We start from the raw sequence: 55,487 nt of genomic DNA, 5'->3' as shown, positions 1-55,487 counted from the left end.
TGCAGGAACAACGCCAGCGCCCAGGCCGTGTGCATCGACGGCATGCAATTGCGCGGGGCGAGATCGCCGAACAGCAGCGCCTCGGGGGTGCGGTCCAGCGGCGGGACCGCACCGGGCCAGTAGTTGCCGACCTGGAAACCGCCACCGTCCGCACCGTAGACGAACATGGGGCCCACCACCGGGAAAAGCAGGTACACCAGCGGACCCACCAGGCCCAGCACCAGGAACGTGCGCACCAGATAGTGGTTCGGCCAGCGGCCACCACCCGCCACGGCGCGCAACTGCCAGACCGCCACCACGATCGCCGCCGCGGGCAGCTCGATGTACACCCAGTGCAGCACGGCGTCGGGAATCGGGCCCAGCACCTCCAACGCCCGGCCCAGCACCCAGGACGGGTCGCCGAGCGCGTGGTCGGCCAGCATCACGTACTGATCCAGCACCCGCGGCTGCAGGTCGACGGTGATATGCAACCAGACATCGCCGACCTTGGTCGCCAGGATCAGCAGCGCGCCCAGCGCCGCCGCGTGCAGCGCGTTGCGCCGCTGCCGCCCGGTCCAGCGCCACCAGGCCAGCAGCGCGAGTCCGGTGAGCACGAGTACGGGCCCGTTACCGACGGTGAACGGCCCGCCCAGCGCGACCCGCACCACCGCGTAGACGAGATCGATCGCGACGGCCGCCCCGAAAGCGATCACCCGGTGCCGGTTGCCGACCCCGACGAGCGCGAGTATCAACCCCGCCCACGGCACCGTCATCGATTTGGGCGTACCGGCGTAATCCCGGAACAGGCTCTCCAGCGGGCCCTCGTAGCCCCGCCACAGCGCCACCCCCTGCAGCACCAGCAACAGTACGGGGACCGCGAGAACAGCGAGCACCCGAATCCCCCGGTGCGGCGCAGATTTGCGCGCCACGGCTCCAGCTCCCATATTCGGGTTTTCGACTAGCACCCGCCCATCGTAAACGGCACGTGAACGGCATACCTATGGCCTGTTGAACAGGAGGTGGAACCCCCGTGGGGGCCGGGGTGCCGGGTCGTCTATTCGCGTAGCTCGCGGACCAGGGCGTCGACGACCGCGACCAGATCGCCCTGGGCAGCGGCGGCGGTTTGGCGCTGGCGTTGATAGTTGGCACCGCGGCGTGGGATATCCGCCACAGCGGCGAGTTCGTCGGCGCAGCCGAGGCGGCGGGCGGTCGGTTCGAGGCGGTTCAGCAGATCGTCGAGGTCTTCGGTGACCAGGCGTTCGGTGTTGTCGGAATCGACGATCACGATGGCGTCCAACCCGTAGCGGGCGGCACGCCATTTGTTTTCCTGCACATGCCACGGCGGCAGGGTCGGCAGGTCTTCGCCGCGCTCCACCCGCTCGTCCAGATGCACGATCAGGCTGTGGATGAGCGCGGCCAGCGCCGCGAGTTCGCCGCGATTGGAGATGCCGTCGCAGATCCGCACCTCGATGGTGCCCCATTTCGGAGCGGGCCGGATATCCCAGTGCATACCGCCGAGTTGTTCGAACACACCGGTTTTCATCTCGTCGTGCACGTAATGCTCGAACTGGGTCCAGTTCTCGAACTGGAACGGCAGCCCCGCCGTCGGTAGCTGCTGGAACATGAGGGCCCGGTTGCTCGCGTAGCCGGTATCCGAACCCGACCACATCGGTGACGACGCCGACAGCGCCAGCAGATGCGGATAGGACAGCAGCAGTGAGTTCAGGATCGGGAAAACCTTCTCCCGGTGCGAAACTCCCACGTGTACGTGCACACCCCAGATGAGCATCTGCCGGCCCCACCACTGGGTGCGTTCGATCAGCTCGTCGTAATGCTCGGTGCGGGTGAGTTGTTGGGTGGACCACTGCGCGAACGGATGTGTCCCGGCACAGAACAGATCCACCCCGAGCCCGTCGGCGGCCCGGCGCACGGTGTCCATGGTGCCGGACAGATCCTGCACCGCGGCCCCGACGCTGTCGTGCACCCCGGTGACGAACTCCACGGTGTTGCGCAGCAGTTCCTTGGTGACCTGCGGGGTGCCGTCGTGCGCCCGCAGCTCACCGACCGCATCGAAAACGGCGGCGGCGGTATTGGACAGATCGCGGCTCGTCTTGTCGACGAGGGCGATCTCCCATTCGATGCCGATGGTCGGCCGGGGTGAGCCACGAAAAGGTACCGGGTCGATCCGTGCCCCACCCATACACGCCTCCGTCGCGGGTCGACAGCTACCCGATGACGCCGCAGCCGACCCGGCCGCCCGCGTCACCGGTGCTCATCGTTTGCTCATCCGGGCCGGTGCCACCCGGGCGGGTGTAGCGGTCCGGGATATTGGCGAAGTTGTCCGAGCCGGCGTGGATGATGATCGCCTTGCCCTGGATATCGGCCATGGTGACCTTGTCGGTGGTGGTGACCAGGTAGCCGTGCCCGTCCTCGCGCACCTGCAGCGAGGTCAGATCCCCGCTGGCGGGATGTCCGGTGGCACCGCCGACCTGCAGATGCCCACCGGCGGACAGGAAGTCACCGGGCGCGCCACCGGCGGGCGGCGCGGAATTGGCTTCGCATTTGCCTTCCTGGTGGATGTGCAGGCCGTGGAAACCGGGGGTCAGGCCGGTGGCGTCGACCGTGACCCGCAGGTGGTTGCCGTCCTCGGTGAAGTTGGCGGTGCCCAGGGACTGCCCGCTGGGCGACTTCAACTCGACCTCCGTGCCCGAACCGGCCGGGGATTCCTGCTCCTCGCCGTGCCCACCGTGCTCCCCGTGCTCACCCTCGCCGGCGGGGGCGGGGGAAGAGGTGAACACCGGCGGAGTGGTTCCCGGTACGTCGCTGGACTCCTGGCTGTTCGTGCAGGCAACGAGGCCGAAAGCCGCGACAGCCAGCACCGGGGTCACGCTCCGCCAGGACGGGCGACGAGATGAGGACGGTGCCATCAGGGAACTCCTTTACGAGTACCGAGTTTACGGGTAGAGCGTTTCGACAACGATCGTTCGACGCAGACGATGATGCCACGCCCGCCGCATCCGCCCGGGACGCCCCCGACCTCCGGCCGCCGGGTTCACCTACCGGTCACCACGACGACCACCCCGGAACCGTCGCCCAGTCCGGGGACCATGGGCGCGGTGGTGGCACCGAGATCCGCGGCCACCGCTTCGGCGGCGGCTTTGTCGGCGGGGGTGTCGCCGTAGTAGACGGTGGTGGCCGCGAGCGTGGTCGCGGCGTAGTTCCCGGTGGAGGTGTTGGTCCAGCCCTTGGCCGTGAGTTCGTTCGCGGTGGTGGCGGCCAGACCGGCGACCAGGCTGTTGTTCAGCACCCGGATCGGCGTGGCCCGGTCCACCGCACCGGCGGATGCCGAGGTCGTCGCGGTGGTGGTCGTGGCGCCCGCGGTGGTGGTCGCACCCGCCGAGGTCGAGCCGGCCGCGGCCGTGGTCGGCGCCGCGAGGCTCGTGGTGAGACGCGGGGCGGTCGGCGCGGCGGCGGCCGAGGTGGACCCGGCGTCCTCGGCGGTATCGGAATCCGCGCTCGACAGCGACATCGCGCCCAGACCGGCGAAAACGATCGACAGCGCGATCAGAACCATTGCCGTCGCACGCAGCGGCGGTCCACCGGAGCCAGCGTTCGAGTTGCTCACCCGCCCGAGCCTAGCGGTTGAGGTGTCTTTCGCGCGCTGGCGCGCGCGGGTTTTACACCTGGAAGCCGAGCTTGCGGGCGGCGCGGGATTTCTGGCGGCCGGCGCGGAGGCGGCGTAGGCGTTTCACCAGCATGGGGTCGACGGCCAGGGCTTCCGGGCGGTCGATGAGGGTGTTGAGCACCTGGTAATAGCGGGTGGGCGAGAGCGCGAAGAGTTCGCGGATCGCCTCTTCCTTGGCGCCCGCGTATTTCCACCACTGCCGCTCGAAGGCCAGGATCTCGTGTTCGCGGCGGCTCAGGCCGCTTTCGGGATCATGAGCCGGTTCGGGAAACGTATTCGCTGTATTGGCCGAAGGACTGCCCTGGGTTGCGGAAAGATCCCGCGCTGCTGCGCCGTCCATCTTGCTCCTCGCCGAGTTACCACCGGATGCGATCGAATCGTGACCGAACGCCTCACCGTGTTACTGCCTTGCGATATTCAACCACGACACCCGGTCGCCCGCTGCCGAGTCCACCCGGGCGTGTCCGGTACGGGCGTACCGGAAAACCGGGCACTGACCGGCCGGACCCGCCGCGGCCGGACGGGACAGGCCCTTTTCACGGCGCCGCACCCACCCCAATAAGCTCGTAACCATGTCAATCCTGCCCATCGTGATCGTCGGTGATCCGGTCCTGCACCGTCCGACCGAGCCGGTGACCGAATCACCGGCCGAACTGGCCGGGCTGATCGCCGATATGTACGAAACGCTGGACGCCGCCAACGGCGTGGGCCTGGCCGCCAACCAGGTCGGCGTGGCCAAACGGCTCTTCGTCTACGACTGCCCCGACCGGGCGGCCGACGGCACGGTGGCGCGGCGCCGCGGGGCAGTGATCAACCCGGTGCTGGAGACCTCGGAGATCCCGGAAACCATGCCGGACCCCGACGACGACGAGGAAGGCTGCCTCTCGGTCCCCGGTGAGCAGTTCCCCACCGGCCGCGCCGATTGGGCGAAGGTCACCGGCACCGACGAGCACGGCGAGCCGGTCACCGTGGAAGGCACCGGCTTCTTCGCGCGCATGCTGCAGCACGAGGTCGGCCACCTCGACGGCCATCTGTACATCGACGTACTCATCGGCCGGCACGCCCGCGCGGCGAAGAAATCGGTGAAACGCAACGGCTGGGGCGTCCCGGGCCTGAGCTGGCTACCCGGAAGCGACCCGGACCCCTTCGGACATGACGACTGAACCGCCCGGACCCGAGAACCATCCCGCCGCCGCCGATCTCCCGATCGGTGAGCGGGTCGTTGTCCGCTACCGCCTGCCCGACGGCAGCGAACCACCGCTGACCGATGTGATCGGCGAGGTGATGTCGACCAATCCGCTCACCGTCATGGGCGCCGACGGCCATCCGGTGCTGATTCCGGCCGGCCGGATCGTCGCGTTGAAAACGCTGTCGCCGCGGCCCATTCGCACCTCCGAGATCCGCGCGCTGGAATCCGCCGCCGCCTACGGCTGGCCGGGCACCGAATACGCCTGGATCGACGGCTGGATGCTGCGCGCCGGCCACGGTTACACCCGCCGCGCCAATTCCGCTGTGCCCATCGGTGATTCGAGCGGCCCGGCGCGGATCGAGCCGGATACCCTGCATCGGATCGGCGCCTGGTACGCCGCGAAGGGTTTACCGCTGCAACTCGCCCTACCGGACCGGCTGGCCACCGTGCCGCCGGGCTGGAACAGCTGGGGCGAAACCCGGGTTCTGGGCATCGACCTGGAGAATTTCGTGCTCCCCCAGGGGCCGTCCATGGTGCGGATCGCCACCGAACCCGATATCGCCTGGCTGGAAATCCACCGCCACCGCGGCGACGAACCCAGCGGCCATACCGCCACCGTGCCGCTGCCCGAGGTGCTCTGCGCGGTGCACGACGGACAGCTGGGTTTCGCCTCGCTGGGGCTGCCGAGCCCGATCGCCATCGCCCGCGGCGCCCTCACCACCGCCGCCGACGGCCGCCGCTGGGTCGGCCTGACCTGCGTCGCCGTCCTGGCCGCGCATCGCCGCCACGGCTTGGCCGCACTGGTCTGCGGGGAACTGCTGCGCTGGGGTCACGATCGTGGCGCAACCCATGCGTACGTGCAGGTCGAGGCCGGTAATGTGGAGGCATTGGAACTCTTCGGCGAACTGGGTTTCCTGGATCACCACAGCTACCGGTACGCCGTCCCCGGAGGCGCCCCGGCCACGCTGTAGCCGCGCCCCACCGATAGAACAGGGATTTTTCGTTGCGACTGGCAACCTGGAATGTGAATTCGATCCGCTCCCGGCAGGACCGGGTCCTGGCCTGGCTGGACCGGCAGGACATCGACGTGCTCGCCCTGCAGGAAACCAAATGCCGGGACGATCAGTTCCCGTTCGAGCGGTTCACCGAGGCCGGTTACGAGGTCGCGCATGTGGGGCTCAACCAGTGGAACGGTGTGGCGATCGCGTCGCGGGTGGGGCTCGAGGACGTGGAGATCGGCTTCCCGGGTCAGCCCGGGTTCGACCGGGACGCCGCGGATACCCTCATCAGCACGCCCACCGTCGAAGCGCGGGCCTTGGGCGCGACCTGCGGCGGGGTCCGGGTGTGGAGTCTGTACGTACCCAACGGCCGCACCCTGAACGATCCGCACTACGAGTACAAACTCGCCTGGCTGGCGGCCCTGCGGGAGAACGCCGCCCGCTGGCTGGCCGAGGACCCGGGTGGGAGAACCGCTCTCGTCGGCGACTGGAATATCGCGCCCACCGACGACGATGTGTGGTCCCCCGAGTTCTTCACCGGGAAAACCCATGTCTCCCAACCGGAACGCGATGCCTTCACCGCGATCACCGACACCGGTTTCAGCGATGTGATGCGGCCCTTCGCGCCCGGCCCCGGGGTCTACACCTACTGGGATTACACCCAGCTGCGCTTCCCGCGTAAGGAAGGTATGCGCATCGATTTCATCCTCGCCTCCCCGGCCTTGTCTGCCACGGTGGTCGATGCCGGAGTCGATCGCGAGGAGCGCAAAGGTAAGGGCGCGAGCGATCACGCGCCGGTGATCGCCGAATTCGGCGACTGACCGGCTAGGTCCACTCCAGCAGCGGGTCGGTGGCGAGGATGACGCCCAGTGGTTCGGGGATCTCGATATCGGTGCCGAAGGGGAAGGTCTCGCGTTCGGCGTAGCGGCCGTCGTCGGGTTCGCTGAAGATGTTGACCTCCCCGGCACCGCGGTCGATCAGCAGGTACAGCGGGATCCCGGTGGCGGCGTAGAGGAACGGTTTGTCCAGCCGGTCGCGCAGTTCGGTGTGCTGGGCCCGGGAGGTGACCTCGATGGTCATCAGTACTGGATTCGGGTCCGACCATTCACCTTCACCGGCGAACGCCGACGCGGGCGCGAGGATCGCGTCCGGCCGCACCCGGCTGCCACCGCTGCGCCCGGCCCGCAGGCCGCGGTCCGCGAACAACCACAGCTCGGAGCGGCGCGGCACCAGGAACCGGGCCAGCCACTGCACGACCCGGCTGTGGTTGGCGTCCGGTCGCGCCTTCGCGGCCAGCAGGCCGTTCAGGTATTCCAGCCGCAGTCCCTCGGATATGCGCTGGGCTGCGGCGTCGAGTTCCTCGAACTCGCCCACGGTCATCAGCGATCCATGCGAGAGCGTCACCGTTCGACCCTATCGCTCACGGCCCCCGGAAGCCGTATTCCGGCAACTTGGGTCGGTTGATGTCACATTTCGCACCCCGACCCATCGCGAGACCAACCTGCGCGCCCCGAGTTCGGCAGCCGTTCATGGTTCGGGGCCCGTCTCGGATCTGGACTGACGGAGCGGGGGAGCGAAGCGGAGGAGCGGAGGAGGGAAGATTCGAGACCAAAGGGGCCCCGAACCCGGGCCCCCCGGGGGGGGGGCCCAAAAAAAATTGGGGGGGGGGGGGGAAAATTTATAAAAAGGGGGGGGGCCCCCCCGGGGGGCGGGGTGGTCGTAATTCCCCCCCCCACCGGGCCCCCCAACCCCGCGCCGCCGGAGGCGGCGCCAAAAATACAGTAGGGTCGGTGGCGGAAAATTTCATCCAACGGGGGCTCGCACCAGCGGGCTGAGAGGACGGCTAGCCCCATCGGGGCGTTCAGGGCTGTCGACCGTATGAACCTGACCGGGTAATGCCGGCGTAGGGAGGAAAAATGACGGGCACATCTGTCGATTCCGTGACCACGGGTCCGATCGAGGGCAGCGTCAAGCACTATCGAGAAGTGGACGGCCTGCGCATTCCGGTGCGCCGGATCCATTTGACCAACGGCGAGCATTTCGACGTGTACGACACTTCCGGGCCGTACACCGACGATTCGGCGGCCATCGACCTGGAAGCCGGTCTGCCGAAACTACGGGACACCTGGGCGAAGCCGGATGTACCGGGCCCCCGGACGCAGCTCGCGTGGGCGCGGGCCGGTGTGGTCACCCCCGAAATGCGATTCATCGCCGCCCGCGAAGGAGTCTCCGCCGAGCTGGTGCGCGAGGAGGTCGCCGCGGGACGGGCCGTGATACCGGCCAACCACCGGCATCCGGAACTCGAACCGACAATCATCGGCAAGAAGTTCCTGGTGAAGATCAACGCCAATATCGGCAATTCCGCGGTGTCGTCCTCGATCTCCGAAGAGGTCGAGAAGATGGTGTGGGCCACCCGCTGGGGCGCAGACACCATCATGGATCTGTCCACCGGCAAGAACATCCACGAAACCCGCGAGTGGATCCTGCGCAACTCCCCCGTGCCGGTCGGCACCGTGCCGATCTATCAGGCGCTGGAGAAGGTGAACGGCGATCCGGCCGCACTCACCTGGGAGCTCTACCGCGACACCGTGATCGAGCAGTGCGAACAGGGCGTCGACTATATGACCGTGCACGCCGGTGTACTGCTGCGGTACGTACCGCTCACCGCGAAACGGGTCACCGGGATCGTCTCGCGCGGCGGCTCGATCATGGCCGCATGGTGCCTGGCCCACCATCGGGAATCGTTCCTGTACACGCATTTCGCGGAACTCTGCGACATCCTGGCCCGCTACGACGTGACGTTCTCACTCGGCGACGGCCTGCGTCCCGGTTCGATCGCCGACGCCAACGACGAAGCACAGTTCGCCGAACTCCGCACCCTCGGCGAACTGACCAAGGTCGCGAAAGCCCACGGCGTGCAGGTGATGATCGAAGGCCCCGGCCATGTGCCGATGCACAAGATCGTGGAGAACGTGCGGCTGGAGGAGGAACTGTGTGAGGAGGCCCCCTTCTACACGCTCGGCCCCCTGGCCACCGATATCGCCCCCGCCTACGACCACATCACCTCCGCGATCGGTGCGGCCATGATCGCGCAGGCCGGAACCGCGATGCTCTGCTACGTCACCCCCAAGGAACATCTGGGCCTGCCCAACCGCGACGACGTGAAAACCGGCGTGATCACCTACAAGATCGCCGCACACGCCGCCGATCTCGCCAAGGGCCACCCGCACGCCCAGCGCCGAGACGACGAATTGTCCAAGGCGCGTTTCGAATTCCGCTGGCGGGACCAGTTCGCCCTCTCCCTGGACCCGGACACCGCCCGCGAATACCACGACGAGACGATGCCCGCGGAACCGGCCAAAACCGCGCATTTCTGCTCGATGTGCGGTCCGAAATTCTGCTCCATGCGCATCTCGGCGGACGTCCGCGAGTACGCGGAACAACACAACCTGACCGATGTGGAGGCCATCGAAGCGGGTATGGCCGAAAAGTCGGCCGAATTCGCCGACTCCGGCAACCGCGTGTACCTCCCGATCACCACCTGATCCAGCTTCTCGGGGCCCGCCCGAATCCGGCGGACAGGGCGGGCCTCGAGTACCGCGTATCATCGAGCTTCCCTCCGCCGACGCCGTATCGGCACATCACGGCCACCAGATCGTCGCGGCGATCACCAGCAGCGGAAGCCCGATCGCGAGGGCGAAACCGATCGCGACCGCGGCGCTCATGGGCCCACCTTCGCGAATGCCCAACGGGCGAAACTCAGTCGCGGCATCACGGTTTCCACATCGGCCACATCCATGACCGCGTTGAGTTCGAGCGGGCTCAGGTGATCGGGTTCCGGCAGGATCACCAGATCGGCCCCAGCGTTGCGTGCCTGGACGGCCACCCGGAGCACCGACCGTTCGTCGGGCCACACGAGGCGGTACCCGAGGTGGCGGGCGAGTCGGTGTATCTGGGCGCGATCCCATTCGGGTGCACGGCTGATTTCATAATCGATCCAGCCAAACGCCATCGAGTGGTTCATGGCGCTGCCCCCGGCACCGCGTCAGGGAGCGCGAACCCCGGGAGGATCTCGAACTCGGGGTGAGGGCTCAGGTTCAGCCGGTACATGACGCGGTCACCGGTGAATGCGGTCCTGCCGTGCATCCACCGGTGGTTGTGCAGGACGTACCCCTCGCCGGGCTCCAGCGTGAACCGCACCGTGTGCCGGTCGATCGCATCCTCCAGTTGCGGCAGCCAGCGGGTCACCTGCGGCGAGTACTGGGCGAGTCCGTCCCGCCGGTACCGGACCCGGACCCGGCCGCCGCTGGTGGGCTCGAATACGGAACCGAGATACCCGGCGGCACCGCCGAACAAGGCTGTGCGGGGCTGCGATAACACCTCGACCGCCTCCGGCGCGCTAGTCGCGAGATCGGTGTAGACGCGCTGTCCGTCGATCGCGAGGCATTCCCCGCCCGATGCGGCGCGCCGCACGCACACGACCAGCAGTAGCACCGGCGGGTCGATCACACCGGAACGGTCTGTGTGCGGAGCCAACGCGCCGGCACCGAAGCCACCGAACCCCATAGGCCGGGCGACGCCGCCGCGGTTCTGCAAGGTGGTGATCCCGTCGCTGTCGCTGTCCCGGTGCGGCACGACCCGGCCCAACGACGCCGCGAGCGTGACGAACTGCGACCGGGAATTGACACGGTCGAACCTGGCGATTCCGTCGGACACGAGACCGGCCGCCACGCTCGCCGCCCAATCCTGCTGCAAGTGAACCAACATGCGCTAACGGTCCCCCTCGCCCCCGACACAGGTCCACTGACAAATTGTCACCACCGATCGCCCGGCCGTACGCCCCTGGCGCTGCTAGCGTTCCGGGCATGACCGGCTACGTTCCGCACATGTACTCGATCTCGATCAAGGGCGTTGCAGTTCGCGACGGCCGAGTGCTGCTGTTGAAGAACGAACGCGAGGAATGGGAACTGCCCGGCGGCCGAATCGAACCGGACGAGACCCCCGAAGAGTGCGTCGCCCGTGAGATCACCGAGGAAACACAGTGGCCTGTGACCACAGGGCCGATCCTCGACTCGTGGATCTACTACATCAACGCCGCCGAGAAACACGTCTTCATCGTCACGTACGGCTGCTACCCGGACACCAACGCCGAACCCGTCCTATCCCACGAACACAAAGAGGTCGGGCTGTTCGCCGAGGACGAGATCGCCGGACTGAACATGCCCGAGAACTACAAGCGGTCGATCCTGACCTGGTTCGCCCAGTTGAGAGCCGCCGAGAGCGTGTAAGGGGACTGCGGTGGACGGGCTCAGATGCCATGCATGCGGGATCACGATCAGTCGACTTGCCACCGCCGCCGTATGCCCCACCTGCGCCGCCAACACCGCCCCGCCGCCGCCCGCGGTCCGCGCCGCGCCGATCGTCGCCGCGGTGTGGCTGTGGGCAAGCCCGGAAGCAGCCACCGCGATAGCGACCCGGGACCTGCCGACCATACTGCGCGTATATCGGCGCCTCAACGGGCTCAGCCAGGTAGCCCTCGCCGAACACTTGGGCTACGACAAGTCCTACGTTTCGATGATCGAGACCGGCCGACGCGCCATATCGGACGTCACCACCCGCCGACACATCGCGTCACGGCTCGGGCTGCCCATGCACATACTCGGCGTCACCGACGTAGATGACGCAGAGTTCCGGTCAATGCTCCAGTTCGGCGACAGCACGGTGCGACTCGCAGAGATCGCCCGCCAAGCCGGGCACGCCGTTGAAGCCGTCAACGAACTGTGGCCGCTGGTGGCACGGCTGGAGGCCCGCGCCGCCGAGGGCCACATGGAACGCGACAGCCTTATCTTGCTGGCACAAGCCCGAACGGCACTCGGGGTATCGCTGGGCACCGTGCTCCCCGAGGAAGCTCTCGGGTCCGCGGCGCGATGTACGGGGCAAGCGGTGGAGATCGCCGAACACCTCGACGACGACGCGTTCCACGCTCACACCCTGCGCATGCAGGGCAACGAACTACGCAAGGCCGGGCATGCCGTCGAGGCGGTCGCCCGGCTGGAGCGGTCGCTGGAGTTGTCCCGCAACCCAGCAGACCAGGGCGGAACGCTCGCGTTCCTGTGTCGCGCGCTCGGCGAACTCGGCGACGCCCAACAATTCGACACCGCGCTCGATACCTACCAACGGCTACTCGATACGCACCCCGGTAGCGGTCTGCTGTTTCAGCCGTTCACCCTGCGGGAGATACGGCTGCGCGGGCTGCTGGGCACCGGCCGGGCCGTCGAGGCCGGCCGTCACCTGGGCGATGTGGCCGGCGCTCCGGCTGCGCCTCAATGGCACATCATCGAGCGCGTGACGACCGGCGAAGTGCTGGTCTCTATAGGCGACGCGGACGCCGCGGTATCAGCGTTCACCGAGGCCATTGCCGAAGCCGAGCGGCATCGGCTGCCGCACCAAATACAGCGCGTCGTCCGTGCTGCTGTTCAAAACGGCATGCCCGATCTGGCGGCGGAGGGGAGCACTGCGCTCCAGCGGATCCGCGCAACCTTGGCGGGATAGCCAGGATGTTGGGAGGTGTGTCTCCTGCAACTACTCTTCACCATCCGAGGACGGCCGCTCGAGTCACAGGACCTGCTCATGCGATGACCCGTGGGCCTCGGCGTAATCGAGCGACCGCGATTACCACTCGAAGGATGCCGACAGCGTCGAACAGCAGGTCCACCGGGTAGTCGGCCTCGTCGGTCCGGTCGTAACAGATCGACGGACCGAATCCGTACAACAGTTTCCGCCCCGGGATCGTTGACCCGACGATTCCACGCTTGCTTCATTCGCGGACTACGGCGGCGTTCCCAGCGTGACCATGATCGCTGCGGTCGCGATCCCCTTGATGGTGATCGCGGCCTTGGCCACCCATTGCAACGCACGCGCCTCGATCGCCCGGCAGAACCCGGAAGCCGCCGCGAACCCCCAAGCGGCGATGCGGATGGCGCGAGCAGCCGGTGATGCCGCGCTGGGCGCGGAGATCCTGGCAGCGATGAGTCACCAGGCCACCTACGTCGGCCGGCCCGGCGACGCCGTGGACCTCGCACGCGCGGCACAGATCGCGGCGCGCTCGGCCGGCCTGCCCGCGCTGGAAGCCGGGTGCCACATGGTGGAAGCCCACGGCCACGCCGCCCGTTCCGATGCTCGATCCTGCGGGGGCTCGCTGAACGCGGCCGAGGGCGCATTCGACCGGGACAATGCCGGCCGTCCGACATGGCTGGCCTATCTCGACTCGGCGTATATGTCCGCCAAAGCCGGCCAATGCTTCCGAGACCTGGGTGAAAACGATCGTGCCGCCGTGCTGGCACGGCAATCACTCGATATGAGTGACGGGTACCAGCGGGGAAAGGTGTTCAACCTGTGCCTGCTCGCGTCGAGCCTCATCCCCGAGGATCCGCACGAAGCCGTTCGGATCGGTACCCAGGCGCTCGAACTGTCCGGAACTGTGGAGTCCCGCCGAACCCGTGCCTACCTCCGAGACGTGCGGGCACGACTTGCTCCCTACCGCGATATTCCGATGGTCGAGGAATTCCGTGATCGAGTGGCGAACGTCAGGTCAGCGTGAGCGCCCGATACACACCGACCACGGTCGCCGCACCGACAACCTCACCGCGGGAGATCATCTCGACCGCCTCGTCGAGTGGCACCCATCGGATCGTCTCGGCCTCGTTGATGTCCGGCAGGGTCTCGGTGAGCTCGGCACCGCGGGCCAAGTAGATCTCCTGGGATGGTCCAAGGTTCCGACCGCAGGCTGATAGGTCACAAGATGTTCCATCGTGAGCGGACGCCAGCCGGTCTCCTCTTCGACCTCACGGGCCGCCGCGGCGGCAACATCTTCGGCGTGATCGACGTACCCTCCAGGCAGCTCCCACACCCACTGGTCGATGATCCACCGGTGCCGGTACATCAGCAGTACCTCGCGGTTGTCGTTGAGTACCAGTGTCATCGCACACCGAGGCATCCGGGCAACGTACTGGGTGAACTCCGTCCCGTCCGGGAGACGAATATCGGCCGTCGACAGCCGGATGTGCCGATTCTCGTCGACCAGTCGCTCACCGAGGATCGTCCACTGGGTATCGCTCACCTCACCGACGGTAGCGGAACCGGTCCGGCGGCGGATGCATACGGACATCGGCACAAAAAGTGCAGGTCCAGCGCGGTCGGCTCCACTCGGCTGTAGGCGTGGCGAGAGCCGAAGGCGCCTACGCGCCTTGTACCCGATGTGAGAAAGAAACGCTCCTCCCGATCGTCCAACCGGGCCGCTGAAACCGCCCCCGAACTGCAGTAATCGCTCTGTCCCGGTCCGGGACCATTCGGCGCGCTCTGCCGTGCAACGGTCCCGAGACGGCCAGAATTGACAGATGGTTGTAATAATCGTTGTCGTACAATAGAGCGGTGTCTACTACACGTGCCGGCTCAACTACCAACGTGTCGGTATCCATACCGACCGACCTACTGACCGCGGTCCGGGACCGGGCCGGTCAACGCAACGTATCGGCGTATATCACCGAAGCGGTGCGCCACCAGCTCGAGATGGACGGATTGGCCGAAATCGTCGCCGAGTACGAATCGGCCAACGAACCGCTCACCGAAGCCGAGATCGAGGCGGCGGCGCGGGAGATGTTCGGTTCAGGCAACACAACCACCGGTCGCGGCGCAGCGTGACCGAGCCCCAGGTCCGGTCGATTGTTCTCGATTGCCAGGCGCTCGGCCTGCTCCTGGAGAAGGATCGGGCGCTGACCGCTCGGATCGAGGCCGCTCGCCGAGCGGGCGTCCCGGTGCGGGTGTCGGTTCTGACGATCGTGGAGGCCGTCCACGGAAAAACCGATATCGCACGCCTGAACAGGTATCTTTCCCGGTTGCGGGTCGAACCAGCCCTCCCCGACGACTCGCTGAGCGCAGTGAAATTACTGCGCGCCGCGGGCGGCTTGCACGGTCACAAATACGCGATCGACGCGCTGGTCGCGGCCATGGCGTTACGAGGCCCAACCCCCACGCTGGTACTCACCCCGGACCGCGACGACTGGGAAAAGCTCTGCGGCGATCGGGTCGCCATCCACGACGTATGAGCCTCTCCGGTCTGCGCTGCACCACAAACTGCCCACAGGCTGCGGCAGTCGGCCGTGGAGCGAGGTCCATCGGCGGGCACCAGCTGCCGGTTCTGGGCAGCCCGTCTCGGTAGACTCGCGGCGTGGCACGGATCTGGTGGGTACTCGCGCGGAGGCTGAATGTTGTTCAGCTCGTGTGGGTCGCCGTGCTGACTCTTGTGGTCGCGGCGACGGCCGGTATCGACGGTCCGACCACGGCTATCGGTGCCGCGGTTGCTGTCGCGGTGGTTATTGCTATCGCGGGCCGTGGCGCTGTTTCCCAGCTGCGTCTGCTGACCTCCACAGATATCGGGCCGCCACGGGAGGAGAAGCGTCTACGCGGCGCTTTCCGCAGGCAGAGCGCTCCTGATACCCCTGGCCGCCCGCGTCGTCCCCGAGCACCCGGACGGGTTCCGGCCGCGGTGTAGCGCTGTTCGCTGCTGCGCCGGGTCACCTTCGTCCTGTTTCCCACGTCCCAGCCGCCGAGTCCGGCACTGGGCGTGAACCCTATTCGCACTCCGCGGTAGTACCGCGGCGTGCGGCGAAGAGGTGCTCACCATGCTCGACTTCATCTATTACCCCGTGTCCGCGATCCTCTGGTTCTGGCACAAGGCCTTCGGTGCGGTGCTCGGGCCGAACAACGGCATAGCCTGGGCTCTGACAGTCGTGTTCCTTGTCTTCACTCTCCGGCTGTTGCTGTTGAAACCCGCCATATCCCAAGTCCGGACCGCCCGCCAGATGCAGGAACTGGGGCCGCAGAACAAAGCCCTTCAGAAAAAGTACGCCGGTAACCGGCAGCAGCAAGCCGTCGAAATGCAGAAACTTCAGAAGGAACACGGATTCAACCCGCTGATGGGCTGCTTACCGGTGCTGGTGCAAGCGCCGGTGTTTCTCGGCCTGTTCCATGTTCTGCGTTCGTTCAACCGCACCGGAACCGGATTCGGGGAACTCGGGATGAGCGCCGAGGCCAACGCGGCAACCCCGAACTATGTATTCAGCGCCGCCGATGTGCAGTCGTTCCTCAGCGCCCGCCTGTTCGGTGCACCCATCTCCGCGGCCGTCACCAGCCCCGAATCCACGCTTGCTTCTTTCGCGGACTACGGCGGTGTTCCCAGCGTGACCGTGATTGCTGCGGTCGCGATCCCCTTGATGGTGGTCGCGGCCTTGGCCACCCATTTCAACGCACGCGCCTCGATCGCCCGGCAGGCCCCGGAAGCCGCTGCGAACCCCCAGGCGGCGATGATGAACAAACTGATGCTGTGGGTCTTTCCGGTCGGCGTCCTCATCGGCGGACCGATCCTCATGATCGCGATCCTGCTGTACTGGGTGAGCAACAACCTGTGGACCTACACGCAACAACACCTGGTGTTCGCCCGCATCGACCGGCAAGAAGCGGCCGACCGGCAACGCGCGATCACCGAACAACGGAACGTCACAGCACCCAGTCCGGGCGCCCGGCCGGCTCGGCAGAAACGAAACAAGAAAAAATAGCGGGAATACCCCGGGCGTTCGCTGGCAGACTGCTCCCACGTGGAACGGTCATTCGAGGAGTTGCTGGAAGAAGCGGCGGCGGCGCCGGTGGAGGGCTGGGACTTCTCCTGGCTCGACGGCCGGGCCACCGAGCAGCGGCCGTCGTGGGGGTATCAGCGACTGATGAGTACCCGGCTCGCGACCGTGGACGCCGCCCTCGATATCCAGACCGGTGGGGGTGAGGTGCTGGCCGGGGCCGCGAAGTTCCCGCCGACCATGGCCGCCACCGAGTCGTGGCCGCCCAATATCGCCAAAGCTACCGCGCTGCTTCATCCGCGGGGTGTGGTCGTCGTCGCCGATCCGGACGAGCCGCCGCTGCCGTTCGCCGACGCGGCGTTCGATCTGGTCACCAGCAGGCATCCGGCCACGATTTGGTGGGACGAGATCGCGCGCGTACTGCGATCCGGCGGCAACTACCTTGCGCAGCACGTCGGGCCCGCCAGCGTGTTCGAACTGGTCGAATACTTCCTGGGTCCGCAGCCCGCGGCGCGGCGCAAACGCCATCCCGACGACGAAGCCGCAGCGGCAGAGACTGCCGGCTTGCGGATCGTCGACCTGCGCAGCGAGCGGCTACGTGTGGAATTCAACGACGTCGGCGCGGTGGTGTACTTCCTGCGCAAGGTCGTCTGGATGGTTCCCGGCTTCACCGTCGAAGCCCACCTCGATCGCCTCCGGCGACTCCACGAGCAGATCCAGCAGCACGGCCCGTTCATCGCACACTCCGCCCGCACCCTGATCCGAGCCGAAAAACCCTGATAACTGGGCAACGCCACGCGCTCATCGGCATTGCCCAGTCGCAGCGGCGGGTTTCAGGCGGGACGGACCAGCAGCGCGGTGATCCGCCGCACCACCGGGAGGACGAGCAGCAGGATCGGGAAGGCGATCGGCCAGGAGACCGCCCAGGAACGCAGCCACAGCCCGATCGCGAGGCCGTCGCTCATGACGGTGCTGATGAGCGAGACCAGGCAGGTCATCAGGAGTGAGAGCAGCAGCGGCAACACCACGGCGGCGCTCCGTGCGGGCAATTTGTAATAAGAACGCGAAGAATTCATCGATACTCCGTAAACGTCGTCGAGGCAACGGTCATGCCGGAGGCAGACCTTCGCGTTGATTGACGTGAACGCTTACGGCGATCGGAATCGCGACGCCGATAGTAGGCGAGACCCCGGCGGCGCGCAACGAGACGATGCGAATCGGTGGCGAAAACCGGTCCAGCACATAGGTTCTTGCGGTAGTCAGCCCACGGCGTCTCGGAACCGGCGGCCGCGAGCAGGCTGGTGGACGGGGCGCCGACAAGGCTGACGCACTTCGAAGTGCCTTTTGTAAGCCCTTCATTACTCACTCATGATGGTGTTACGCACTACTAGTGAGGTGAGCATGATGGTCGGGCAATCGACTCGCTTCGAGGATCCCGGGTCATCACGAGCCGGAGGAGAAAGAAGTGAGCTTCCTCCGTACCCTCGGCGGCACAGCCTGCGAAGCCCTCCGGGCCGAGCCCGGATGGGGCGATACGCCAGGAAGGGCGCGGTGCTGCGCATCGGCGGCTCAGCCGGCCGGCGCGCTGACCGATTTCTTGCTTCGGCCGACTCCGGTCAGTTCACTGGCGGCGCGGTTGCCGGCGATCTCACGGTGGTGGGCGGCAGCCCAACCCGCCATCGCCGTCACCGCGTCCAGCAGGGACCGCCCCAGGTCCGTCAGCTCGTACTCCACCCGCGGCGGGACCTCGGGGTACGCGGTCCGCGTGATCAGTCCATCGCGCTCGAGGTGCTTGAGGGTCTGGGTGAGCATCCGCTGGGAGATGCCCGGGATGCTCACGTGCAGGTCGGAGTAGCGCAACGAGCCGGCGCTCAGGGTGCCGACGATCAACACAGTCCACTTGTCACCGATGCGATCGAGCACCTCACGGATGAAGGCGCTGTCCTCCGGCCACGCCTGGCACGGACCACCGCTCCGCCGCGCTGACGCCATCCCACTCACCTCTCATCCGGTGTGCAACCGCACTACCAGTATGTAAGACCCGACCGGCGAGCACCCAACGCTCCACGGCAACGACTTCGCTCAGGCCGATCACCCGACCGCACTCTCGACACCACCGGAAAGGAACATCCATCCATGTCGTACCTGCTTCATATCGACTCCTCCGCGCTCGGCGACGCCTCGGTTTCGCGCCAGGTCGCACACTCATTCCTCGAGAGCTGGGACGGTGCGGTCGTCCACCGCGACCTCGCCGCAGCACCCGTACCGCATATCAGCGCTGCCGGCATCACCGCCCGCGTCACCGATCCCGCCGACTACACCGACGAGCAGTCGGCCGCGGCCGCATTACAGGACGAGCTCATCGAGGAGTTCCTCGGCGCCGGGGCCTACCTGTTCACGGTCCCGATGTACAACCTGTCGATGCCGTCGGTGTTCAAGGCCTGGCTCGACCAGATCATCGTCTCCGGGCGCACGTTCCGGCCGTCCCCGGCTGCCGGGCGTCCGGCGGTGCTGATCTCCGCCCGGGGTGGCAGCTACCGTCCCGGTGCGCCCAACCACGGCTTCGACTACGTCGTGCCGACTCTCGAGGCGGTGCTCGGACGCGAGGAACTGCTGGGGCTCGATGTCACGACCGTCGTCCCCGAGCTCACCATGGCCCCCGAGACGCCGGCACTCGCCGAACTCGTCCCGATCCACGAGGCATCCATGGCCGACGCCCACGCCCGCGCCCGGGAACTCGCCGCGACGATCACCACCGCAACCGCCGCCTGAAACCCGGACCGCTTGCCGGGCCGGTGATTCCGGTGGTCTGGTGGACCGATGATCGATCCACGGTTCGTCTTTCTCGGTGCCGCACTCAGCATGGTGGGGACGCTCAGTTATGCGTTGCTCACCGTGCGCGGTGAGGTGAAACCGAACCGCCTCTCGTGGTTTCTGTGGGCGGCCGCGTCGTTGACCGGGTTCGGCGCCCAGCTCGACGACGGCGTGGGCTGGCCCGCGGTGCTCACTTTTTCGATGGGCGCGGGGCCGGCGGTGGTTTTCCTCGCATCGTTCGCGAACAGGTCGAGCTATTGGCGGCTGTCGTTCCCCGATCTGCTCTGTGGCACGGCTTCGGTACTGGCGCTGGCGCTCTGGCTGGCGCTGGACGATCCGCAGACGGCCGTGGTGTTCGCGGTACTCGGTGATCTGGCGGCGGCGATCCCGACCTTCCGCAAATCCTGGTCGGCGCCCGGCACCGAGAACCCGCTCGTGTTCGGACTGCTGGGGGTGAACGGAATCCTCACGCTGCTCACTGTCACCGTGTGGGATCCGGCGGCGTGGGCCTTCCCCGCCTACGCGACCGGTTTGGGTATCGGACTCTTCCTGATCATCGTGGTCCGGCAGCGGGTGGTCCGGGCAAGGGGCCCAGGCGGCGGCATCTAAATGAAAATGGTTATCATTTACTGGTGACCAGTCCCGCGCTCTCCCACCCGTTGCCCGTGACCGTGCTGTCCGGATTTCTCGGCGCCGGCAAAACCACCCTGTTGAACCACATACTCGCCAACCGCGAAGGCCGCCGGGTGGCGGTGATCGTGAACGATATGAGCGAGGTGAATATCGACGCGGCCCTCGTCGCCGGCCAGGGACATCTGGACCGGACGCAGGAGAAGCTGGTCGAACTCACCAAAGGTTGTATCTGCTGCACGTTGCGGGAAGACCTGATCGAGGCCGTGGGCAAGCTCGCCCGGGAAGGACGGTTCGACCAGCTCGTCATCGAATCCACCGGCATCTCCGAACCGATGCCGGTCGCGGCGACCTTCGAATGGGAATTCGAGGACGGCTTCTCCCTCGGCGAACTCGCCCGCCTCGACACCATGGTGACGGTCGTGGACGCCTCCACCTTCCTCACCGAGATCACCCGCGGCGAAACCCTTGCCGCGCGCAATCTGGAAGCCGGCGAAGGCGACGAACGCGGTATCGCCGACCTGCTCGCCGATCAGGTGGAATTCGCCGACGTCCTGCTGATCAACAAGACCGACCTGGTGAGCCCGCAGATCGTGGGCGCCGTGGAAGCGACCGTGCGGCGGATGAATCCGCGGGCCGAACTGATCCGCACCAGCAACGGCATCGTGGAACTCGGCGAGGTACTCGGCACCGGACGCTACGACCCGGTGGCCGCGGCCGGCACCGAAGGCTGGCAGGAGGAGCTGGCCGGCGGTCATGTGCCGGAAACCGAGGAATACGGAATCAGCAGCATGACCTACCGCGCCGACCGGCCGTTCCATCCGCAACGCCTGGCCGATGCACTGGCACAGGTGCGGCGACTGTTGCGCAGCAAGGGTTTCTGCTGGATCGCCAGCCGGCCCGAACTCGCCGCGATCTGGTCGCAGGCGGGTCCGAATCTCACCTTCGAACCCGCCGCCTGGTGGTCGTCGCTGGACATTCCGGCCGGCCAGGAAATCGTTTTCATCGGCGTCCGCCTGGACCGCACGAAGCTGCGGGCGATGCTGGACGAGGCGCTGCTCACCGATACCGAATACGCGGCCGGCCCGAGTGTGTGGGCCACCTACCCCGACTCTTTCCCCGCCTGGGACACCGTCCACGAACACTCCTGAAACCCGGTCGACCGGTTCCGTCGGCGTCGGGCATCGGCATCCGCCGGGGCCGCGCGGCCGGCAGGAACCGGCCGAGTTCAGTTGGACAGTCCCGGCGCCCGGTGCACGTAGGTGCGGTCGGTGACCTGATCCAGCAGGAAGTCCGCGATATCGGCCCGCGCGATCTTCAGCGCGAGCCCGCGTTCGCCGGCACCGAATCCGTGGCGGTAGGTGCCGGTGCGGGGGCCGTCGGTGAAAGCGCTGGGGCGCACAATGGTCCACTCCAGGTCGCTGGCTCGAACATAGGCCTCCTGTTGCTGGTGATCGGCGTAGGCGGGGCGCAGCAGCAGGCCGAACATGATGTATTTCCACAGAAAGTTCAGGTTTCCCCGGCTGTCACCGGCGCCGAGGGTGGACTGGCAGACAAGCCGTTTCACCCCGGCCCGGTTCATCGCCTCGATCACCGTGCGGGTGCCCTCGGCCCGCACCACGCCCTTACGGCCGTTCCCGAGCGCCACCAGGACCGCGTCCTGGCCGGTGACGGCTCGTTCGACCGCACCGGGGTCGAGTACGTCGCCTTCTACGATGTGCAGCCGTTCGTGTACCCGGTCGAGCCGGGCGGCGTCCCGGGTGAGCGCCGTGACCTCGTATCCGCGTTCGAGCGCCTGATCGACAATGTGCCGGCCGACCGTACCGGTGGCTCCGAAAACCGCGATTCGCATATCCGCTCCTGAGTGTCGAAAAGTGTTGGCTGATTGCTGAATCCAGTACAGCCGCCAGAAGCGAGACGGAACATGGCTCGAACGCTCTGCTACATAAGCGTGCGTCTACGGGAGGTCACAGTGCGCGAAAGACCTGCGCAGTCGCCTCGTCCGCCGGGTAGAAGGCCTCGATATGCAGTTCGTCGATCGTGACATCGGTCGCCGACATCGCCGAGGTGGTGACGCTGAAGAAGGAGAACTCCGCATCGCCCAGGCCCAGCCGCAGCGGTATCACCACATCGGCGCGCGCCACGACCCCGGTATCCCGGCACGGGTAGGCCGACACCTCTTCCAGAAGTGACCGCAGACGCGGATCACCGGTGGCCGCCAGCCGGGACCGGATCTGACTCAGCAGATGCCCCCGCCACTGCCCCAGGTTGCGTATCCGCGGCGCCAGCCCGTCCGGATGCAGCGAGATCCGGATCGCGTTGACCGGCGGTTCGAGCAGCTCCGGGGCACATCCCTCGAGCAGCACATCGGTGGCCGTATTGCGGTCGACCACATCCCAGCAGCGGTCCAGGACCAGCGCCGGATGCGGCAGATGCGCGTCGAGCAGGGTCCGGAAGGCGTCCATCACCGCTCGTAACTCGGGTGCGTCCGGGTCGCGCTGGCCATAGCGGGGCGCGTATCCGGCCGAGAGCAGTAGTTCGTTGCGTTCCCGCAGCGGTACGTCGAGGTGGGCGGCGAGCCGCTCGATCATCTCGCGGGTGGGTCGTGACCGGCCGGTCTCCACGAAACTCAGATGCCGCGTCGATACTTCCGCCTGCGCGGCGAGCTGCAACTGACTCAACCGCCGGCGCTCCCGCCACGCGCGGAGCAGTCCGCCTACCGAAGGTTCGGTGTCCACTGTCGCCACCTCTCGGATGCTAGCCGCTGCGGTAGCCGATCCCATTACCTCCGGGGTAATCGTCAACCCGCCGGATCGTGGCGATGCTGTGAGCACACATTCGAACGACTCGGAGGACAACCCGATGAACGACATCGTCACCACCTACCTGCGGACCTGGAACAGCACCGACCCGCAGGCCCGCGCCGCGCTGCTGGCCGAGCACTGGACGCCGGCGGCCACCTACACCGATCCGCTGGCCGAGGCGGCGGGACGCGACGTGATCGGTGCCACCATCGGCGCTGTGCACGAACAGTTCCCGGGATTCGTGTTCACCCAGGTCGGCGAACCGGACCACCATCACCGCCAGGTCCGCTTCCAGTGGGGTCTGGGGCCGGCCGGCGCGGAACCGGTGATCATCGGATTCGATGTCCTGGTCACCGACGAGGAGGGCCGTATCGACACCGTGCTGGGCTTCCTGGACAAGGTTCCGGGCTGAGCGACAGCCGGCGCCGATTCAGGACGGCGGCGGGCCGAGGTTGCGCAGGCGGGCATTGAGGTACCGCTGCTCGGGCAGGCTGGCGGTGAGCGCAGCGGCGCGGCGGTAGTTCTCCCGCGCCGCCGCCAGATCCCCGGCCATCTCGAACAGGTGGGCGCGCACGGCGTAGGTCCGGTGGTGCCGGCGCATCGCCGGGTCGTCGAGCAGCGGAAGGGTCGACCGCAAACCTTCCGCGGGCCCGGCGACCATCGCGACCGCGACGGCCCGGTTCAGGGTCACCGAGGGGCTCGGCGCCACTCGGTCGAGCATCGCGTAGAGCACCGCGATCTGCCGCCAGTCCGTGCTCGCCCAGGTGCGCGCCTCCGCGTGGACGGCCGCGATCGCCGCCTCGAGCTGGTAGCGGCCGATATATCCGCGGGGCAGCACCTGTTCGAGAATCGCGATCCCCTCCGCGATCGCGGCCGCGTCCCACCGGCCACGGTCCTGTTCCGCCAGCGGCACCAGTTCACCCCGCGCATCGGTCCGCGCGGCGGAGCGGGCGTGGGTGAGCAGCATCAGCGACAGCGCCCCGGCCACCTCGTCGTGGTCGGGGACGGCCCGGTGCAGGATCCGGGTCAGCCGTATCGCTTCCCGCGCCAGAACCGAATCCTGCACGGACGTCCCGGTGCTGACGGTATGCCCGGCGGTGAACATCAAGTGGCAGGTATCGAGCACCGCGGCCAGCCGGTCCGGCAGGTCCGCCGGTGCGGGCAGCTCGAACCGGGCGCCCGATCGGCGCAACGTCGCTCGTGCACGGGTGAGACGCTGCGCCATGGTGCGTTCCGGAACCAGATACGCGGCCGCGATCCGGTCGGCCGGCAGGCCCGCGACAGCGTGCAGGGTCAGCGCCACCTGGGACGACCGGGTGAGACTCGGATGACAGCACAGCAGGAAGAGCCGCAACGTATCGTCGGCGGCTTCGGGTTCCGGGAGGTCGGCGGCCGGTGCGAGGCCGGTATCGGCCGGCTGCGCGGCGGCCACCGCGATTTCGCGCCCGGCCCGCGCGCGCTCGGCACGTAGCCGGTCGATCAGGCGCCGCGAGGCCACCCGGATCAGCCAGCCGCGCGGGTTGTCCGGTACTCCATCCCGGGCCCAGCGCACCGCGGCCGCCTCGGCCGCCTCCTGGGCGGCATCCTCACATTCGCCCAGGTCGCCGTGGCGGCGCGGGAGCGCGGTGAGGACGTGCGGCGCCTCCCGGCGCCACACTTCGGCCACCGCCGGCGAGTCGGCGGTCACCTGTCGTCGCCACCCGGCCACATCGTGGGCCGCAGTTCGACCGTCTCACCGGGGCCCGCGAAAACCGCCGCGATCTCCTCCGCCCGCGCGTGGTCCTCCACATCGATGAGGAAGAATCCGGCCAGATGCTCCTTGGCCTCGGAGTACGGGCCGTCACCGGCCACCGCCGTGCCCGCCTCCCACCGGTACAACCGGGCGGCGTCGGGCGAACCCAGCGCCTCACCGCCCAGCAACTCGCCCTTCTCCTGCATCTCGGTGAGCAACCGTTCGAAATCCCCGCTGATCCGGTCGCGTTCGGCCTGCGGCAGCGCCTGGAATTCGGCCAGGTAGTCACCGGTCGGGTGGCCCCAGGGCTGCGGATTGGAATGGATCAGTATCACGTATTTCACGATCTACTCCTCACTCGGTGGTGGATGGACCCGTCCGGTCCATCCTCACCGGGAACGTCGGAGCCGGGCCCGCGCTGTCGACATCGATCCGGCCCCGATTCCGGTTCCTACTCGCCGGCGCGGTATTTGTCGAAGAATCCGGTGATCTCCTCGGTCATCAGCGCCGGCGCCGCATGGTGCAGATAGTGGCTGTGTACCTCGTGGGTCCGCCAGGACACCACATTGTGGTCCCGTTCGGCGAACCGCCGGATGCCGTGGAAATCCCCGGTCGAGCCGGACAACGCGAGCGGGACCGTGCTCGGTACGGTGGGCTGCTCGGCCTTGTCCTTCTCGAAGTAGTGGCGGATCGCCGAACCGGCGGTTCCGGTGAACCAGTGGATGGCGATATTGGTGACGACGAATTCGTCGTCCAGATCGGGCCCGAGCAGTTGACTGTTCCAGCCGAGCAGGCCGGCCGGGGAATCGGTCAGCGCATGGGCGAGAGTCTGCGGCTGCTGTGATTGCAGGACGTTGAAGCCCATCTTGTTCTTGACGAACCAATCCAGCGTCGCCATGGCCTGCTGCTCGCCGGCGTCCAGATCGGCCAGTTCGGCCGGATCACCGGACGGGAACGAATAGACCTGCGCGACATGCACTCCCACCACCTGCTCGGGAGCGTATCGGCCCAGCTCCGCAGAGATGGCCGAACCGCCGTCGTTACCCACCGCACCGTACCGGTGGTAGCCGAGACGGCTCATCAACTCCGCCCAGGCGCGGGCGATCCGGGCATCGTTCCAGCCCGATTCCGTGGTGGGCCCGGAGAAGCCGTACCCGGGCACCGAGGGGATGACCAGATCGAAACCGGCCGCCGTGAGCGGTTCGACGAGACCGAGGAATTCGACGAAGGTCCCGGGCCAGCCGTGCGTCAGGATCAGCGGAAACGCCTGCGCGGCGGTGGACCGCACATGCACGAAGTGGATGAGCTGACCGTCGATTTCGGTGCGGAACTGAGGGTAGGCGTTCAGTTTGCGCTCCACTTCGCGCCAGTCGAGCGAGCGCCAGACCTCGGCCAGGTGCCGCACCCGGTCGACGCTCACGCCGTACTCGTCCCCGGAGCCGGGGATCTGCTGCGCCCAGCGGGTGCGGTCCAAGCGGGCGTGCAGATCCTCGATATCGGCGGCGGGGATTTCGATGCGGAAGGGCTGAACGGCGGTCATATCGGACTCCTTCGGAACGGAATGCTTTGTTCTGTTTGAACAGTATCAGAACGGATCATTCCGTTTCAAGTGCTAGTCTCGGAACATGCCCGGATCAGCCGATAACACCGCAGCCAAACCTCTCCCCGGCCGCAAAGCGCAGGCCGCGCGCAACGACGGACTCATCCTCGACGCCGCACGCGCGGTATTCCTCGCCGACGCGAACGCACCGATCTCGGCCGTTGCCGAACGAGCCGGCGTCGGTATCAGCGCCCTCTACCGCCGCTACCCCAGCAAGGAGGTCCTGCTGCGGACGCTCTGCCACGACGGCCTGCGCCGTTACAACGCCGAAGCCGATACCGCACTGGCCGAACCCGACGGCTGGCAAGGCCTGGCGACATTCCTGGAACGCGTGGTCGACGCCGATGTGCACTCACTGACCGTCCATCTCGCGGGCACCTTCACCCCCGACGAATCGTTGCTGCCCGACGTCCGGCACGCCGAGAAGGTGAACGCCGAACTGGTCCGGCGAGCCCACGAATCCGGGCAGCTGCGCCGCGAGGTGACCCCCCAGGACCTCGGTCTCGTACTCGAGGCCTGTGCCGCGGTCTCGACCCCCGATGCCGAGCGCACCGGCCAGTTGCGCCGGCGGATCCTCGCCCTCCTGCTCGCCGGCCTGCGCGCCGACGGTGAACTCCCCGGCCCGCCACCCGGCGCCGGAGAGTTCGCTTGGCGATGGAACCGCGACCGCCACCCCGGCACGCGTACATGACCGGCCGGATGCCGCCCGGATATGCGTGTCGTAGAGGGTGACCGGTGCGGATCAGGCGCGTCCGAGGGCGAGCGTGACGTTGTGCCCGCCGAAGCCGAAGGAATTCGTCAGGGCGAACTCGCCCGCCTGCGCACGCGCGCGACCGTGGACGATATCGAGGTCCACATCGGGATTGTCGAGGTTGAGCGTGGGCGGGACCACCCCTTCGCGCAGGGTGAGCGCGGTGAGGATCGTTTCCAGCGCACCGACGGCCCCGATGGAATGCCCGAGTGCGGATTTGGGTGCGTAGACCGACGCTTCGGGCGTGACCGCGCCGATCGCAGCGGCTTCGGACGCGTCGCCGATCGAGGTCGAGGTGGCGTGGGCGTTCACATGCCGGATATCGGTGGGTTGCAGGCCCGCGGCGGCAATCGCCTTGCGCATCGCTCGGGCCGCACCCGCGCCGGCCGGATCGGAGGCGACGATGTGGTACGCGTCGGACGTGATACCCGCCCCGAGCACCCGGGCGTGGACGCGGGCTCCACGAGCGCGGGCATGGCGCTCCGATTCGAGGACCATCAGGGCGCCGGCCTCACCGAAGACGAAACCGTCGCGGTCCCGGTCGAACGGGCGGGAGGCCCGCTCCGGTTCGTCGTTGCGGGTACTCATGGCGCGCATCATCGCGAAACTCGCGACCGGCACCGCGTGGATATGGCCTTCCACACCGCCCGCCACCACCACATCGGCTTCGCCGGTGACGATCAGCCGCCAGGCGTGCGCGATCGCCTCGGTCCCCGAGGAGCACGCCGACACCGGGGCGTAAACCCCTGCCTTCGCGCCGATTTCGAGACTCACCGCCGCCGCCGGGCCGTTCGGCATGACCATCGGCACCGACATCGGCGACACCTTGCGGTACCCGCCCGCGCGCATGGCGTCGACCGCGTCGATGAGCGCGTCACCGCCGCCCAGGCCGGTACCGAGGCATACGGCGAGCCGCTCCCCCTCCACCTCGGGCCGGCCGGCCTCGGCCCAGACCCGGCGCCCCAGCACCAGGGCGAGCTGTTCCACATACGAATGCCGCCGCTGCTCCACCCGGGTGAGCTCCGCGCCGGGATGCGATTTCAGTTTGCCGCCGATTCGGACCGGCAGGTCGTACTCGGCGACGAAATCGTCGTCGAGGGTGGTGATACCGGTTTCGCCGCGGAGCAGCGCGGCCCAGGTGTCGTCCATATCGTCGGCCAGCGACGTGACTGCCGCATAGGCGGTGACAACCACCTGGGTGGACGCCGGCCGAGTTTCTGAAGCGATCGGTACATTCACGGGGTTCATCAATACCTGTACCGTTCGCTACAGTCAACCCATGGCTCGTCCCCTGGACCACGTCAAACGCGCCGAACTCCTCGACGCGGTGGTGCGCTATATCGCCGAACACGGCCTCGCGGATCTCTCGCTGCGCCCCCTGGCCGCCGCTCTCGGCACCAGCTCCCGCATGCTGATCTACTACTTCGGCACCAAGGAAGAACTCCTGGTCCAGGCGTTGACCACCCATCGCCCCGATCTCACCGCCGTATTCGCCGATATCGACGATGCCGCCGCGCTGCGCGAACGCCTGTGGGATTTCTACCGGGCCAACGCCACCGGCCCGGAAGCCGTCGGCAACACCGTGATGTTGCAGGTGCTCGGCGCGGCCTGCGCACCGGCGGCCCCGTATTCCCGCTACGCCGACGAGGCGATCGCCGCCTTCATCTCCGTCCTGGCGACCGGACTTCGTGAACTCGATACGGTGGACGACCCCGAGGTCGTCGCCACCCTTCTGGTATCCGGCCTCCGCGGTATCCTCCAGGACCGGCTCATCACCGGCGATACCGAACGCACCGACCGAGCCGCCCGCCGCCTCATCGACCAGACCATACGCTGACCATCCCGGATACCGGGCCGGGCGACGACCGGGCCAACGTAGGGTTACGGCGTGAAGTTGTTGCCGTTGACTCCTCCGGGGCAGACCCCGGTGCGGGTGCTCACCATCGCCGGGACCGATTCGGGTGGCGGCGCCGGGATCCAGGCCGATACCCGCACCATGGCGTTGTGCGGTGTGCACGCACTGGTAGCGGTGGCCGCGGTGACCGTCCAGAACACCGTGGGGGTGAGCGGGTTCCACGAGATCCCGCCGCAGATCGTCGCCGATCAGGTGCGATCGGTGGTCGACGATATCGGAGTGGGCGCCGCCAAGACCGGGATGCTCGCCTCCAGCTCCATCATCGAGGCCGTCGCCGGCGTGTGCCGGGAGGTCGGGATCGGGCGCGACGGCGAGGTCCCGCTGGTGGTGGACCCGGTCGCGGCGTCCATGCACGGCGACCCGCTGCTGCACACCGAAGCCCTCGACGCGGTGCGCTACACCCTGTTCCCGCTGGCCACGATTGTTACGCCGAACCTCGACGAGATCCGGTTGCTGACCGGGGTGCGGGTCACCGATAGTGCATCCGCGCGGACGGCGGCGGAGGCGTTGCACGCGCTCGGCCCGCAATGGGTCGTGGTGAAAGGCGGGCATCTGCGCACCTCCGCCGAGAGCACGGATCTGCTGTTCGACGGCGAACGCTTCCTGGAATTCCGGGCGGCCCGGATCGACACCGGTAACGACCACGGCGGCGGTGACACCCTGGCCGCCGCGCTGGCGTGCGCGCTGGCCAACGGCTACTCGGTGCCCGACGCTTTCGAATTCGCCAAGGAATGGACCCGCCGCTGCCTCGATGCCGCCTACGACCTGGGCAAAGGGCACGGTCCGGTGTCTCCGCTGTGGCGCCTGCACTGACCGGAACTTGTCGGTACCCGCGCGCATACTGAGGGCGTTACGGAACCAGCACCACAACGACGTGGCGAGAACAACGAGGCTCTCATCTGGTCCGTGGCCGCCCCGCCGATGCATCGGCACCGCACAACTTCACAGGTGCGGGCCGGACCGCGAATCAGCCGCGGTTGAGCTGATGGCGGAACCAGTCGGCCACGAAATCCGTGCGCTCGGCGGAATGGTTGTAGATGGTGTGCTCGCCGTCCTCCCATACGCGCAGCGACGAGTCGGCCGACAGGTCGAGGAAGGCGCGCTGCTGATCCAATGTGATCAGCGGATCGGCCTCGCCGTGTAGCACGAGCACGGCCGCCGCGGTGCGGTCGACCGCCGGGTCGATCCAGAGTGTCCGGAAGATGGCCGCGACCTCCTCGTCACTGCCGACCCCGAGCAGGGCTTGCGACTGCTCGCCGGCTGTCCGGAACGGTGCCGGTTCCGGTCGCGAGGGTGCACCGTTGACACAGCAGGCGCCGAAGCGGTTGTCGTGCAGGGCGGCGCGCGCGGCGATCAGTCCGCCGAAGCTGTTACCCCATACCCCGGCCGGGCCGCCGAAACCCGTGCGCTCGTGTACGGCGTCGAGCGTCGCGCTGAACGCCTCGTGCGCGTGCGCGTCGAGGTACAGACCGTGGAACATCCGTGTTTCGCCCTGGCCGGGAGCCTCGAGCAGGACTGCGGACAGCCCGCGCCGGGCGAGGGCTGTGGCCTGCCGATGGTAGGCAGGCCCCCATCCGCTCTGTCCTCCCACGATGATGACCGTCGGGGCCGGGCGATCCGTGCGAGGACGGACGAACCACGCGTTGCAGTGGCTCGACCGGTGGGGAATCGCCAGCCGTTCGATGCACAGTTCGGTATCGAGACGGGCCGCGTCCTGGTAGGCCCGCGACAGCCGGCCGTACAGCGTGCGCTTGGCGGCATTGTCGTAGTTGTGGGCCATCTGGGCGGCGACCAGCGCTGCCGCCGCCCACCGGTAGCAGTTGACCGCCGTCTCGATATTGCCGTGTCCCGCAGCGGCCGTGGCGCGGGCGAGCTGAGCTTCGGCGAGTGCGGCTGCGGTGTCATCCCAGGCTTGGGTGGCCGGGGCACCGGCAAGTTGGGTCGCATCCCAATGATCCATGCCGTAATCCAGCATTCGGGTCGGCGTCATGGAGCGCAGAAGCGCGGCCCGTGCCTTGACAGCGTCTGCTGCCGGTCCCCGGGATTTTCCGGTGAGTTCGCTCATGAGGCTCCGTTGGGCGAGGGCCGGACCGGCATCAGCTGCGGTCGAGCGGGTGGACGGGATCGGCGGCGACGATCGTATTGCGCAGACTCCCGAGCCCTTCGATGGTGGCGACGACCTCGTCGCCCTCCTTCAGCCACGGGTAGTCCTCTTCGTTGCGCGTACGGGACAGCTCGAGGATGCAGCCCGTACCGCACGTGCCCGATCCGATGACATCTCCCGGCCGGACCTCGGTGCCGCGCGAGGCATACGAGATCATCTGCGGGAACGACCAGTGCACATCGGCCCAGTTCGCCTCGGTGTAGCGTCGGCCGTTGACCGTCAGTGTCATGGCCCTGTCGAAGCCGTTGCCCGCGGCGAACGGAGCGAGTTCGTCGGCGGTCACCAGATAGGGCCCGAGGCCGGTCGCCGTGTCCTTACCCTTGACCGGGCCCATGGACAGCGTCATCTCGCGGTGCTGCACGTCGCGACCGCTCCAATCGTTGAGGATGCAGTAGCCGATGATGTGATCGGCCGCTTCCTCGACGGTCAGGTTGGCGCCCGCCTTGCCGACAACCGCCGCCACCTCGAGTTCGAAGTCGAACTTGGTGGCTCCCGGGGTCATGGGGATTTCACCGGCGCCGCGGAACGCATACGGGTTGGAGAAGTAGAAGACGGGGATCTCGTACCACGCGGGGTCCATCTCGAGCCCACGCCAGGCCCGACCGGCCCGGACGTGTTGTTCGAAGGCGTAGAAGTCCCGAAAGGTGGGCGGCGTCGCCAGTGGCGAAAGGATCGCCACGTCCATGGGATCCACTTCCTCGCCGGAAGCCGCCGCCTCGCGTCCGGCGGCCAGCAGTGCTGCCTCGCCGGACTCGATCAGCGGGAGGAGGTCGGTGTAGCCGTGCAGGACGCGGAAGCCGGTTCCGACGACGACTCCTACCTGGACCGCACCGCCGGTGCGGGTGAATCGAACGAACTTCATTTCGCGACCTTTCCGTTCACAACAGCGTCTTTCGGTCCTGCTTGGTTGCGGGTCCACCGCTCGTAGCTTTCTTCGGTGAACCCGACGCTTCCGTACTTGTCCACCGAGGCGCGGATGGCCGCCATGAGCTCATCTGCCGGGGTTTCGATATCGATGGTTTCGACGAACGGCTGGCGCGCCACCAGGCCGGTCCGCCAATACACCTCGGCCCGGTTGCCTTCGGGGTCGAAGAAATACACACCGACGGCGTTGCCGTGGGACACGATCATGTCGAACTCGGTCCGGTGCTCCCGTAGCTGGCGGTACAGCCCGAGGAGATCGTCGAACGTCTCGCAGCGGAACGAGATCTGCTGGATCAAGCGACCGTCGAGGGGCACGTCGCGCCCCTTCGCGAGCAGCAGCTCATGGTGCTCGTCGTCGGGGCGCGCGGAGAGGAAATAGTTACCGAGGGCGGGGTCGTGATCGGTGACGACCAGCCCGAGCACCTCCGTGTAGAAGGCGAGTTGCCTGTCCACGTCGAGGCAGCGGATGCCGACGTGACCGAGCTCTGCGACCTTCCGTCGGGGGATGTCGGTGTGCGCGCACATGGAACATGTCCTTTTCAGCGATGAGCGGGTCGAGGATCGACTCGCAGTCATTCTGCTCAGCAGACATAATTCTTGTCAATAGAACATTGATTTCGGGCGTTCGCATACACGGTTCTGCACAACAGAATGATTTCGCCGGGACCGTGATAGGGTGCGACCGCCACCCGGCGTGGTCTTCGTTCGTCTCATCATCCGTGGAGGGCACCGATGGCGGCGCTGGCAAGCTATCCGATCGAGTCGGTGGAGAACGCTGCCCGCGTCCTGCTGATGCTGCGGGGCCAACGCGTTCTCCGGGTAGCCGAGGTCGCCGCCGAGCTGGGCATCGCCCGGTCCAGCGCCCACCGCATGCTGACCACCCTGCAGTCCCAAGGACTGCTGCGTCAGGACCCCACGACGCGCGGTTATGCCGCGGGCCCGCAGCTGGTGCAGCTCGGCATCGCGGTCATCGGCGCGAACGACCTGCGGGCCGAGGTGCGCCCGACACTCGAGCGGCTCTGCCACGATATCGGTGAGACCGCGCACCTGATCGTGCTCGACGGCACGACGATCGTTTTCCTGGACGGTGTCGAGGGGCGATTCGCGATCCGCGCCGCGGAACGGACCGGGGATCGGGCGCCCGCGCACGCGTCGGCGGCGGGCAAGGTGCTGCTGGCGGCGTTGTCCCGCGAAGAACTGCGGGAACGATACCCGGGGAGCCGTATACAGGGCGGCACCGCCGCAGCGGTGACCAGCCGGCGCAAGCTCGAGGAAGCACTCGAGACCGTCGACAGGCAGGGCTACGCGGTGAATCTCGGCGAGAGCGAGCTGGGCCTGCATGCCATCGCCGTCCCTGTCCGCGATGCGGCAGGCAATGTTCGCGCCGCCATCAGCATCTCCGGGCCGTCGTTCCGGCTGACCGAGGACAAGCTGGCAGGTCACGCTCCCGCGTTGCGCGAGGCGACCGACCGCCTCAGCGCGGCACTATGAGCCGGCTACCGCGCCCCGGAGCGTCACCGAGTCAGTGACAACGCCGGTCCGAGTGAGGCGAGCAGTCCCGATACTTCGCCGGGCTCGGACGCCGAACCGAGGACGTAGAAGTCCGGGCGAACCAATACCGCGATCACGCCGGCTTCCTTCATCCACCGGCTGAACATCTCGCCGTCCACATCGAGCCCGTGGGCGGCATTCACGACCAGCGACCGCAGGCCGATCGAGCGCTCGAGTTCGGTGACCGCCGCGGCCGCGGCGGCGTCGAGTTCGGCAAGACTGAAGAGGGTGAACCCGTTGCCGAGGATGTCGTCGCAGCGGCGAGTCCGGCCATCCGCCGCGCGCAGCAGAGGCTGGACCCCCAGGTATCCGGCCAGCGGGTCACCGGCGCGAAAACCTGCCCCGACCGGCGGCTGGAACGGCGGTGGCAGTGCGGTCGCGGAGCGCAGGGTCTCGCGGCGTTGCGCCGCGCGTACCGGATCGGTCTCGCAGACGACGGTCCCGATCCGGATCGACTCCTCGATATATGCCAGGACCTGTGGCCTGCGCGAGGCGGTGTACAGATCCAGCAGCCGCGGGTCCGCGGCCCCGCTCAGGACCAGGTCGAGAATCCAGGCGAGCGTCGCGGCGTCGCGGATACCGGAACTCATCCCCTGCCCCAGGAACGGCGGCATGACATGCGCGGCATCGCCCGCCAGCAGCACCGATCCGGCGCGGAAGGTCTCCGCCACAATGGATCTGAACTGATAGACGGTCTGCCGGATGAGCTCGCCTTCATCCGGCCCGAGCCACGGCCGCAGCAGCTTCCACACATTGTCCGGAGTCGCCATCTCGGCGGGATCATCGCCGTCCACGAGCATGAATTCCCAGCGAAAGTATCGCTGGGCCACCCGGCCCATATGATTCGGCCGCTCGGGATTCAAGACCTGTCCGGTGTGCGGGATATCGAGGGCGGGTGCGCCGGGCTTCGGGCGGATATCGGCCACCAGCCAGTCCCCACGGAAGCCCAAGTCCTCGGTGCCGATATCACACAAGTCCCGTACCACGCTGTTCGCACCGTCCGCGCCGACGGCGTAGCGAGCGGTGACGACAGTCCCGTTCGCCATGGTCACCGCGACGTGGTCGTCGTACTGCCGGAGGTCGACGACCGCGTTGCCGAAGCGGAGGTCCACCGTGGGAATCTCCTGGACCGCGGCGTCGATGACTTCCTCGAGTTCGGGTTGGTAGAAGTGATACGACGCCTCCCATCCGGACGGAGCGTCCCAGTCTCGCGGGAGCCGGGCGAGCACTTCCCCGCCGGGATCGAGAAACTCGTACAGGCGCGCCGGATCAGCAATACGGCCGACCGCGTCGGCGGTGCCCATCGCCTGGAAGATTCGCATTATCTCGTGGTCGAAATGCCCGGCCCGCGGCGTCTCGTAACGGCCGGAACGCCGTTCGCACACGATGACGTGGTGCCCCGCCCTACCGAGCAGGGCGGCCAGGCTCTGACCGACGGGGCCGTACCCCACGATCAGGACGTCCGCGTCCAGCGGATCGGCCGAGGTGGGGTGGGGGTCTCCGGAAGGAGTCATATGCTGCGGCCTTTCGCCTTGCTGTCATCGGCCCGTGGGCCGCGCGCGACTTGTACCGCGACAGCGGTCGAGTGCTGATCAGCAGCCATTCTGTTGAGCAGAATATGTTCTGTCAAGAATCCCTGCGTATACCGCCCATCACGGGACCCTTCCCCACGGAGACCCTTGCGGGGCCGCGAGAATGTGTTCTATCTTACAGATCGAGTTCTGGTGAACAGATAACCGATTGTCGCTTCTCCACGCATATCGGCTTGTCCGTCCCGCTCCACAATCCACCGGCCGACACATGAACGGGATGGTTTCGACAATGGGAAGCGCAGTAGCGAATGCGATCGACCAGGCACTCTCGCGCGGTGAGGTGGGCTTACAGGTCGCGGCGTACCACCGGGGTGAGCTGGTCGTCGATATCTGCGCCGGGAAAGCGGCACAGGACGGGCCCGAAGTCGGCTCCGGCACGATCTTCTGGGTAGCCTCCGCGGGGAAGGTGTCCACGGCGACTGCCCTGCACGTGCAGGTGGAACGGGGACTGCTCGACTACGACCAGCCCGTGGCATCCATCTGGCCGGAATTCGGCGCCCAGGGCAAAGAGTCGTCGACGGTGCGCGATGCGCTCACCCACCGCGTCGGCCTCCCCGACTTGCCCGGCGATGCGACCCCGGAACTGCTCGGCGACTGGGAGTGGATGATCGAACGGCTCGCGCGTTCAGCCCCGAGTGACGATCCCGCCCACCGGAACGCGTATCACGCGCGTACCTGGGGATATGTCGTCGGCGAGATCGCTCGGCGGGTCGACCCGGCGGGCCGGTCCTTCGAGGACCTCGTACGCGAGGAGGTCCATTCACCCTTGGGAATCACCGAGATCTGGCACCGGCTACCGGAGTCTGCGCAGACCGATGTCGCGGTGGTACAGGGCGAGATCCTCGGCGGGGATCCGGCGGAGTTCCTCGTCACCCCCGACCACGAGATCAATACACCCGAGTACCGGGATCGGATCGACCCGAGCGGGGCGTGGGTCACCGCACGAGGAGCCGCGCGCCTCTGGGCGCTGTACGCCCAGGGCGGCGCACTCGGCGGCGAGCGCCTGCTGGCCGCCGATCGCATCGATGCCTTCCTGGCACCTCGCGCGTGCGCCCACCCGGCCGGTACGATCGTCGGCTCACGAGCCGTTATCGGAACAGGCGGACTGATGGTCGGCTCAGCGCTACCCGCATGCGACGAGGTCTTGGGATTTCGAGGCAATCGTGTCCTCTGGCACCCCGGCGCCGGAGGAGCCCTCGGGTTTGCCGATTTGGACGCAGAACTCGCCGTCATGATCTGTCACAACGAGTTCTTCGACGAGCGTCCGCACCCGCGGCACCCGTTCGCGGACCTCGTCCGCGCCGTGTACGCCGACATCGCCGGGTGAGCTCGCCGACGCACCGACCACACAGCAACCTCCCAGGTCGGCTGGAGCCCGGCCCCAGCCCGGCGGCCGACTCTGGTCGGTATGACCGAGACCGTGACCGTCGCCGGACCGGCGGACCTAGTCGACGGCCCATCGTCGCCCCCCGTGCTGGATGTGGTCGTCCCCGTATACAACGAAGAAAAAGACCTCGGCGTCTGCGTGCGCCGGCTGCACGAATACCTGGGCAGCGGATTCCCGTTCCCCGCCCGGATCACCATCGCCGATAACGCCAGCACCGATGCCACGCTGGCGGTGGCCGAACTGCTCGCCGCCGAACTCGGCGAGGTGCGGGTGGTCCATCTCGACGCGAAGGGGCGCGGCCGGGCGCTGCGCACGGTGTGGCAGGAGTCGGACGCGCAGGTCGTGGCGTATATGGATGTCGATCTGTCGACCGATCTCAATGCCCTGCTCCCGTTGGTCGCTCCGCTGGTGTCGGGTCATTCCGATCTCGCCATCGGCACCCGGCTGGGAGCGGGGTCGCGGGTGGTACGCGGTCCGAAACGCGAATTCATCTCCCGCTGCTACAACCTGCTGCTGAAGGCGTCGCTGCGGGCGCGGTTCTCCGATGCCCAGTGCGGTTTCAAAGCCATCCGCACCGAGGTCGCGCGCAAACTGCTGCCGCTGGTGCAGGACGGTGAATGGTTCTTCGATACCGAACTGCTGGTGATTGCCGAACGCGCGGGCCTGCGCATTCACGAGGTTCCGGTGGACTGGATCGACGACCCCGACAGCCGGGTCGATATCGTCGACACCGCTCGTAAGGATCTACAGGGCATCTGGCGGCTGGGCCGCGCGCTCACCACCGGATCGCTGCCGCTGGCCGAACTTCGCAGCGCCGTGGGCCGCGAACCACTGGTGCCGGGGGTCCCGCTGGGCATGGTCGGGCAGTTGATCCGGTTCGCGCTGGTCGGTGTCGGTTCCACCCTCGCGTACGCGCTGCTCTATGTGCTGTTGCAGCCGATGACCGGAGCGCAGGTGGCGAATTTCGCGGCCCTGCTGATCACCGCGGTCGGCAATACCGCCGCCAACCGCGCGTTCACCTTCGGGGTGCGCGGGCAGGCCGGGATGGCCGCGCATCATTTCCAGGGTCTGCTGATCTTCGGCTTCGGCCTGCTGGTGACCAGCGGATCGCTGTTCGCACTTCATCATTGGGCGCCCGGCGCGCCGGTTCAGCTGGAACTGTTCGTCCTGGTGGTGGCGAACCTGATCGCGACTCTCATGCGTTTCGTCGGCTTGCGCTGGGTGTTCCGTGAGGCCACCCGCCCGGTATCGCTCACCGGAGAGGTCTCCCGATGACGCGATACCACCGCCTGCACTGCACCCTCCGCGCACCGCGGCAATCCGCTCCGAAGGAGGTCCGATGACGATCACCGCCGCTCCCGCCGATACCGCGGAACCCGCGACCACCCCCTCCGGTCGCGGGTCCGCCCGCGCCGGGCGCTGGGAGTACCCGGCGCTGGCGGTGCTACTGCTCGCCACCGGCCTGTCCTACCTCTACAACCTGAGCGCGAACGGCTGGGCGAACTCCTTCTATTCGGCCGCCATTCAGGCCGGTTCGGTGTCGTGGAAGGCGTTCTTCTTCGGTTCCTCCGATGCCGCGAACTCGATCACCGTGGACAAACCCCCGGCCTCGCTATGGGTGATGGAACTTTCGGTGCGCCTGTTCGGACTGAACAGCTGGAGCATGCTGGTTCCGCAGGTGCTGCTCGGGCTGGGCACGGTGGCCGTGCTGTGGGCGACCGTCCGGCGTTCGTCCGGCCCGGCGGCAGGTGTGATCGCGGGCCTGGTGGTCGCGGTGACCCCGGTGTTCGCGCTCATGTTCCGGTTCAACAACCCCGACGCGCTGCTGGTGTTCCTGATGGTCGCCGCGGTGTGGGCGATGACGCGCGCCCTCGACGACGGTCGCTGGCGCTGGCTCGTGCTCACCGGCACCTGTATCGGTTTCGGCTTCCTCGCCAAACAGCTGCAGGTGATGCTGGTGGTGCCGGTGCTCGCACTCGTGTACCTGTTCGCCGGACCGCCGAAACTGGGCAAACGGATCGCGCAGTTGTCCGCCGCGGGCGCGGCCATGGTGGTCGCGGCCGGTTGGTGGCTGCTGGCGGTGGAGCTGTGGCCGGCCGATTCGCGGCCGTATATCGGTGGATCGCAGAACAATTCGATTATCGAGCTGACCCTCGGTTACAACGGGCTCGGCCGGTTGAACGGCAACGAGACGGGCAGCGTCGGCCCGGGTGGTGAACTGCCGCCCGGCGGAAACGGGATGTGGGGACAAACCGGAATAGCCCGGATGTTCGATCATGCCCAGGGTGGCCAGATCGCCTGGCTGATTCCCGCCGCCCTGGTGACGCTCGTCGCGGGACTACTGTTGCGTGGCCGGGCCGTACGCACCGATACCGCCCGCGCCCAGATACTGCTGTGGGGCGGCTGGCTGCTGGTCACCGGGCTGGTGTTCAGCTTCATGGCCGGTATCTTCCACCAGTACTACACGGTGGCACTGGCGCCGGCGATCGCGGCGTTGGTGGGCATCGGTGCGGTGTTGTTCTGGCGCAATCGGTCCCGTTGGTGGGTGCGCGTCCTGGCGGCAGCGTCGGTCGCGCTGACCACCGCCACCGCGTGGTTGTTGCTCTCGCGCAGCGCGGATTTCCTGCCTTGGCTGCGGTGGGCGATTCTGGTGGGCGGTATCGTCGCCGCCCTCGCGCTCCTGCTGCCGCTCCCGCGCCGGGCCGCGACGGTGGCGGCCCTGCTGGCCGCGGCGGTCGGGCTGGCCGGTCCGGTCGCCTACACCGTCGACACACTGAACTCCGCTCATCAGGGATCGATTCCGACCGCCGGCCCGGATACCGGCATGTTCGGCGGTATGCGGCCGCCGGGGATGTACGGGCCGGTGATATTCCGCGGGCCGGGCGGGATGCAGGCTGTGCCCGGCGGAACGAACGGCCTTCCGGGCGCACCGGGCGGAGCAGACGGAATGCCCGTTCTACCCGGCGGTGCCGATGGTCCCGGCACCGGCGCACCGGGCGGCAACGGCGGCGCGCCCGGCATAACCTCGAGCGGCCCCGGCGGGAGCGCCGGAACTCAGGGCGACGGTGGCATGACCGCGACCGGAGGCCGGCCGGACGGCGGTATGGGCCGACCCGGCGGAATGGGCGGCGGGCCCGGCGGTGGCGTGATGAGCGCGAGCAAGCCCACCGATGCCCTGATCGCGTTGCTGACCGAGGATGCCGGGGCCTACACCTGGGCGGGCGCCACCGTCTCCGCGAACAGCGCGGCCGGATATCAGCTGGCCACCGAACTGCCGATCATGCCCATCGGCGGCTTCAACGGCAGCGACCCCTCGCCCACGCTGGAACAGTTCCAGCAGTATGTCGAGTCCGGGCAGATCCACTACTTCCTCGGCGGTAGTAGCGGTGGGCCCGGGGGCCGGACGGGTATCAGCGCGGAGATCACCCAGTGGGTACAGGACAACTTCACCGCGACCGAGGTCGACGGCGTTACCGTCTACGACCTGACCGCACCGAAGTAGCACACCGCACAACGACGGCCCGGGCCGCGCAGGTCCGGGCCGTCGTCGCGTCCGCGGGCTCAGCCGGCGAAAACCTCGGTGAGGTCACCGTAGAGACGCTGTTCGGTGAACTGGTTGTCCGCGTTCACCGTCGCGTACACCGCGCCCGGGATGTCGACCTCTTTACCGGTCTTCAGCCAGTAATGGATGCGGATCTCGAACATCACCTCGGTGACGCCGCCGGTCGCCGGATGGGGTTCGATCCAGTGCACCACCTTGTGCTCGATCTTCGTGGTCTGGTCGAGCACGTACTGGATGGAGGCCGTCGCCGCGTCCCGGCCGGTCACCGGTTCGGCGTTCGCAAAGGTCAGTTTCACGTCGTCGGTCATCAACGCGGCCGCCTCGGCGAGCTGACCGGAGTCGATGAGCTCGTAGTAGTTCTCCACCAGTTTCCGGACCGCCGACATCAACTCTCCTTGCCGAATCTCCCACATGGGGAATGCTTTTCGTAATGCGTGCTCAGGGTAGTGGAAGTTCACCGGCCGCGCCCGGGATCAGGAGCACAACCACCACCGGACCGGTTGCATCGAATGCGGCGTCATCCCGGCGAGTCCTTTCGCCGGAGGTGTTCCAGGACCAGGCTGCGGACAGGTTCGACGTCGGCCAGGAGGCCGTGCCCCGCACCGGGGAGAATCACCGTATGCGCCCCGGCCCGCCGCGCGACTTCCGCGGCCGCCTCCGAATCGTGCACCTGGCTCGCCCCGGCCAGCGCGACGAGGGTCGGGACCGGCAAGTGCGTCAACTCGTCCGGCAGGTGGGGATGGACGATCGGCGAGGCCGGGAAGTGAGCGGCTCCGTGAGCGAGCAGGTCGAGGTAGGCCTCCAGATGCGCCGGTCCGCTGCCGGGGGCGCCCGATGCCAGCAGCGCGCGGGCCGCCTCGAAAGTCGGGTGCGGGTCGCGGTTGCGGCCCAGCTCCTCGAACTCGGGGCTGAGCCCGGCGAAGACCAGAGGCGGATCGAGCAGCACCAGCCGCCGCACCCGGTCGGGATGGGCGAGCGCGAACCGGAACGCCAGGTGCCCGCCCAGGGACTGGCCGCACAGGTCGGCGGCGGGTAGCCCGAGCAGGTCGAAAGTTTCCGCCAGCCAGTCCACGAGATCGTCCATGCTGGTCAAGGCGGCGCCGGTGTGTCGACTGCGCCCCGGCTCGCCGATGGTGTCCACGGCCCGCACATGATGCTCCTCAGCCAGCGAACCGACTACCGGGTACCACATTCCGGACGTGCCGCTGTATCCGTGGAGCAGGACCAGCGACGGCGCTGCGGCCGGGCCCGCGGACGTGACTCGTGTCGTTCCGTACCGCCCCGGGAGATCTATCGTCTCGGCCGGCACCGGCCAATATGCCATCACCGCGTCGTAGGCCGCGAAATACGCTGTCTCCAGCTCAGGGTCGGCGAATGCGGTCATCGCGCACTCCACTGGTCGGTCATCCTCATAACTCCCTTTTTCAAGTCAGCTGTATTATGTCAGGCGTATGGAATCAGCCGGAAGGGATTGGCGTGCCCAAACAGGTCGATCACCGAGAACGTCGCGAAACCATCGCGCGCGCCCTGTGGCGAGTAGTGGACCAACAAGGTTGGACCCGAGCGACGATGCGTGCGATCGCCCGCGAGGCGGATGCCTCCCTCGGACAGGTCCAGCACTATTTCAGCTCCCGGACAGCGATGCTCGTATTCGCTATGGAGTTCGCTGCCGAACAGACCTCACGGCGCGTCACCCGAAGCATCGACCGCCTCGGCTCACCTCCACACCCGCGCGACGTACTGCGAATAACGCTCATGGAGATGCTCCCCTTGCACCCGGACGCCCGCGCCACCAGCCGCATGAGCGCCGCCTACGCCCTCGAGGCGTTACACGACCCAGAGCTTCACGAACAGGCCCGCCTCGGACTACACGACGGCAGAGCACTGATCGAACGCCTCATCAGGCAAGCAATCACCGATGGCCATATCCCCTCGGATCGCGAACCGGCGATCGAGACAAACCTCCTGCTCGCGCTGACCGGCTTCACCCCGCTTCTGGACTTCGACGTCATCGATCCCGACGCCGCGCTGACTGCCATCGATTACCACCTCGACAGACTCTTCGACTGCACGTCGCACCATCCCGAGCGGTAGGCGACCCCGGCAGGTGGGTCCACTGTCCCGCGCCGGCTATGGCTCTGAAGCGGAGACAATCGTCAAGGCCGCTGATTCGCAAGCGGTTCCAACCACGGATGGCCGGGGTGCACTCGCGAGAGCCATCCGGACAGCCGAGACCGCCGTTGGCCGTCCAGCGCGGGGAGCGCACGCAGGAAGTCCCCTTCGTCCTTGGTTCGCCGGGCTTTCGCCTTGAACAGGAGAACGACCTCGGGGATCACAAAGGGGATGCCCGAGGCAGTGCGGAGAATCAGCTCGTCGAAAGGCAGCGTGATCGAGGCATCACGGCGGCACACCCAGCGATCGCCCAGGTACGGCTCGCGGAACACATCCAGGCGATACAGCCCCGTCGCCGGCTCACGCAGCCATGTCTGGTGCTGGCTGTCCGCTTCCTCGGGAAACGGCCAGACGTACCCGTCACCGACGACGTCCCATTCGAAGCCGGGAAACGCCTCCTGGATGTCACCGAACCGCTCCTGCGGCACCCCGATTTCGAGATCGGAGTGCACCCGTCCGGGACCGCCGACGAACAGGTCCAGCGCCCACCCGGCGACGACATACCAACACGGCGCGGCGCCCGAGAGCCGTTCGGCGACTTCGGCGGGAGTCCAGGCCTGCCACAGGCGTTCACTCTCCGCGACGGACAACGGGCGACCGGCCATCTAGTGAAGACTCCTTCACCTCTCCCCGGGACGTCGGGTCGCCCCGGAGACTACCCTCCCCGGAGAGGGCTCCACCAGCCCGTCAGCTCTCTCGGTCCCGCCACGGGATGAGCGCGCCTTACCACAATCGGTCACACCTTCCTTGTCGGCGGGCACGATTACCTCGCCACCAGGAGGCGCTGAACCGCCGACCCGTGGGGAGCGATCTCGCCGGCGCCGTTACACTCGGACCCATGTTGTTTCAGCAGATCTACTTCTGAGCCCTTCCGGGACGCTCGTCCCGCCCCGGTCCCCGCACGCCGCGCCTATCCCGGCCGAGCCGTCACGTGACCGCAGCTCCGCCCCCGTAGACCTGAAACGAGAGCCTTCCCATGTCTGTTCGCCCTGCTCATATCGCCATGGCCTCCGTGCCCGCCATCAGCCATGTCCTGCCCAGCCTCGAGATCATCCGTGAACTCGTCGCCCGCGGTCACCGCGTCACCTACGCCAACGACCCGTCGATGGCCGACCTCATCACCGGCACCGGCGCCGAACTGATCCCCTGCCACTCGATCCTGCCCACCGAGGACAACGACTGGCCCGACGATCCCATCGGCGCGATGAGCTTGTTCCTGGACAACGCGATACACGCGCTCCCGCAGCTGCGTGCCGCCTACGATCCCGACCCGGCCGACCTGTACATGTACGATATCGGCGGCTACGCGATCCGCACCGTCGCCGAAACCCAGCGCCGTCCCCTGGTGCAACTGTCCCCGACCTACGTCGGCTGGTCCGGCTACGAAGACGAAGTCGGCGCATTCCTGCGGCAACTTCCGGGTGCCGACGCCTTCCACGACCGATTCGCCACGTGGCTGCGCGAATCCGGCGCCGTCACAACCGATCCGGACAGGTTCTCCGGGCATCCCCCGCGCGCGCTCGCGATGATCCCCTCGGCGATGCAGCCACAACTCGATCGGGTCGACGCCGACACGGTCACCTTCGTCGGCCCCTGTTTCGGCGGCCGCGCCGAACGCGACACCTGGACCCGCCCCGCCACCGCCGAGAAAATACTGCTCATCTCCCTCGGATCGGCCTACACCCGCCAACCCGCGTTCTACCGCAACTGCCTGGAAGCGTTCGGCGACCTCCCGGGCTGGCACGTGATCCTCCAGATCGGCCGCTACGTCGACCCCGCCGAACTCGGGGCGATCCCGTCGAATATCGAAATCCATTCCTGGGTTCCGCAATTGGCGATCCTCCAACAGGCCGACGCGTTCATCACCCACGCCGGGATGGGCGGCAGCAGCGAAGGTCTGTCCGCCGGTGTCCCGATGATCGCCGTCCCGCAGGCCGTCGACCAGTTCGACAACGCCGACCGCCTCGTCGAACTCGGCGTGGCCCGCCACATCGACACCCCCGATGCCACCCCGGAGGCGCTGCGTGCCGCGCTCCTCGCCCTGACCACCGACCCCGAAGTGGCCGATCGATGCAGCCGGCTCAGCGCACAGGCCCGCACCGAAGGCGGCACCCAGCACGCGGCCGACCTGATCGAAAAGATGCTGACCACAACCGCACTCGGCACGTAGCCGCCCACAATGGCCGACTGCGGGGAGGCGCGCCCTCGGCACCGTAGTGGGTAGGTGCCGGGGCGACGGCGTGTGCGAGCCCATCGATTGGGCCCGTGGGTGGCTCCCCGATGATGCGGTGCATGCTCAGGTATGCGGCGGCGCACTCCGGCCGCGGCCGGAGTTCTCGCGGACGCGGCAGGAGTTCACCGTAGCGTCGTCTGACGGCCGAACTGCGCTGCCAGAGTGGGTAGGTATGAGCGTTCTGCGTCGGGCGGCGTCCGGGTGCGCTGTCGCGTTGAGTGTCGTGCTGCTGGCCGGTTGTTCCGGGGGCGGGGATCCCGCGCCCGCACCGCCCGGAGTCGTCCCGTTGATTTCCACCGATGACCTTCCGGCGGCCGAACCGGGTGAGGTGCATCTGTTCGCCTTCAACGATCTGCACGGCCATCTGGAACCGCCCGAGGCGAGCAACGGGCTGATCGGCGAATACACCGCGGGCGGCGCCGCCTACCTCGCGACCCACCTCGACCGTCTGCGCACCGCCTACCCGGACAGCGCCGTCCTCTCGGCCGGCGACAATATCGGGGCGAGTCCGCTGGTGTCGTCACTGTTCCACGACGAGCCGACGATCGAGTTCCTGAACCGGATCGATACCGCGGCCTCGGCGGTGGGCAATCACGAACTCGATCACGGTGTGCTGGAACTGGCCCGCCTGAGCAAGGGCGGGTGCGCACCGGACGGCTGCTCGCCGGGCGAACCGTTCACCGGTGCGGATTTCGATTTCCTGGCCGCGAACCTCACCAATGCCCGTGGGCAGCTGCCGCCGGACGTCCGGCCGTGGACCATGATCGAAGTCGGCGGCCACAAGATCGGTGTGGTGGGCACGGTGACACCCGAAACGGTGAAGCTGGTCTTCCCCGAGGGCATCCGCGGCTATACGTTCGGCGACCAGGCGGAAGCCATCAACAAATACGTTCCCGCGATGAAGCAGGCGGGGGCGGAAACCGTGGTCGCGCTGGTGCACGACGGCGGCGGCCAGGGCACCCCGGCGAAAACCGCCGATTACAACGGCTGCGCCGAGATCAGCCCGGATGTCCCCGACCTCGCCGCGCGGACCGATCCGGCCGTGCGGGTCATTTTCACCGCGCACAGCCATCAGCCCTACGTCTGCGAGTTCGACGGCAAGGTCGTCACCCAGGGCTCGTCCTACGGCCGCCTCATCACCGACGTCACCCTGCGCTTCGCCGACGGCGAGGTCACCGCCGGTGCGGTGAACCGCGTGGTCACCCGCGAGGTCGAACCCGACCCGCAGATCACCGGGCTGATCGATTTCTACGCCGCCCAGGCCGCCCCGCGGGCCGGTCGAGTGGTGGGCACCGCCACCGCACCGCTGGCCAAGGCGAGCGCTACCGGCGAATCGCCGCTCGGCGCGGTGATCGCCGATGCGATGCTCGACGTCACCGACGAATCGGCGCAGGCGGTGGCCGCGTTCATGAATCCCGGCGGTGTTCGCGCCGATATCGATCAGGGTCCGATCACCTACGGGAACATCTACGAGACCCAGCCTTTCGGCAATCAGGTGGTGACGCTGACCCTCACCGGCCGCCAGATCCTGGACCTGCTGGAACAGCAGTGGGACAACGCGAGCAAACCCGCGGTGCTCTCGGTCGCCGGTCTTTCCTACGCCTACGACGACACGGCCCCGCCCGGGCAGAAGGTGATCGACGAGTCGGTCCGTATCGGCGGCACACCGCTGAACGAGGTCGCGGTCTACCGGGTGAGCACCAACAACTTTCTCGCCTCCGGCGGTGACGGTTTCACGATCTTCACCCGGGGTACCGATACCACTGTCGGCCCCACCGACCTCGACGCCCTGGAAACCTACCTCCGCGACCGCGGCCCGGTCGCCGCGCCCGAAGAGCGCGTCGAACGCCGCTGAACGGCGTCAGGGGTACAGCGTCGCGAGGAGCGATTCCGGCTCCGCGCTCAGCCGCCGGTTGTGGCGGGTGAGCGCGGGTGCCCCGGAACCCAGCACGACCGTGCAGTCGTGCGGCAGGGCGAGGTAGCCGACAATCTTGGGTTGTGTGATCGCGAGCCGGTAGAGGGTCGCGCTGCGCAAGGCATCGCCGGTGTGCTGGTGTGACTCGCCCCGGCAGCCGATGAACCAGCCGGATTCGCCTTCGCCGTACGGGTAGCGATGCATGACTACGGTATCGACGGTGCCGATTTCGGTGCAGGTGGACGCGTGCTGGAGATAGTGCGGGTAGTCCATTTCCGGTTCCAGCCCGACGCTTCTGGCGATTTCGCGCTGGAACCATGTCTGCTCCAGCGCATTCGCCGCGCCCGGTACGAGTTCCGGTGGATCGTGCACGAAATCGGGTTCACACAGGCCGATGGTGCCGTCTCCGCGATCCATCACGTAGCAGTCCAGCCAGCCGATGCCCACGGTCTCGCCGACCGGGAACCGGCTGCCTTCGCGGATCGACTCCTCCAGACCCGTGACGAGCCAGTCGATACCCAGTTCGGTGAGTGCGTCGGGTTCGTAGTCGAGGGAGAATTCGGGCTGTCCGGCGCGTCCCGCCGCCGTCCTGCGCTGCACCACCGCTCAATCGTCCCCCTGGGCACCGGCCGCCGCAACACCGAGCACGCCCGGAGCCGGGATCACGGAGTGACCGAGGCGCGCAGCACTTCCCGCGGCGTGGGCTCCAGGACGGTGCCGATCGCATCCAGGGCGACCGGGGCCGCGACGAGATCGCTCCAGGGCATGGTGCGGCAGGTGCGGGTGAGGAACTCGACCGCGCGGACGAGGTGGCGGGGTTCGTAGTTGTGCACCCCGGTGATGGTCAGCCAGCCCCGGACCACCGATTCCGGATCGAGCGCGACGGTGGGCCCGGGGGTCACCGAACCGGCGAGTACCAGGATTCCACCGAGATCGAGCCGGGACAACGCGCCGGCCACCGCGGTGGACGAACCGGAGAAATCCAGGGCGATATCGATCGTGCCACCCGTATCCGGTTCGGCGCCGAAGCGGGCGGCCAACGCGCGACGCTGGGGATGGGGATCACTGATCACCACCCGGGCGTCCCGTTCGGCGCAGGCGGCGGCCGCGGTGACTCCGAGCATGCCCGCGCCGCAGATCAGGACTCGGCGGCCGGTCAGGTCACCGGCGGCTTCCAGCACGGCCATCACGGTGGCGGTCGCGCAGCCGGCGGGTGCGGCGACCGCGTCGGGGACCATATCGGGCACCACGACGGTGGTGACGCCGGCGGGTAGCAGGATGTGCTCGGCGTAGCCGCCGGACAGCGGCCAGTCACCGGTGAATGCTTCGTGCCCGACCTTGCGCACCTGCTCGCATTTGGCGGTGAAGCCGCGCCGGCAACGCCCGCACCGGCCGCAGGCGGCGGTGACCGACCAGACGATCCGGTCGCCGATCTCCTGTTCGGCGCCGGGCCCGGCGGCAACCACGTGCCCGACGGCTTCGTGGCCGAGAATCGAGGGCGACGGCGCCGGGCGGCGGCCGGAGACCGTGTGCAGATCGCTCCCGCAGACGGTGGCCAGCCGCACCCGCACCAGGAGTTCCCCCGGACCCGGCTCCGGAAGCTCGACCTCGCGCACCCGCACGCCGTCACCGGACCAGACGGCCGCGCGGGTCAGACGACGAGTGAGCGTATCCATCCGGAGAGCCTTTCGATGGTGTAGACGATGACGAAGACGACGATCACGATGGCGCCGGCGATATCGAAGTTCAGCGTGCGGATGGCCTCGAACAGCAGGTAGCCGATACCGCCCGCACCGACGATGCCCAGCACCGTGGAGGTGCGGATATTGACGTCGAGCAGGTAGAGACTCGACCCGATCATCGAGGGCACGGCCTGCGGCACTACCGCGGCGAACAGCGTTTTCCACCACCCGCCGCCCACCGCGCGGACAGCTTCCAGCGGGCCGGGGTCGATTTCCTCGACGGCATCGGCGACGAGTTTGCCGAGGAAGCCGATCGAACCGATGGCCAGCGCGCACGTTCCGGCGATCGGGCCCAAACCCAGCGCCGCGACGAACACCACCGCGATGATGAGTTCGGGTACCGCGCGCACCGCCAGAATCCAGGCCCGGGCCGACCAGTACACCGCCGGATGCGGGGAGACGTTCGCGGCGCCGAGGATGCCCAGCGGGATCGAGAGCACCACGCCGATGGCTGTAGCCACCAGGCCGATCGCGACGGTCTGCACGGCCGCGTCGAACAGTTCGGTGCCGAGCGCCCCGAAATCCGGCGGGATCATCCGGCCGAACACCTCGAACGAGGGCCACGGCCAGGTCAGCAGCGACCACGGGTCGATCTCGAGCACCAGCAGCGACGCGAGACAGGTGATACCCAGCAGACCACCGAAGGCGAAGCGGGTCAGCCGGTCTCGGCGCGGCCCCGCCGGCGACGCGGTGAGCAGGGTACGCCGGATGACGATGGTGAGCACTTCCATGGCCGCGATGATCACCAGGATCACGCCGACAATGCCGAGGGCCCGTGGATAGATCAGCCCGCGCAGTGCGTCCTGCAGGGCGAAACCGATACCGCCCGCGCCGACGAAACCGAGCACCACCGACATCCGGAGGTTGATATCGATGCGGTAGACGAAGGTACTGATCCACGCGGGAACGGCCTGCGGGACCACCGCATTGAGCATTTCCCGGAAGTACCCGGCGCCGGTCGCGCGCACGGCTTCCCGCGGGCCTGGATCGGTCTGTTCGATCGCATCGGCGAAGAGTTTGCCGAGCATCCCGATCGAATGCAGTGCGAGCGCCAGGATGCCGGGGAGCACACCGATACCGAGCGCCCGCACGAACAGCGCGGCGAACAACAGGTCCGGCATGGCCCGGCAGAACGTGATGATCGCCCGCGCCACGGCGTAGACCGCCGGATGCGGGGTGGTGTTACGGGCGGCGAGGAACGCCAGTGGTACCGATACCGCCGCGGCGAGCACGGTGCCGAGCACCGCCATGAGCAGGGTCTCGACGGCGAGCACGGAGATACGGCCGGGATCGTCGAGCCGCGGCGGCAGCATCCGCTCCAGCAGCGCGGCGATTTCGTCGAGACCGTCGATCAGGGTGGCCGGCGCGAAATCGATGTACCAGGCCGCCGCCAGCGTGGCCAGTACCGCGGCGGCGGCGCATGTCCGCAGCAGGACGGTGCGGATCGGTGTGGGCACGCGCGGTTTCGCGGCCTGCGGCGGCGGGAGGAGGAGGGTGCTCATCGCGGTTCGGCCGCGTTCGCTTCGGCCACCGCCGGTTCGACCCGCTGGTAGATCTCCATGACCTCGTCCTTGGAAAGGCCCACCGCGGGCCGGTCCAGCACCTTCACCCCGCCCCGCAGCCCGATCAGCCGGTGCGCCCAGCCCATCGCCAGATCCACCTGGTGCAGGGTGCACAGCACCGTCAGTTTCTCTTCGATACACACCCGGAACAGCAGGTCCATCACCACGCCCGCGTTCTCCGGGTCGAGCGAGGCGACCGGTTCGTCGGCGAGCACGACCTTGGGTTGCTGCATGAGGGTCCGCGCGATCGCGACCCGCTGCTGCTGGCCGCCGGAGAGGGTATCGGCGCGGCGTTCGGCGAGATCGGCCAGCCCGACGCGGTCGAGATGCTGTAGCGCCTCGAGCCGCATCCGTTTGGGGTAGGTGAGTGCCCCGTAGCGCGGCAGCGCGATCCGACCGAGGCCGCCGATGAGCACGTTCTCCAGGCAGCTGAGCCGCCCGACCAGGTTGAACTGCTGGAAGACGAAGCCCACCTCGCGCCGCAGGGCCCGCAGCCGGGCCCCGGAGGCGAGGTCGACGCGGGTGCCGTCGACCTCGATCCGGCCCGAACTCACCGGGTGCAGTCCGTTCAGGCACCGCAACAGGGTCGATTTACCGGACCCGGAGAGCCCGAGCAGCACGACCATCTCACTGCGGTGCACCTCGAACGACACATCGTCGAGCGCGGTGGTATCGCCGAACTTCTTGGTGACCGACTGCGCGGAGATCACGGTGTCGTCCCCGGCGACAGTGGGCCGGTGCGGCGCGGGTGGCATCGGAATCAGCCCTTGCACTTCTCGGAGCCGGTGACCTCACAGACGTGGCGCACGCCGTTGTAGTCGGCGTCCTCCGCCGGGACGACACCCCAGGCCCGTTCGTCGGTGATCCGGCAGTCGCCGGTGCAGAGGCCCTCGCCGAGCATGTATTCGGCGTTCACCTTCTCGGTGAAGACGGTCTTCAGTTTCGCGATGGTGTCGGCGCCGAGATCGTTGTTGGCGGCGAACACCGAACCGGCGATGGTTTCCGATTTCCACACCGTCTTCAGCTGACCGGGCTTCAGGTCACCCTTCTCGATGAGGGTTTTGTCGACCATGGTGTCGAAGGCGAAACCCGCATCGCAGTCACCGGCCGCGATGGCCAGCGCGGAGGCGTCGTGACCGCCGGCGTAGATCGGCTGCAGACCGGCCGAGAGATCGGCCTCCGAACCGGATGCGATCACCTTCTTCTCGATCAAACCGGCGGAGGGATACAGGAATCCGGAGGTCGAGCCGGGATCGACGAAGCAGACCTTCTTGCCCTTGAAATCCTCGAGGGCGTTCACCTGGGCGTTATCGGCACGGGCGAGGCCGTAGGACTGGTAGCCGGGCGGCGTGCCCTTGTCCTTGACCACCGCACCGAGCGGGGTCATCTCGGCGCCGTTCACCCCGGCGACGACGTAGGCGAAGGGCCCGAAGAACGCCAGGTCCACATTGCCGGCGATAAGACCCTCGACCACGCCCGCGTAGTCGGAGGCCTGTACGAACTCGACCTTCGATCCGGTTTCCCGCTCCAGCAGCGCGATCACGGGCTCGTAGCTGGACTTCAGATCGGTGGAGTTCTCGGCCGGGATGGCGGCGAGGGTCAGGGTCTCCGGGAAGCCCTGGTCGTTCACCGCCTCGGAATCGGAACCGGAACAGGCGGAGAGGGTGAGAGCCAGGCCGGCGAGTACGGCGGCCGCGGTATGACGACGACGGAAGAACATGGAACGTCCTTGGGAGAGAAGGGCGGAGCGGATCAGGCGGATAAGAGCAGGGCGGGCAGTTCGGTGACGGACCCGAGCACATGGGTGGCACCGGCGGCGCGCAGCGTTTCGGCGTCGTGGGCGCCGGTGAGGGTGCCGGCGACGACGCCCGCGCCGGCCCGGAGCCCGGAGATGATGTCGCTGGCGGTGTCACCGAGCACCGCGACCCGGCGGACGTCGTCGACCTCCAGGCGCAGCAACGCCGTGAGGACCAGGTCGGGATAGGGGCGGCCGCGACCGGCGTCGGCGGGGGCCAGCACCAGATCGGCAACTTCGGCCCAGCCCAGGGCGTCGAGGAGTTTGCGCTGGGTGGATCGGCTGAAGCCGGTGGTGAGCGCGACCTTGATGCCGGACGCGCGCAGCTTCGCGATGGCTTCCGCGGCGCCCGGGATCGCGGTGACGGAGCCGGTTTCGATATGGCGTTCGTAGGCGGATTCGAAGGCCGCGTTGGCAACTGCTGCGCGATGGTCGGAACCGAAAAGTGCACGGAAAACCACGATTTTCGACTGGCCCATCGTATCGATCACGTACTGGCGGGCCTTGTCCCGCTCGGGGCCGCTTTCCGGCAGTCCCACCGCGGTGGCGGCGTCGTCGAAGGCGGCGATCACGGCGCCGTCGTCGGCGACGGTGGTGCCGGCCATATCCAGTACTGCCAGGGCGATAGCGGTGTCGTCTTGCACAGGACCGAGAATGCCATGCTGGTATAGACCAGGGAACAGCCGTTGAGCGAACCTTGGGTTAACAGCTGGTATAGACCACGGTCGCGGTAGGGTTGGACCGTGACGTCGACCGCGGAGCCCCGGGTGCTCAAACATCAGATCGTGCGCGCGAGCATCGAGGAACTGCTCGACGGGCTCGAGGTGGGCGCCACCGTGCCGTCCGAACGCGATCTCGCGGTGCGTTTCGACGTGGCCCGGGAAACGGTGCGCCAGGCGTTACGGGAGCTGCTGGTCGCGGGCCGGATCGAACGACAGGGCAAAACCACCCTGGTGGCCGGTCCGAAACTGGTTCTCCCGCTGGCCCTGGGCTCCTATACCGAGGCGGCCCGCGCCGAAGGACGTAGTGCCACGCGCATTCTGGTGGGCTGGTCGCGGCTCACCGCCGACCCGGAACTGGCCGCCCAACTCGCCATCGAACCGGGCGATCCGATCATCCAGCTCGAACGTGTCCTCACCACCGACGGCGTCCGCCTCGGCCTGGAAACCACCCGGCTGCCCGCCTACCGCTACCCCGGCCTGATCGACACCTTCGACTACACCCGCTCGCTCTACGCCGAAATAGCCGCCCGGGGCATCTCTTTCGCGAAGGCGGTCGACAGCATCGAAACCACCCTGCCCGACGCCCGCGAAGCCGCGCTGCTCACCGTCGACACCCGCACCCCGATGTTCCTGCTGAAACGCGTCTCCTACGACCCTGCCGGTATCCCGATCGAACACCGCCGCTCGCTCTACCGCGGCGACCGGATGACCTTCACGGCCATCCAAACCCCCTGACCCGGAACCGCTGGGCGACCTAGCCTTCGGGCGCAGGCCGGCGGCTTGCCGGATCCAGCGCGGTGAACGCCGCCGCGGCCAGGATCATGACGGCCGAAACCAGCAGTGCCACATCCAGTCCGTGATGGAAGGCGACCTTCCCGGTTTCGATGACCTCGTTCAATTTCCCCAGGTACGGAAAATACGGGGTGATGTTGAACCCCTCGGGGATACCGCCACGTTCGACGGCTTCGACCGCGCCGGGTTGCAAGTCCGGCGGGAGCCCCAGCTCCGTCATCCGCTGCTTCAGGTCCGCGGTGAGCAGCGAATTCACCAGTACACCGAGCACCGCGACCCCGAACGCCGAACCGACCTGGCGCATCGTATTGGTCACCGCGGCCGCCATACCCGAATGTTCGGGCGGTACCGCCGACATGACGGCCGAGGTCAACGGCACCACCGCGATCCCGAAACCCGCGCCCGCCACCGCCATCGCGGCCGCCAAGGAGAGGTCCTGCACCGAACTCGCCAGCGAGAGCCGGGTCAGCAGGATCCCGCCGGCGCCGAGTACGCAGCCGACGATCATGGGTATCCGCGCACCCCGGCGGCCCACCCAGTAGCCCGCGGCCAGCGATCCGATGATGATCGCGGCGGCCATCGGCGCGAATACCGCGGCCGTACGCGCACCCGAATACGAGTGCATCACCTGTAGATACAGTGCGGTGAAGAAGAAGATCGAGAAGACACCGAAGTAGACGGCGAACGCGACCACCAGGGCGCTGCGCACCGTCGGCAGGCGGAGATACCGGAAGTCGAGCATGGGCGCGCGGGCCCGCCGTTCGACGGCGACGAACGCGACCAGCGCCACCGCCCCGGCGGCGAACAACGCGAGCACCGAGGGCGCGGTGTAACCGACCTCCTCGCCACTGGTCGCGGCGTAGATGATCGCCCCGAGGAAACCGGCGCCGAGCAGCGCGCCGGCCCAGTCGATCGGCTCGGGGCGCGGATCGGCGCTCTCCGGAACCGACCACAACGCGGCGACCAGCGCCACCGCACCGATCACCAGGTTGAACCAGAAGATCGAACGCCACCCGTACGCGTGTACCAGCACACCGCCCAGCACCGGCCCGGCCGCCAGCGCCAGCCCCGAGGCCGCCGCCCATACGCCGAGTGCCTTCGCGCGGGACCTTTCACCGGGGAAGATATGCCGCAGCACCGAGAGGGTGCCGGGTTCGGAAGCGGCCGCACCCACACCCATGATCACGCGGCCGGCAATGAGCACCGCGACACTGGTCGCGAGCGCCGAAACCACGGAGCCGGCGGCGAAGATCACCAGCCCGACGATCATGACCCGTTTGCGGCCCCAGCGATCGCCGAGAGATCCGCCGGCCAGCATCAGGCAGGCGAAGACGAGTGTGTAGCCGTTGACGACCCACTGGAGTGCGGTCACATCGGTTTTGAGCTCGCTGCGGATGGCGCCCAGCGCGACACTCACCACCGTGGTATCCAGGAAGGTCACGAACACTACAGCGGTGACCGCGGCCAGCGCCACGCCCGGACGTTTCGTCGTGCCCGGCACGTCTTCCCTCGACCCCACCGGCACAGGCTACCCGCCGGAGTCGCCGTGCACCTCCCGATGAGCGGCACCGCTGCCCGAGGTGAAGCCGTGCTTGCCGGAGGCAGTCGGCACGGCGCCGCGCCGACGATGCCGATCGTCTACCGGGGCCTGCGCCCCGACTGCTTCCGGTCCTGCGGATCCGCAGCCGCCGAGCCCGGACTCACAGCGAACGGTCGGCGTGCGCCACGTATAGGGGCATTTTCTATTACCTGTTGTATGTGCCGTTGCATAGCGGTACGGTAATGAATGTATCGATAAGCGCTCCCCCCGGAGCGCTACCGCCCCGCCGCCCACGGGGCGCGACGAGTGAGGACTCCACCGATGAACCGAACCCCCGAACAGCGCACCCGCCGTATCGCCGCCCGGATCGCCGCGATCGCGGTCATCGCCCTCGCGCCCCTGGCGGTTGCCGGCACCGCCCTCGCCGACCCGGCCGGCGCGTCCACGATCAGCGACGACTCGCACGGTTCCCGCGGTTCCGGCAACGACCGCGACAGCGACCGCGGCAGCCGCTTCGGCGACAACCGGATCGGCGACAGCCGGCCCGGCGACTACGGCATCGGCGATAACGGCTTCGGCTGGGACGATAACGGCAACTACGGATATCGCGACCACAACCGGCATAACTACGACGGCTGGAACGACGATTTCAACAACGGCCACAACGGCCGGAGCAATGACTCGCACGCCGGCTACGGCGGCAACCGCGGCCACGACAACGACGGCCCCGCCGGCCACGGGCACAACAACGGGGGCGGCACCCAGAACCCCACCTGGAACATGCCCAACCCCTACATCCCGCCGCCCCCGCCGGCCCTGCTGCCGTCGATCCCGGTGCTGCACCTGCCCTCGCTGCACAACCTGCCCCTCCCCTTGGCCGGGCTCGCGGGCCTGCCGGGCACCGGCAGCGCTTTTTGATGCGCTTTATGTACCGTTAGATAGCGGTTCATCAACTGACGAATCGTTCGATACCACTCGGTACGAAAAGGACGTGGGCGTTCTCGGACCCTGCGTTCACCGGTCGCCGCAGGCGGCTGCACAGCCACATCCGGCAGCTGTGCCGCCGCCCCGGGTCGATACACCAAGCGGCGAGTCATAAGGCACCGCGG

At 67.7% G+C, this 55,487-nt stretch carries 57 protein-coding genes and 3 pseudogenes (1 of these 60 running past the window's edge); 28 read left to right on the top strand and 32 right to left on the bottom strand.

The features are described from left to right. From QH276_RS25215 to QH276_RS25195, 5 genes are all read right to left on the bottom strand, one after another. Positions 1 to 923: the 5' portion of a phosphatase PAP2 family protein gene (locus QH276_RS25215; protein ID WP_280400754.1), read on the bottom strand. Its footprint begins 484 nt before the window's first position; 923 of the gene's 1,407 nt are visible here — the first part of the coding sequence; it begins with the start codon at positions 921 to 923; its stop codon lies beyond the left edge, outside the window. A 110-nt stretch (positions 924 to 1,033) separates the two neighbouring features. Next, positions 1,034 to 2,179 carry a glutamate--cysteine ligase gene (locus QH276_RS25210; protein WP_280400747.1) on the bottom strand — a complete coding sequence of 382 codons (1,146 nt, stop codon included), beginning with the start codon at positions 2,177 to 2,179 and terminating at the stop codon, positions 1,034 to 1,036. Positions 2,180 to 2,204: 25 nt separating this feature from the next. After that, positions 2,205 to 2,906: a superoxide dismutase[Cu-Zn] gene (gene sodC, locus QH276_RS25205; protein WP_280400748.1), complete on the bottom strand. Its 702-nt coding sequence runs from the start codon at positions 2,904 to 2,906 to the stop codon at positions 2,205 to 2,207. Positions 2,907 to 3,031: 125 nt separating this feature from the next. Next, positions 3,032 to 3,604: a LytR C-terminal domain-containing protein gene (locus tag QH276_RS25200; protein WP_432278692.1), complete on the bottom strand. Its 573-nt coding sequence runs from the start codon at positions 3,602 to 3,604 to the stop codon at positions 3,032 to 3,034. Between the two features lie 52 nt (positions 3,605 to 3,656). Then, on the bottom strand, positions 3,657 to 4,004 hold the full coding sequence (locus QH276_RS25195) for a DUF3263 domain-containing protein (RefSeq protein ID WP_280400749.1): 348 nt from the start codon (positions 4,002 to 4,004) through the stop codon (positions 3,657 to 3,659). Positions 4,005 to 4,236: 232 nt separating this feature from the next. On the opposite strand from QH276_RS25195, the gene QH276_RS25190 reads away from it, so the two are divergent. From QH276_RS25190 to QH276_RS25180, 3 genes are read left to right on the top strand one after another with little or no spacing between them, the layout of a single operon-like run. Further along, positions 4,237 to 4,827 carry a peptide deformylase gene (locus tag QH276_RS25190; protein WP_280400750.1) on the top strand — a complete coding sequence of 197 codons (591 nt, stop codon included), beginning with the start codon at positions 4,237 to 4,239 and terminating at the stop codon, positions 4,825 to 4,827. Beyond that, positions 4,817 to 5,824 carry an N-acetylglutamate synthase, CG3035 family gene (locus tag QH276_RS25185; RefSeq protein ID WP_280400751.1) on the top strand — a complete coding sequence of 336 codons (1,008 nt, stop codon included), beginning with the start codon at positions 4,817 to 4,819 and terminating at the stop codon, positions 5,822 to 5,824. The genes QH276_RS25190 and QH276_RS25185 overlap by 11 nt, the downstream gene beginning before the upstream one ends. A 32-nt stretch (positions 5,825 to 5,856) precedes the next feature. Then, entirely contained in the window at positions 5,857 to 6,672 is an 816-nt protein-coding gene (locus QH276_RS25180; protein ID WP_280400752.1) for an exodeoxyribonuclease III, read from the top strand. 4 nt (positions 6,673 to 6,676) lie between these two features. On the opposite strand, the gene QH276_RS25175 is transcribed toward QH276_RS25180, so the two are convergent. Then, on the bottom strand, positions 6,677 to 7,255 hold the full coding sequence (locus QH276_RS25175; protein WP_280400753.1) for a Uma2 family endonuclease: 579 nt from the start codon (positions 7,253 to 7,255) through the stop codon (positions 6,677 to 6,679). Between the two features lie 512 nt (positions 7,256 to 7,767). On the opposite strand from QH276_RS25175, the gene thiC reads away from it, so the two are divergent. Further along, on the top strand, positions 7,768 to 9,396 hold the full coding sequence (gene thiC / locus QH276_RS25170; protein WP_280400863.1) for a phosphomethylpyrimidine synthase ThiC: 1,629 nt from the start codon (positions 7,768 to 7,770) through the stop codon (positions 9,394 to 9,396). A 176-nt stretch (positions 9,397 to 9,572) separates the two neighbouring features. On the opposite strand, the gene QH276_RS25165 is transcribed toward thiC, so the two are convergent. Both QH276_RS25165 and QH276_RS25160 read right to left on the bottom strand, forming a co-directional pair. After that, the gene (locus QH276_RS25165; RefSeq protein ID WP_280400862.1) at positions 9,573 to 9,863 is read right to left on the bottom strand and encodes a hypothetical protein; all 291 of its coding nucleotides are present in this window, start codon (positions 9,861 to 9,863) and stop codon (positions 9,573 to 9,575) included. Positions 9,864 to 9,871: 8 nt separating this feature from the next. Then, positions 9,872 to 10,618 carry a TauD/TfdA family dioxygenase gene (locus tag QH276_RS25160; RefSeq protein WP_280400861.1) on the bottom strand — a complete coding sequence of 249 codons (747 nt, stop codon included), beginning with the start codon at positions 10,616 to 10,618 and terminating at the stop codon, positions 9,872 to 9,874. A 98-nt stretch (positions 10,619 to 10,716) separates the two neighbouring features. Between QH276_RS25160 and QH276_RS25155 the strand changes: the two genes are divergently transcribed. The 3 genes and pseudogenes from QH276_RS25155 to QH276_RS25145 all read left to right on the top strand — a co-directional run. Next, a complete protein-coding gene (locus tag QH276_RS25155) occupies positions 10,717 to 11,139 on the top strand; it encodes an NUDIX hydrolase (RefSeq protein ID WP_280400860.1) in 423 nt (140 codons plus the stop codon). Between the two features lie 10 nt (positions 11,140 to 11,149). Further along, positions 11,150 to 12,403 (top strand): helix-turn-helix domain-containing protein, encoded by a 1,254-nt coding sequence (locus QH276_RS25150; protein ID WP_280400859.1) that lies wholly within the window; start codon positions 11,150 to 11,152, stop codon positions 12,401 to 12,403. 259 nt (positions 12,404 to 12,662) lie between these two features. Next, positions 12,663 to 12,824: pseudogene (locus QH276_RS25145) on the top strand (membrane protein insertase YidC); the annotation flags it as partial. 613 nt (positions 12,825 to 13,437) lie between these two features. Here QH276_RS25145 and QH276_RS25140 read toward each other — a convergent pair. Continuing rightward, positions 13,438 to 13,599: a hypothetical protein gene (locus tag QH276_RS25140; protein ID WP_280400858.1), complete on the bottom strand. Its 162-nt coding sequence runs from the start codon at positions 13,597 to 13,599 to the stop codon at positions 13,438 to 13,440. A 56-nt stretch (positions 13,600 to 13,655) separates the two neighbouring features. Then, positions 13,656 to 13,832 (bottom strand): annotated as a pseudogene (locus QH276_RS35600) (NUDIX domain-containing protein); the annotation flags it as partial. Between the two features lie 449 nt (positions 13,833 to 14,281). Between QH276_RS35600 and QH276_RS25135 the strand changes: the two are divergent. From QH276_RS25135 to QH276_RS25115, 5 genes and pseudogenes are all read left to right on the top strand, one after another. Then, complete coding sequence (locus QH276_RS25135; RefSeq protein WP_280400856.1) at positions 14,282 to 14,551, top strand: hypothetical protein; 270 nt, start codon at positions 14,282 to 14,284, stop codon at positions 14,549 to 14,551. Then, the gene (locus tag QH276_RS25130; protein WP_280400855.1) at positions 14,548 to 14,955 is read left to right on the top strand and encodes a DNA-binding protein; all 408 of its coding nucleotides are present in this window, start codon (positions 14,548 to 14,550) and stop codon (positions 14,953 to 14,955) included. The genes QH276_RS25135 and QH276_RS25130 overlap by 4 nt, the downstream gene beginning before the upstream one ends. 122 nt (positions 14,956 to 15,077) lie before the next feature. Continuing rightward, positions 15,078 to 15,401, top strand: coding sequence for a DUF6412 domain-containing protein (locus tag QH276_RS35390; RefSeq protein ID WP_348536657.1), 324 nt, complete (start codon positions 15,078 to 15,080; stop codon positions 15,399 to 15,401). A gap of 130 nt (positions 15,402 to 15,531) precedes the next feature. Then, a pseudogene (gene yidC, locus QH276_RS25120) lies at positions 15,532 to 16,461 on the top strand (membrane protein insertase YidC); the annotation flags it as partial. Between the two features lie 42 nt (positions 16,462 to 16,503). Then, the gene (locus QH276_RS25115) at positions 16,504 to 17,259 is read left to right on the top strand and encodes a class I SAM-dependent methyltransferase (RefSeq protein ID WP_280400854.1); all 756 of its coding nucleotides are present in this window, start codon (positions 16,504 to 16,506) and stop codon (positions 17,257 to 17,259) included. 53 nt (positions 17,260 to 17,312) lie between these two features. Here the strand turns inward: QH276_RS25115 and QH276_RS25110 are convergent, their stop codons facing one another. Together QH276_RS25110 and QH276_RS25105 are read right to left on the bottom strand one after the other, a co-directional pair. After that, entirely contained in the window at positions 17,313 to 17,555 is a 243-nt protein-coding gene (locus tag QH276_RS25110; RefSeq protein ID WP_280400853.1) for a DUF2798 domain-containing protein, read from the bottom strand. A gap of 493 nt (positions 17,556 to 18,048) precedes the next feature. Beyond that, positions 18,049 to 18,471: a winged helix-turn-helix transcriptional regulator gene (locus QH276_RS25105; RefSeq protein ID WP_280400852.1), complete on the bottom strand. Its 423-nt coding sequence runs from the start codon at positions 18,469 to 18,471 to the stop codon at positions 18,049 to 18,051. A 144-nt stretch (positions 18,472 to 18,615) separates the two neighbouring features. Between QH276_RS25105 and QH276_RS25100 the strand changes: the two genes are divergently transcribed. From QH276_RS25100 to QH276_RS25090, 3 genes are read left to right on the top strand one after another with little or no spacing between them, the layout of a single operon-like run. After that, positions 18,616 to 19,251, top strand: coding sequence for an FMN-dependent NADH-azoreductase (locus tag QH276_RS25100; RefSeq protein WP_280400851.1), 636 nt, complete (start codon positions 18,616 to 18,618; stop codon positions 19,249 to 19,251). A 48-nt stretch (positions 19,252 to 19,299) separates the two neighbouring features. Next, complete coding sequence (locus QH276_RS25095) at positions 19,300 to 19,902, top strand: hypothetical protein (protein WP_280400850.1); 603 nt, start codon at positions 19,300 to 19,302, stop codon at positions 19,900 to 19,902. 20 nt (positions 19,903 to 19,922) lie between these two features. After that, positions 19,923 to 21,074 (top strand): CobW family GTP-binding protein, encoded by a 1,152-nt coding sequence (locus QH276_RS25090; RefSeq protein ID WP_432278694.1) that lies wholly within the window; start codon positions 19,923 to 19,925, stop codon positions 21,072 to 21,074. 77 nt (positions 21,075 to 21,151) lie between these two features. Here QH276_RS25090 and QH276_RS25085 read toward each other — a convergent pair whose 3' ends face one another. Next, positions 21,152 to 21,775, bottom strand: a complete 624-nt coding sequence (locus QH276_RS25085) for an NAD(P)-dependent oxidoreductase (protein ID WP_280400848.1) — start codon at positions 21,773 to 21,775, stop codon at positions 21,152 to 21,154. Positions 21,776 to 21,890: 115 nt separating this feature from the next. After that, on the bottom strand, positions 21,891 to 22,670 hold the full coding sequence (locus QH276_RS25080) for a helix-turn-helix domain-containing protein (protein WP_280400847.1): 780 nt from the start codon (positions 22,668 to 22,670) through the stop codon (positions 21,891 to 21,893). Positions 22,671 to 22,785: 115 nt separating this feature from the next. On the opposite strand from QH276_RS25080, the gene QH276_RS25075 reads away from it, so the two are divergent. Then, positions 22,786 to 23,139 carry a nuclear transport factor 2 family protein gene (locus QH276_RS25075; protein ID WP_280400846.1) on the top strand — a complete coding sequence of 118 codons (354 nt, stop codon included), beginning with the start codon at positions 22,786 to 22,788 and terminating at the stop codon, positions 23,137 to 23,139. 18 nt (positions 23,140 to 23,157) lie between these two features. On the opposite strand, the gene QH276_RS25070 is transcribed toward QH276_RS25075, so the two are convergent. From QH276_RS25070 to QH276_RS25060, 3 genes are all read right to left on the bottom strand, one after another. After that, entirely contained in the window at positions 23,158 to 24,414 is a 1,257-nt protein-coding gene (locus QH276_RS25070) for an RNA polymerase sigma factor (protein ID WP_280400845.1), read from the bottom strand. After that, positions 24,411 to 24,803 (bottom strand): YciI family protein, encoded by a 393-nt coding sequence (locus tag QH276_RS25065; RefSeq protein WP_280400844.1) that lies wholly within the window; start codon positions 24,801 to 24,803, stop codon positions 24,411 to 24,413. Before QH276_RS25065 ends, QH276_RS25070 begins: the two co-directional genes overlap by 4 nt. Positions 24,804 to 24,910: 107 nt before the next feature. Further along, positions 24,911 to 25,999, bottom strand: a complete 1,089-nt coding sequence (locus tag QH276_RS25060) for an epoxide hydrolase family protein (RefSeq protein ID WP_280400843.1) — start codon at positions 25,997 to 25,999, stop codon at positions 24,911 to 24,913. Positions 26,000 to 26,084: 85 nt separating this feature from the next. Here QH276_RS25060 and QH276_RS25055 point away from each other — a divergent pair, with 85 nt between their 5' ends. Next, the gene (locus tag QH276_RS25055; RefSeq protein ID WP_280400842.1) at positions 26,085 to 26,750 is read left to right on the top strand and encodes a TetR/AcrR family transcriptional regulator; all 666 of its coding nucleotides are present in this window, start codon (positions 26,085 to 26,087) and stop codon (positions 26,748 to 26,750) included. A gap of 51 nt (positions 26,751 to 26,801) precedes the next feature. On the opposite strand, the gene QH276_RS25050 is transcribed toward QH276_RS25055, so the two are convergent. Beyond that, positions 26,802 to 28,058, bottom strand: a complete 1,257-nt coding sequence (locus QH276_RS25050) for a KasA/KasB family beta-ketoacyl-ACP synthase (RefSeq protein WP_280400841.1) — start codon at positions 28,056 to 28,058, stop codon at positions 26,802 to 26,804. A gap of 31 nt (positions 28,059 to 28,089) precedes the next feature. Between QH276_RS25050 and QH276_RS25045 the strand changes: the two genes are divergently transcribed. Beyond that, entirely contained in the window at positions 28,090 to 28,647 is a 558-nt protein-coding gene (locus tag QH276_RS25045; RefSeq protein WP_280400840.1) for a TetR/AcrR family transcriptional regulator, read from the top strand. A 51-nt stretch (positions 28,648 to 28,698) separates the two neighbouring features. Further along, positions 28,699 to 29,538: a bifunctional hydroxymethylpyrimidine kinase/phosphomethylpyrimidine kinase gene (thiD, locus tag QH276_RS25040; RefSeq protein ID WP_280400839.1), complete on the top strand. Its 840-nt coding sequence runs from the start codon at positions 28,699 to 28,701 to the stop codon at positions 29,536 to 29,538. A gap of 154 nt (positions 29,539 to 29,692) precedes the next feature. Here the strand turns inward: thiD and QH276_RS25035 are convergent, their stop codons facing one another. From QH276_RS25035 to QH276_RS25025, 3 genes are read right to left on the bottom strand one after another with little or no spacing between them, the layout of a single operon-like run. Continuing rightward, positions 29,693 to 30,790 carry an alpha/beta hydrolase family protein gene (locus tag QH276_RS25035; RefSeq protein ID WP_280400838.1) on the bottom strand — a complete coding sequence of 366 codons (1,098 nt, stop codon included), beginning with the start codon at positions 30,788 to 30,790 and terminating at the stop codon, positions 29,693 to 29,695. A gap of 31 nt (positions 30,791 to 30,821) precedes the next feature. Beyond that, on the bottom strand, positions 30,822 to 31,751 hold the full coding sequence (locus tag QH276_RS25030; RefSeq protein WP_280400837.1) for a fumarylacetoacetate hydrolase family protein: 930 nt from the start codon (positions 31,749 to 31,751) through the stop codon (positions 30,822 to 30,824). Then, the gene (locus QH276_RS25025; RefSeq protein WP_280400836.1) at positions 31,748 to 32,338 is read right to left on the bottom strand and encodes a VOC family protein; all 591 of its coding nucleotides are present in this window, start codon (positions 32,336 to 32,338) and stop codon (positions 31,748 to 31,750) included. The genes QH276_RS25030 and QH276_RS25025 overlap by 4 nt, the downstream gene beginning before the upstream one ends. Before the next feature lie 207 nt (positions 32,339 to 32,545). On the opposite strand from QH276_RS25025, the gene QH276_RS25020 reads away from it, so the two are divergent. Then, a complete protein-coding gene (locus QH276_RS25020) occupies positions 32,546 to 33,304 on the top strand; it encodes an IclR family transcriptional regulator (RefSeq protein ID WP_280400835.1) in 759 nt (252 codons plus the stop codon). Between the two features lie 23 nt (positions 33,305 to 33,327). Here the strand turns inward: QH276_RS25020 and QH276_RS25015 are convergent, their stop codons facing one another. Next, on the bottom strand, positions 33,328 to 34,878 hold the full coding sequence (locus QH276_RS25015) for a bifunctional 3-(3-hydroxy-phenyl)propionate/3-hydroxycinnamic acid hydroxylase (RefSeq protein ID WP_280406922.1): 1,551 nt from the start codon (positions 34,876 to 34,878) through the stop codon (positions 33,328 to 33,330). A gap of 307 nt (positions 34,879 to 35,185) precedes the next feature. Between QH276_RS25015 and QH276_RS25010 the strand changes: the two genes are divergently transcribed. The 3 genes from QH276_RS25010 (at position 35,186) to QH276_RS25000 (ending at position 39,845) form a co-directional block, all read left to right on the top strand. Continuing rightward, positions 35,186 to 36,283 (top strand): serine hydrolase domain-containing protein, encoded by a 1,098-nt coding sequence (locus QH276_RS25010; RefSeq protein WP_280398298.1) that lies wholly within the window; start codon positions 35,186 to 35,188, stop codon positions 36,281 to 36,283. An 81-nt stretch (positions 36,284 to 36,364) separates the two neighbouring features. Further along, positions 36,365 to 37,618 (top strand): bifunctional glycosyltransferase family 2/GtrA family protein, encoded by a 1,254-nt coding sequence (locus tag QH276_RS25005; RefSeq protein ID WP_280398297.1) that lies wholly within the window; start codon positions 36,365 to 36,367, stop codon positions 37,616 to 37,618. Positions 37,619 to 37,682: 64 nt separating this feature from the next. Continuing rightward, positions 37,683 to 39,845, top strand: a complete 2,163-nt coding sequence (locus tag QH276_RS25000) for a glycosyltransferase family 39 protein (protein ID WP_280398296.1) — start codon at positions 37,683 to 37,685, stop codon at positions 39,843 to 39,845. A gap of 59 nt (positions 39,846 to 39,904) precedes the next feature. On the opposite strand, the gene QH276_RS24995 is transcribed toward QH276_RS25000, so the two are convergent. Next, on the bottom strand, positions 39,905 to 40,291 hold the full coding sequence (locus tag QH276_RS24995) for a nuclear transport factor 2 family protein (protein WP_280398295.1): 387 nt from the start codon (positions 40,289 to 40,291) through the stop codon (positions 39,905 to 39,907). Positions 40,292 to 40,422: 131 nt separating this feature from the next. Next, positions 40,423 to 41,289 (bottom strand): alpha/beta fold hydrolase, encoded by an 867-nt coding sequence (locus tag QH276_RS24990; protein ID WP_280398294.1) that lies wholly within the window; start codon positions 41,287 to 41,289, stop codon positions 40,423 to 40,425. A 56-nt stretch (positions 41,290 to 41,345) separates the two neighbouring features. Between QH276_RS24990 and QH276_RS24985 the strand changes: the two genes are divergently transcribed. Further along, on the top strand, positions 41,346 to 41,999 hold the full coding sequence (locus tag QH276_RS24985; protein ID WP_280398293.1) for a TetR/AcrR family transcriptional regulator: 654 nt from the start codon (positions 41,346 to 41,348) through the stop codon (positions 41,997 to 41,999). A gap of 62 nt (positions 42,000 to 42,061) precedes the next feature. Here the strand turns inward: QH276_RS24985 and QH276_RS24980 are convergent, their stop codons facing one another. Continuing rightward, positions 42,062 to 42,682: a hypothetical protein gene (locus QH276_RS24980; protein WP_280398292.1), complete on the bottom strand. Its 621-nt coding sequence runs from the start codon at positions 42,680 to 42,682 to the stop codon at positions 42,062 to 42,064. A gap of 371 nt (positions 42,683 to 43,053) precedes the next feature. Between QH276_RS24980 and QH276_RS24975 the strand changes: the two genes are divergently transcribed. Both QH276_RS24975 and QH276_RS24970 read left to right on the top strand, forming a co-directional pair. Beyond that, entirely contained in the window at positions 43,054 to 44,247 is a 1,194-nt protein-coding gene (locus tag QH276_RS24975) for a macrolide family glycosyltransferase (RefSeq protein WP_280398291.1), read from the top strand. Positions 44,248 to 44,482: 235 nt separating this feature from the next. Beyond that, positions 44,483 to 46,165, top strand: coding sequence for a bifunctional metallophosphatase/5'-nucleotidase (locus tag QH276_RS24970; RefSeq protein WP_280398290.1), 1,683 nt, complete (start codon positions 44,483 to 44,485; stop codon positions 46,163 to 46,165). Positions 46,166 to 46,171: 6 nt separating this feature from the next. On the opposite strand, the gene QH276_RS24965 is transcribed toward QH276_RS24970, so the two are convergent. From QH276_RS24965 to QH276_RS24940, 6 genes are read right to left on the bottom strand one after another with little or no spacing between them, the layout of a single operon-like run. Then, positions 46,172 to 46,828 carry an immunity protein Imm33 domain-containing protein gene (locus tag QH276_RS24965; RefSeq protein ID WP_280398289.1) on the bottom strand — a complete coding sequence of 219 codons (657 nt, stop codon included), beginning with the start codon at positions 46,826 to 46,828 and terminating at the stop codon, positions 46,172 to 46,174. 59 nt (positions 46,829 to 46,887) lie between these two features. Then, on the bottom strand, positions 46,888 to 47,901 hold the full coding sequence (locus QH276_RS24960) for a zinc-binding dehydrogenase (RefSeq protein ID WP_280398288.1): 1,014 nt from the start codon (positions 47,899 to 47,901) through the stop codon (positions 46,888 to 46,890). Next, on the bottom strand, positions 47,877 to 49,469 hold the full coding sequence (gene phnE, locus QH276_RS24955; protein WP_280398287.1) for a phosphonate ABC transporter, permease protein PhnE: 1,593 nt from the start codon (positions 49,467 to 49,469) through the stop codon (positions 47,877 to 47,879). Before phnE ends, QH276_RS24960 begins: the two co-directional genes overlap by 25 nt. Next, entirely contained in the window at positions 49,466 to 50,284 is an 819-nt protein-coding gene (phnC, locus tag QH276_RS24950; protein WP_280398286.1) for a phosphonate ABC transporter ATP-binding protein, read from the bottom strand. Before phnC ends, phnE begins: the two co-directional genes overlap by 4 nt. Positions 50,285 to 50,289: 5 nt before the next feature. Next, positions 50,290 to 51,249, bottom strand: a complete 960-nt coding sequence (locus QH276_RS24945; RefSeq protein WP_280398285.1) for a phosphate/phosphite/phosphonate ABC transporter substrate-binding protein — start codon at positions 51,247 to 51,249, stop codon at positions 50,290 to 50,292. Between the two features lie 32 nt (positions 51,250 to 51,281). After that, a complete protein-coding gene (locus QH276_RS24940; RefSeq protein WP_280398284.1) occupies positions 51,282 to 51,968 on the bottom strand; it encodes a phosphonatase-like hydrolase in 687 nt (228 codons plus the stop codon). Between the two features lie 99 nt (positions 51,969 to 52,067). Here QH276_RS24940 and QH276_RS24935 point away from each other — a divergent pair, with 99 nt between their 5' ends. Beyond that, positions 52,068 to 52,781, top strand: a complete 714-nt coding sequence (locus tag QH276_RS24935; RefSeq protein WP_280398283.1) for a GntR family transcriptional regulator — start codon at positions 52,068 to 52,070, stop codon at positions 52,779 to 52,781. Positions 52,782 to 52,800: 19 nt separating this feature from the next. On the opposite strand, the gene QH276_RS24930 is transcribed toward QH276_RS24935, so the two are convergent. Then, entirely contained in the window at positions 52,801 to 54,357 is a 1,557-nt protein-coding gene (locus QH276_RS24930) for an MFS transporter (protein ID WP_280398282.1), read from the bottom strand. A gap of 342 nt (positions 54,358 to 54,699) precedes the next feature. Here QH276_RS24930 and QH276_RS24925 point away from each other — a divergent pair, with 342 nt between their 5' ends. Next, entirely contained in the window at positions 54,700 to 55,296 is a 597-nt protein-coding gene (locus tag QH276_RS24925; protein ID WP_280398281.1) for a hypothetical protein, read from the top strand. Positions 55,297 to 55,487: the final 191 nt, after the last annotated feature.

The sequence above is a fragment of the Nocardia carnea genome (assembly GCF_029869215.1).
GTDB lineage: Bacteria > Actinomycetota > Actinomycetes > Mycobacteriales > Mycobacteriaceae > Nocardia > Nocardia carnea_B.
This window is presented reverse-complemented; position numbering and strand designations above follow the sequence as displayed.

What these genes read in the sequence shown, in the direction of transcription:
- QH276_RS25060 (WP_280400843.1), bottom strand. Translation starts at nt 25,999, where the DNA reads ATGACCGCCGTTCAGCCCTTCCGCATCGAAATCCCCGCCGCCGATATC.
- QH276_RS25190 (WP_280400750.1), top strand. Translation starts at nt 4,237, where the DNA reads ATGTCAATCCTGCCCATCGTGATCGTCGGTGATCCGGTCCTGCACCGT.
- QH276_RS25050 (WP_280400841.1), bottom strand. Translation starts at nt 28,058, where the DNA reads ATGAACCCCGTGAATGTACCGATCGCTTCAGAAACTCGGCCGGCGTCC.
- QH276_RS25165 (WP_280400862.1), bottom strand. Translation starts at nt 9,863, where the DNA reads ATGGCGTTTGGCTGGATCGATTATGAAATCAGCCGTGCACCCGAATGG.
- QH276_RS25035 (WP_280400838.1), bottom strand. Translation starts at nt 30,790, where the DNA reads ATGAGCGAACTCACCGGAAAATCCCGGGGACCGGCAGCAGACGCTGTC.
- QH276_RS25030 (WP_280400837.1), bottom strand. Translation starts at nt 31,751, where the DNA reads ATGAAGTTCGTTCGATTCACCCGCACCGGCGGTGCGGTCCAGGTAGGA.
- QH276_RS25100 (WP_280400851.1), top strand. Translation starts at nt 18,616, where the DNA reads ATGTCGTACCTGCTTCATATCGACTCCTCCGCGCTCGGCGACGCCTCG.
- QH276_RS25110 (WP_280400853.1), bottom strand. Translation starts at nt 17,555, where the DNA reads ATGAATTCTTCGCGTTCTTATTACAAATTGCCCGCACGGAGCGCCGCC.
- thiC (WP_280400863.1), top strand. Translation starts at nt 7,768, where the DNA reads ATGACGGGCACATCTGTCGATTCCGTGACCACGGGTCCGATCGAGGGC.
- QH276_RS25015 (WP_280406922.1), bottom strand. Translation starts at nt 34,878, where the DNA reads ATGACTCCTTCCGGAGACCCCCACCCCACCTCGGCCGATCCGCTGGAC.
- QH276_RS25055 (WP_280400842.1), top strand. Translation starts at nt 26,085, where the DNA reads ATGCCCGGATCAGCCGATAACACCGCAGCCAAACCTCTCCCCGGCCGC.
- QH276_RS25020 (WP_280400835.1), top strand. Translation starts at nt 32,546, where the DNA reads ATGGCGGCGCTGGCAAGCTATCCGATCGAGTCGGTGGAGAACGCTGCC.
- sodC (WP_280400748.1), bottom strand. Translation starts at nt 2,906, where the DNA reads ATGGCACCGTCCTCATCTCGTCGCCCGTCCTGGCGGAGCGTGACCCCG.
- QH276_RS25095 (WP_280400850.1), top strand. Translation starts at nt 19,300, where the DNA reads ATGATCGATCCACGGTTCGTCTTTCTCGGTGCCGCACTCAGCATGGTG.
- QH276_RS25195 (WP_280400749.1), bottom strand. Translation starts at nt 4,004, where the DNA reads ATGGACGGCGCAGCAGCGCGGGATCTTTCCGCAACCCAGGGCAGTCCT.
- QH276_RS25025 (WP_280400836.1), bottom strand. Translation starts at nt 32,338, where the DNA reads ATGTGCGCGCACACCGACATCCCCCGACGGAAGGTCGCAGAGCTCGGT.
- QH276_RS25000 (WP_280398296.1), top strand. Translation starts at nt 37,683, where the DNA reads ATGACGATCACCGCCGCTCCCGCCGATACCGCGGAACCCGCGACCACC.
- QH276_RS25075 (WP_280400846.1), top strand. Translation starts at nt 22,786, where the DNA reads ATGAACGACATCGTCACCACCTACCTGCGGACCTGGAACAGCACCGAC.
- QH276_RS25005 (WP_280398297.1), top strand. Translation starts at nt 36,365, where the DNA reads ATGACCGAGACCGTGACCGTCGCCGGACCGGCGGACCTAGTCGACGGC.
- QH276_RS24945 (WP_280398285.1), bottom strand. Translation starts at nt 51,249, where the DNA reads ATGTTCTTCCGTCGTCGTCATACCGCGGCCGCCGTACTCGCCGGCCTG.
- QH276_RS25210 (WP_280400747.1), bottom strand. Translation starts at nt 2,179, where the DNA reads ATGGGTGGGGCACGGATCGACCCGGTACCTTTTCGTGGCTCACCCCGG.
- phnC (WP_280398286.1), bottom strand. Translation starts at nt 50,284, where the DNA reads ATGCCACCCGCGCCGCACCGGCCCACTGTCGCCGGGGACGACACCGTG.
- QH276_RS24975 (WP_280398291.1), top strand. Translation starts at nt 43,054, where the DNA reads ATGTCTGTTCGCCCTGCTCATATCGCCATGGCCTCCGTGCCCGCCATC.
- QH276_RS25045 (WP_280400840.1), top strand. Translation starts at nt 28,090, where the DNA reads ATGGCTCGTCCCCTGGACCACGTCAAACGCGCCGAACTCCTCGACGCG.
- QH276_RS24990 (WP_280398294.1), bottom strand. Translation starts at nt 41,289, where the DNA reads ATGACCGCATTCGCCGACCCTGAGCTGGAGACAGCGTATTTCGCGGCC.
- QH276_RS24970 (WP_280398290.1), top strand. Translation starts at nt 44,483, where the DNA reads ATGAGCGTTCTGCGTCGGGCGGCGTCCGGGTGCGCTGTCGCGTTGAGT.
- QH276_RS25105 (WP_280400852.1), bottom strand. Translation starts at nt 18,471, where the DNA reads ATGGCGTCAGCGCGGCGGAGCGGTGGTCCGTGCCAGGCGTGGCCGGAG.
- phnE (WP_280398287.1), bottom strand. Translation starts at nt 49,469, where the DNA reads ATGAGCACCCTCCTCCTCCCGCCGCCGCAGGCCGCGAAACCGCGCGTG.
- QH276_RS24925 (WP_280398281.1), top strand. Translation starts at nt 54,700, where the DNA reads ATGAACCGAACCCCCGAACAGCGCACCCGCCGTATCGCCGCCCGGATC.
- QH276_RS25185 (WP_280400751.1), top strand. Translation starts at nt 4,817, where the DNA reads ATGACGACTGAACCGCCCGGACCCGAGAACCATCCCGCCGCCGCCGAT.
- QH276_RS24960 (WP_280398288.1), bottom strand. Translation starts at nt 47,901, where the DNA reads ATGGATACGCTCACTCGTCGTCTGACCCGCGCGGCCGTCTGGTCCGGT.
- QH276_RS25010 (WP_280398298.1), top strand. Translation starts at nt 35,186, where the DNA reads ATGGGAAGCGCAGTAGCGAATGCGATCGACCAGGCACTCTCGCGCGGT.
- QH276_RS25155 (WP_280400860.1), top strand. Translation starts at nt 10,717, where the DNA reads ATGACCGGCTACGTTCCGCACATGTACTCGATCTCGATCAAGGGCGTT.
- QH276_RS24985 (WP_280398293.1), top strand. Translation starts at nt 41,346, where the DNA reads ATGTCAGGCGTATGGAATCAGCCGGAAGGGATTGGCGTGCCCAAACAG.
- QH276_RS25160 (WP_280400861.1), bottom strand. Translation starts at nt 10,618, where the DNA reads ATGTTGGTTCACTTGCAGCAGGATTGGGCGGCGAGCGTGGCGGCCGGT.
- QH276_RS24980 (WP_280398292.1), bottom strand. Translation starts at nt 42,682, where the DNA reads ATGGCCGGTCGCCCGTTGTCCGTCGCGGAGAGTGAACGCCTGTGGCAG.
- QH276_RS24995 (WP_280398295.1), bottom strand. Translation starts at nt 40,291, where the DNA reads ATGTCGGCGGTCCGGAAACTGGTGGAGAACTACTACGAGCTCATCGAC.
- QH276_RS25085 (WP_280400848.1), bottom strand. Translation starts at nt 21,775, where the DNA reads ATGCGAATCGCGGTTTTCGGAGCCACCGGTACGGTCGGCCGGCACATT.